This is a genomic window from Allobosea sp. P2_B12, assembly GCF_056404835.1.
In genome coordinates this window covers 1-54,734 of record NZ_JBFUDG010000010.1, presented here as the reverse complement: position 1 = coordinate 54,734, position 54,734 = coordinate 1, and the positions used below count along the sequence as shown (strand labels likewise).

The 54,734-nt window shown below is 66.8% G+C and carries 55 protein-coding genes, 1 tRNA gene and 3 pseudogenes (1 of these 59 running past the window's edge); 28 read left to right on the top strand and 31 right to left on the bottom strand.

From position 1 onward, the window contains the following. Together atpD and AC1DYU_RS20695 are read left to right on the top strand one after the other, a co-directional pair. On the top strand, positions 1–1,102 hold the 3' portion of the coding sequence (gene atpD / locus AC1DYU_RS20700) for a F0F1 ATP synthase subunit beta (RefSeq protein ID WP_476793262.1). It extends 365 nt beyond the left edge of the window; the window shows 1,102 of its 1,467 coding nt (coding positions 366–1,467); the start codon falls outside the window, past its left edge; its stop codon occupies positions 1,100–1,102. Positions 1,103–1,206: 104 nt separating this feature from the next. Then, entirely contained in the window at positions 1,207–1,620 is a 414-nt protein-coding gene (locus AC1DYU_RS20695) for a F0F1 ATP synthase subunit epsilon (RefSeq protein ID WP_476793261.1), read from the top strand. Between the two features lie 46 nt (positions 1,621–1,666). Here AC1DYU_RS20695 and AC1DYU_RS20690 read toward each other — a convergent pair whose 3' ends face one another. The 3 genes from AC1DYU_RS20690 to putA form a co-directional block, all read right to left on the bottom strand. Then, a complete protein-coding gene (locus tag AC1DYU_RS20690) occupies positions 1,667–2,047 on the bottom strand; it encodes a VOC family protein (protein WP_476793260.1) in 381 nt (126 codons plus the stop codon). A 17-nt stretch (positions 2,048–2,064) separates the two neighbouring features. After that, positions 2,065–2,583 carry an RNA pyrophosphohydrolase gene (locus tag AC1DYU_RS20685; RefSeq protein WP_476793259.1) on the bottom strand — a complete coding sequence of 173 codons (519 nt, stop codon included), beginning with the start codon at positions 2,581–2,583 and terminating at the stop codon, positions 2,065–2,067. A gap of 102 nt (positions 2,584–2,685) precedes the next feature. Then, a complete protein-coding gene (gene putA / locus AC1DYU_RS20680) occupies positions 2,686–5,787 on the bottom strand; it encodes a bifunctional proline dehydrogenase/L-glutamate gamma-semialdehyde dehydrogenase PutA (RefSeq protein ID WP_476793258.1) in 3,102 nt (1,033 codons plus the stop codon). Between the two features lie 131 nt (positions 5,788–5,918). On the opposite strand from putA, the gene AC1DYU_RS20675 reads away from it, so the two are divergent. The 4 genes from AC1DYU_RS20675 to AC1DYU_RS20660 all read left to right on the top strand — a co-directional run bounded on the left by AC1DYU_RS20675 (position 5,919) and on the right by AC1DYU_RS20660 (position 9,480). After that, positions 5,919–6,374: an Lrp/AsnC ligand binding domain-containing protein gene (locus tag AC1DYU_RS20675; RefSeq protein WP_158483316.1), complete on the top strand. Its 456-nt coding sequence runs from the start codon at positions 5,919–5,921 to the stop codon at positions 6,372–6,374. 173 nt (positions 6,375–6,547) lie between these two features. Further along, positions 6,548–7,603 (top strand): ABC transporter substrate-binding protein, encoded by a 1,056-nt coding sequence (locus AC1DYU_RS20670; protein ID WP_476793257.1) that lies wholly within the window; start codon positions 6,548–6,550, stop codon positions 7,601–7,603. A gap of 154 nt (positions 7,604–7,757) precedes the next feature. Further along, the gene (locus AC1DYU_RS20665) at positions 7,758–8,546 is read left to right on the top strand and encodes an ABC transporter ATP-binding protein (RefSeq protein WP_476793256.1); all 789 of its coding nucleotides are present in this window, start codon (positions 7,758–7,760) and stop codon (positions 8,544–8,546) included. A gap of 163 nt (positions 8,547–8,709) precedes the next feature. Beyond that, the gene (locus tag AC1DYU_RS20660; protein ID WP_476793255.1) at positions 8,710–9,480 is read left to right on the top strand and encodes an ABC transporter permease; all 771 of its coding nucleotides are present in this window, start codon (positions 8,710–8,712) and stop codon (positions 9,478–9,480) included. Positions 9,481–9,496: 16 nt separating this feature from the next. Here the strand turns inward: AC1DYU_RS20660 and AC1DYU_RS20655 are convergent, their stop codons facing one another. Then, positions 9,497–10,114 carry a DnaJ domain-containing protein gene (locus AC1DYU_RS20655; protein ID WP_158483312.1) on the bottom strand — a complete coding sequence of 206 codons (618 nt, stop codon included), beginning with the start codon at positions 10,112–10,114 and terminating at the stop codon, positions 9,497–9,499. A 130-nt stretch (positions 10,115–10,244) separates the two neighbouring features. On the opposite strand from AC1DYU_RS20655, the gene AC1DYU_RS20650 reads away from it, so the two are divergent. After that, the gene (locus AC1DYU_RS20650; protein ID WP_476793254.1) at positions 10,245–10,517 is read left to right on the top strand and encodes a BolA family protein; all 273 of its coding nucleotides are present in this window, start codon (positions 10,245–10,247) and stop codon (positions 10,515–10,517) included. A 39-nt stretch (positions 10,518–10,556) separates the two neighbouring features. Here AC1DYU_RS20650 and AC1DYU_RS20645 read toward each other — a convergent pair whose 3' ends face one another. The 3 genes from AC1DYU_RS20645 to AC1DYU_RS20635 form a co-directional block, all read right to left on the bottom strand. After that, complete coding sequence (locus tag AC1DYU_RS20645) at positions 10,557–11,753, bottom strand: MFS transporter (RefSeq protein WP_476793253.1); 1,197 nt, start codon at positions 11,751–11,753, stop codon at positions 10,557–10,559. A 31-nt stretch (positions 11,754–11,784) separates the two neighbouring features. After that, entirely contained in the window at positions 11,785–12,954 is a 1,170-nt protein-coding gene (locus AC1DYU_RS20640) for an acetyl-CoA acetyltransferase (protein ID WP_158483309.1), read from the bottom strand. Positions 12,955–13,090: 136 nt separating this feature from the next. Further along, positions 13,091–13,993, bottom strand: a complete 903-nt coding sequence (locus AC1DYU_RS20635) for an EamA family transporter (protein ID WP_476793252.1) — start codon at positions 13,991–13,993, stop codon at positions 13,091–13,093. Between the two features lie 220 nt (positions 13,994–14,213). Between AC1DYU_RS20635 and AC1DYU_RS20630 the strand changes: the two genes are divergently transcribed. The 4 genes from AC1DYU_RS20630 to AC1DYU_RS20615 all read left to right on the top strand — a co-directional run bounded on the left by AC1DYU_RS20630 (position 14,214) and on the right by AC1DYU_RS20615 (position 19,132). After that, positions 14,214–15,794, top strand: coding sequence for a D-alanyl-D-alanine carboxypeptidase family protein (locus tag AC1DYU_RS20630; RefSeq protein WP_476793251.1), 1,581 nt, complete (start codon positions 14,214–14,216; stop codon positions 15,792–15,794). Positions 15,795–15,804: 10 nt separating this feature from the next. Then, positions 15,805–16,707, top strand: coding sequence for a DMT family transporter (locus AC1DYU_RS20625; RefSeq protein WP_476793250.1), 903 nt, complete (start codon positions 15,805–15,807; stop codon positions 16,705–16,707). Between the two features lie 17 nt (positions 16,708–16,724). Further along, entirely contained in the window at positions 16,725–17,858 is a 1,134-nt protein-coding gene (locus AC1DYU_RS20620) for a CobW family GTP-binding protein (RefSeq protein ID WP_476793249.1), read from the top strand. A gap of 122 nt (positions 17,859–17,980) precedes the next feature. Then, positions 17,981–19,132, top strand: coding sequence for a GNAT family N-acetyltransferase (locus AC1DYU_RS20615; RefSeq protein ID WP_476793248.1), 1,152 nt, complete (start codon positions 17,981–17,983; stop codon positions 19,130–19,132). Here the strand turns inward: AC1DYU_RS20615 and AC1DYU_RS20610 are convergent. The 7 genes from AC1DYU_RS20610 to AC1DYU_RS20580 all read right to left on the bottom strand — a co-directional run bounded on the left by AC1DYU_RS20610 (position 19,104) and on the right by AC1DYU_RS20580 (position 26,588). Then, a complete protein-coding gene (locus tag AC1DYU_RS20610) occupies positions 19,104–20,720 on the bottom strand; it encodes an AMP-binding protein (protein ID WP_476793366.1) in 1,617 nt (538 codons plus the stop codon). The genes AC1DYU_RS20615 and AC1DYU_RS20610 overlap by 29 nt on opposite strands. A gap of 95 nt (positions 20,721–20,815) precedes the next feature. Further along, positions 20,816–22,825, bottom strand: coding sequence for a methylmalonyl-CoA mutase family protein (locus tag AC1DYU_RS20605; RefSeq protein ID WP_476793247.1), 2,010 nt, complete (start codon positions 22,823–22,825; stop codon positions 20,816–20,818). 127 nt (positions 22,826–22,952) lie between these two features. Continuing rightward, positions 22,953–23,837 carry an aldose 1-epimerase family protein gene (locus tag AC1DYU_RS20600; RefSeq protein ID WP_476793246.1) on the bottom strand — a complete coding sequence of 295 codons (885 nt, stop codon included), beginning with the start codon at positions 23,835–23,837 and terminating at the stop codon, positions 22,953–22,955. Further along, a complete protein-coding gene (locus AC1DYU_RS20595; protein WP_476793245.1) occupies positions 23,837–24,916 on the bottom strand; it encodes an OmpA family protein in 1,080 nt (359 codons plus the stop codon). The genes AC1DYU_RS20600 and AC1DYU_RS20595 overlap by 1 nt, the downstream gene beginning before the upstream one ends. A 93-nt stretch (positions 24,917–25,009) precedes the next feature. Further along, positions 25,010–25,492, bottom strand: a complete 483-nt coding sequence (locus AC1DYU_RS20590) for a DUF1178 family protein (protein WP_476793244.1) — start codon at positions 25,490–25,492, stop codon at positions 25,010–25,012. 67 nt (positions 25,493–25,559) lie between these two features. Further along, on the bottom strand, positions 25,560–25,817 hold the full coding sequence (gene grxC, locus AC1DYU_RS20585) for a glutaredoxin 3 (RefSeq protein ID WP_476793243.1): 258 nt from the start codon (positions 25,815–25,817) through the stop codon (positions 25,560–25,562). Between the two features lie 54 nt (positions 25,818–25,871). Continuing rightward, on the bottom strand, positions 25,872–26,588 hold the full coding sequence (locus tag AC1DYU_RS20580) for a ComF family protein (protein ID WP_476793365.1): 717 nt from the start codon (positions 26,586–26,588) through the stop codon (positions 25,872–25,874). Positions 26,589–26,875: 287 nt separating this feature from the next. Between AC1DYU_RS20580 and AC1DYU_RS20575 the strand changes: the two genes are divergently transcribed. Both AC1DYU_RS20575 and AC1DYU_RS20570 read left to right on the top strand, forming a co-directional pair. Next, on the top strand, positions 26,876–27,985 hold the full coding sequence (locus AC1DYU_RS20575; RefSeq protein WP_476793242.1) for an alkene reductase: 1,110 nt from the start codon (positions 26,876–26,878) through the stop codon (positions 27,983–27,985). Between the two features lie 175 nt (positions 27,986–28,160). Further along, positions 28,161–28,235, top strand: a tRNA-Glu gene (locus AC1DYU_RS20570). A 161-nt stretch (positions 28,236–28,396) separates the two neighbouring features. On the opposite strand, the pseudogene AC1DYU_RS20565 reads toward AC1DYU_RS20570, so the two are convergent. Further along, positions 28,397–28,621 (bottom strand): annotated as a pseudogene (locus tag AC1DYU_RS20565) (LysR substrate-binding domain-containing protein); the annotation flags it as partial. Between the two features lies 1 nt (position 28,622). Between AC1DYU_RS20565 and AC1DYU_RS20560 the strand changes: the two are divergent. Continuing rightward, positions 28,623–29,123 (top strand): annotated as a pseudogene (locus tag AC1DYU_RS20560) (MBL fold metallo-hydrolase); the annotation flags it as partial. Positions 29,124–29,197: 74 nt separating this feature from the next. Here AC1DYU_RS20560 and AC1DYU_RS20555 read toward each other — a convergent pair. After that, positions 29,198–29,890 carry a class I SAM-dependent methyltransferase gene (locus AC1DYU_RS20555; RefSeq protein WP_476793241.1) on the bottom strand — a complete coding sequence of 231 codons (693 nt, stop codon included), beginning with the start codon at positions 29,888–29,890 and terminating at the stop codon, positions 29,198–29,200. 108 nt (positions 29,891–29,998) lie between these two features. Beyond that, a complete protein-coding gene (locus AC1DYU_RS20550) occupies positions 29,999–31,711 on the bottom strand; it encodes a serine/threonine dehydratase (protein WP_476793240.1) in 1,713 nt (570 codons plus the stop codon). A gap of 120 nt (positions 31,712–31,831) precedes the next feature. Between AC1DYU_RS20550 and AC1DYU_RS20545 the strand changes: the two genes are divergently transcribed. Next, the gene (locus tag AC1DYU_RS20545; RefSeq protein WP_476793239.1) at positions 31,832–32,707 is read left to right on the top strand and encodes an HpcH/HpaI aldolase/citrate lyase family protein; all 876 of its coding nucleotides are present in this window, start codon (positions 31,832–31,834) and stop codon (positions 32,705–32,707) included. Between the two features lie 134 nt (positions 32,708–32,841). On the opposite strand, the gene AC1DYU_RS20540 is transcribed toward AC1DYU_RS20545, so the two are convergent. The 3 genes from AC1DYU_RS20540 to ppa are packed head-to-tail and all read right to left on the bottom strand — an operon-like array spanning position 32,842 to position 34,680. Beyond that, entirely contained in the window at positions 32,842–33,486 is a 645-nt protein-coding gene (locus AC1DYU_RS20540) for a hypothetical protein (RefSeq protein WP_476793238.1), read from the bottom strand. A gap of 11 nt (positions 33,487–33,497) precedes the next feature. Continuing rightward, positions 33,498–34,121, bottom strand: a complete 624-nt coding sequence (locus tag AC1DYU_RS20535; protein WP_476793237.1) for a hypothetical protein — start codon at positions 34,119–34,121, stop codon at positions 33,498–33,500. Positions 34,122–34,143: 22 nt separating this feature from the next. Next, positions 34,144–34,680, bottom strand: coding sequence for an inorganic diphosphatase (gene ppa, locus AC1DYU_RS20530; protein WP_476793236.1), 537 nt, complete (start codon positions 34,678–34,680; stop codon positions 34,144–34,146). Positions 34,681–34,863: 183 nt separating this feature from the next. Here ppa and AC1DYU_RS20525 point away from each other — a divergent pair, with 183 nt between their 5' ends. After that, a complete protein-coding gene (locus AC1DYU_RS20525) occupies positions 34,864–35,586 on the top strand; it encodes a fused DSP-PTPase phosphatase/NAD kinase-like protein (RefSeq protein ID WP_476793235.1) in 723 nt (240 codons plus the stop codon). 14 nt (positions 35,587–35,600) lie between these two features. Here AC1DYU_RS20525 and AC1DYU_RS20520 read toward each other — a convergent pair whose 3' ends face one another. The 3 genes from AC1DYU_RS20520 to hmuQ form a co-directional block, all read right to left on the bottom strand. After that, a complete protein-coding gene (locus tag AC1DYU_RS20520; RefSeq protein ID WP_476793234.1) occupies positions 35,601–37,046 on the bottom strand; it encodes a hypothetical protein in 1,446 nt (481 codons plus the stop codon). Positions 37,047–37,240: 194 nt separating this feature from the next. Then, the gene (gene hutX / locus AC1DYU_RS20515; protein WP_476793233.1) at positions 37,241–37,774 is read right to left on the bottom strand and encodes a heme utilization cystosolic carrier protein HutX; all 534 of its coding nucleotides are present in this window, start codon (positions 37,772–37,774) and stop codon (positions 37,241–37,243) included. Positions 37,775–37,785: 11 nt separating this feature from the next. After that, a complete protein-coding gene (gene hmuQ / locus AC1DYU_RS20510) occupies positions 37,786–38,133 on the bottom strand; it encodes a heme-degrading protein HmuQ (RefSeq protein ID WP_476793232.1) in 348 nt (115 codons plus the stop codon). Positions 38,134–38,383: 250 nt separating this feature from the next. On the opposite strand from hmuQ, the gene AC1DYU_RS20505 reads away from it, so the two are divergent. The 4 genes from AC1DYU_RS20505 to AC1DYU_RS20490 all read left to right on the top strand — a co-directional run bounded on the left by AC1DYU_RS20505 (position 38,384) and on the right by AC1DYU_RS20490 (position 41,936). Continuing rightward, complete coding sequence (locus AC1DYU_RS20505) at positions 38,384–39,340, top strand: heme/hemin ABC transporter substrate-binding protein (RefSeq protein WP_476793231.1); 957 nt, start codon at positions 38,384–38,386, stop codon at positions 39,338–39,340. 41 nt (positions 39,341–39,381) lie between these two features. Then, positions 39,382–40,461: a FecCD family ABC transporter permease gene (locus tag AC1DYU_RS20500; RefSeq protein WP_476793230.1), complete on the top strand. Its 1,080-nt coding sequence runs from the start codon at positions 39,382–39,384 to the stop codon at positions 40,459–40,461. Continuing rightward, positions 40,454–41,284: a heme ABC transporter ATP-binding protein gene (locus tag AC1DYU_RS20495; RefSeq protein WP_476793229.1), complete on the top strand. Its 831-nt coding sequence runs from the start codon at positions 40,454–40,456 to the stop codon at positions 41,282–41,284. Before AC1DYU_RS20500 ends, AC1DYU_RS20495 begins: the two co-directional genes overlap by 8 nt. 121 nt (positions 41,285–41,405) lie before the next feature. Beyond that, positions 41,406–41,936, top strand: coding sequence for a L,D-transpeptidase (locus AC1DYU_RS20490; protein WP_476793228.1), 531 nt, complete (start codon positions 41,406–41,408; stop codon positions 41,934–41,936). Between the two features lie 10 nt (positions 41,937–41,946). On the opposite strand, the gene AC1DYU_RS20485 is transcribed toward AC1DYU_RS20490, so the two are convergent. Next, entirely contained in the window at positions 41,947–42,894 is a 948-nt protein-coding gene (locus tag AC1DYU_RS20485) for a 2-hydroxyacid dehydrogenase (RefSeq protein ID WP_476793227.1), read from the bottom strand. Between AC1DYU_RS20485 and AC1DYU_RS20480 the strand changes: the two genes are divergently transcribed. Further along, a complete protein-coding gene (locus tag AC1DYU_RS20480) occupies positions 42,881–43,450 on the top strand; it encodes a DUF2853 family protein (RefSeq protein ID WP_476793226.1) in 570 nt (189 codons plus the stop codon). The two genes, AC1DYU_RS20485 and AC1DYU_RS20480, sit on opposite strands and share 14 nt — an antisense overlap. A gap of 110 nt (positions 43,451–43,560) precedes the next feature. Here the strand turns inward: AC1DYU_RS20480 and AC1DYU_RS20475 are convergent, their stop codons facing one another. Continuing rightward, positions 43,561–44,862, bottom strand: a complete 1,302-nt coding sequence (locus tag AC1DYU_RS20475) for a class I SAM-dependent methyltransferase (RefSeq protein WP_476793225.1) — start codon at positions 44,860–44,862, stop codon at positions 43,561–43,563. An 80-nt stretch (positions 44,863–44,942) separates the two neighbouring features. On the opposite strand from AC1DYU_RS20475, the pseudogene AC1DYU_RS20470 reads away from it, so the two are divergent. The 6 genes and pseudogenes from AC1DYU_RS20470 to AC1DYU_RS20445 all read left to right on the top strand — a co-directional run. Next, positions 44,943–45,041, top strand: a pseudogene (locus AC1DYU_RS20470) (SDR family oxidoreductase); the annotation flags it as partial. Positions 45,042–45,315: 274 nt separating this feature from the next. After that, positions 45,316–45,630 carry an NIPSNAP family protein gene (locus AC1DYU_RS20465; RefSeq protein WP_158483281.1) on the top strand — a complete coding sequence of 105 codons (315 nt, stop codon included), beginning with the start codon at positions 45,316–45,318 and terminating at the stop codon, positions 45,628–45,630. After that, a complete protein-coding gene (locus AC1DYU_RS20460; protein WP_476793224.1) occupies positions 45,627–46,454 on the top strand; it encodes an alpha/beta fold hydrolase in 828 nt (275 codons plus the stop codon). Before AC1DYU_RS20465 ends, AC1DYU_RS20460 begins: the two co-directional genes overlap by 4 nt. Continuing rightward, a complete protein-coding gene (locus AC1DYU_RS20455; protein WP_476793223.1) occupies positions 46,451–47,257 on the top strand; it encodes an aspartate dehydrogenase in 807 nt (268 codons plus the stop codon). The genes AC1DYU_RS20460 and AC1DYU_RS20455 overlap by 4 nt, the downstream gene beginning before the upstream one ends. A 49-nt stretch (positions 47,258–47,306) precedes the next feature. Next, complete coding sequence (locus tag AC1DYU_RS20450; protein WP_476793222.1) at positions 47,307–48,110, top strand: SDR family oxidoreductase; 804 nt, start codon at positions 47,307–47,309, stop codon at positions 48,108–48,110. A 3-nt stretch (positions 48,111–48,113) separates the two neighbouring features. After that, on the top strand, positions 48,114–48,884 hold the full coding sequence (locus AC1DYU_RS20445; protein ID WP_476793221.1) for an SDR family NAD(P)-dependent oxidoreductase: 771 nt from the start codon (positions 48,114–48,116) through the stop codon (positions 48,882–48,884). A 4-nt stretch (positions 48,885–48,888) separates the two neighbouring features. Here AC1DYU_RS20445 and AC1DYU_RS20440 read toward each other — a convergent pair whose 3' ends face one another. The 6 genes from AC1DYU_RS20440 to AC1DYU_RS20415 form a co-directional block, all read right to left on the bottom strand. After that, positions 48,889–49,620 carry an amino acid ABC transporter ATP-binding protein gene (locus tag AC1DYU_RS20440; protein WP_158483276.1) on the bottom strand — a complete coding sequence of 244 codons (732 nt, stop codon included), beginning with the start codon at positions 49,618–49,620 and terminating at the stop codon, positions 48,889–48,891. Next, complete coding sequence (locus AC1DYU_RS20435) at positions 49,601–50,254, bottom strand: amino acid ABC transporter permease (protein ID WP_476793220.1); 654 nt, start codon at positions 50,252–50,254, stop codon at positions 49,601–49,603. Before AC1DYU_RS20435 ends, AC1DYU_RS20440 begins: the two co-directional genes overlap by 20 nt. Beyond that, positions 50,254–50,913, bottom strand: coding sequence for an amino acid ABC transporter permease (locus AC1DYU_RS20430; RefSeq protein WP_476793219.1), 660 nt, complete (start codon positions 50,911–50,913; stop codon positions 50,254–50,256). The genes AC1DYU_RS20435 and AC1DYU_RS20430 overlap by 1 nt, the downstream gene beginning before the upstream one ends. Before the next feature lie 123 nt (positions 50,914–51,036). Next, the gene (locus AC1DYU_RS20425; protein WP_158483274.1) at positions 51,037–51,840 is read right to left on the bottom strand and encodes a transporter substrate-binding domain-containing protein; all 804 of its coding nucleotides are present in this window, start codon (positions 51,838–51,840) and stop codon (positions 51,037–51,039) included. 73 nt (positions 51,841–51,913) lie between these two features. Beyond that, positions 51,914–52,900: a 2-hydroxyacid dehydrogenase gene (locus tag AC1DYU_RS20420; protein WP_476793218.1), complete on the bottom strand. Its 987-nt coding sequence runs from the start codon at positions 52,898–52,900 to the stop codon at positions 51,914–51,916. 34 nt (positions 52,901–52,934) lie between these two features. Next, entirely contained in the window at positions 52,935–53,693 is a 759-nt protein-coding gene (locus AC1DYU_RS20415; protein ID WP_476793217.1) for a GntR family transcriptional regulator, read from the bottom strand. A gap of 221 nt (positions 53,694–53,914) precedes the next feature. Here AC1DYU_RS20415 and AC1DYU_RS20410 point away from each other — a divergent pair. Further along, on the top strand, positions 53,915–54,734 hold an 820-nt coding region (locus AC1DYU_RS20410; RefSeq protein WP_476793216.1), incomplete at its 3' end, for a mandelate racemase/muconate lactonizing enzyme family protein.

Sequence of the window (54,734 nt, the reverse complement as noted above, 5' to 3'; positions counted from 1 at the left end):
TCGTCGCGGCATCCACCAGCCGGCGCCGTCTTATGCCGATCAGGCCACCGACGCGCAGATCCTGGTCACCGGCATCAAGGTCGTCGACCTGCTGGCGCCTTACGCCAAGGGCGGCAAGATCGGCCTGTTCGGCGGCGCCGGCGTCGGCAAGACCGTGCTGATCATGGAGCTGATCAACAACGTCGCGAAAGCTCACGGTGGTTACTCCGTGTTCGCCGGTGTCGGCGAGCGCACCCGCGAGGGCAACGATCTCTATCACGAGATGATCGAGTCCGGCGTGAACAAGAAGGGCGGCGGCGAGGGTTCCAAGTGCGCCCTGGTCTACGGCCAGATGAACGAGCCCCCGGGTGCCCGCATGCGCGTCGCCCTGTCGGGCCTGACCGTCGCGGAAGACTTCCGCGACAAGGGCCAGGACGTGCTGTTCTTCGTCGACAACATCTTCCGCTTCACGCAGGCAGGCTCCGAAGTGTCGGCGCTGCTCGGCCGCATCCCGTCGGCGGTGGGCTACCAGCCGACGCTGGCGACCGACATGGGCAACCTGCAGGAGCGCATCACCACCACCAACAAGGGCTCGATCACCTCGGTGCAGGCGATCTACGTGCCGGCAGACGACCTGACCGACCCGGCGCCCGCTGCCTCCTTCGCTCACCTTGACGCCACGACCGTGCTGTCGCGCTCGATCGCGGAAAAGGGCATCTATCCGGCGGTCGACCCGCTCGACTCGACCTCGCGCATGCTCTCTGCCGCGATCGTCGGCGAGGAGCATTACAATATCGCCCGCCAGGTCCAGCAGATCCTCCAGCGCTACAAGGCGCTGCAGGACATCATCGCGATCCTGGGCATGGACGAGCTCTCGGAAGAGGACAAGATCTCGGTCGCCCGTGCCCGCAAGATCGAGCGCTTCCTGTCGCAGCCCTTCTTCGTCGCCGAAATCTTCACGGGCTCGCCGGGCAAGCTGGTCGCGCTCGAAGACACGATCAAGGGCTTCAAGGGCCTGGTCGAGGGCAAGTACGACCACCTGCCGGAGGCGGCCTTCTACATGGTCGGCTCGATCGACGAAGCCATCGAGAAGGCCCAGCGCCTGGCGGCCGAAGCGGCCTGAGACGCGTCATTCTCGGGCTTGCCCCGAGAATCCTGACGAGAGCACACTGGTTTTCGAGATGGTCGGGTCAAGCCCGACCATGACGAGCCCGGGAGAGAGTACCGATGGCCACCTTCAAGTTCGAACTCGTCTCGCCCGAGCGCATCCTGTTCTCCGGCGAGGTCGTCAGCGTCATCATCCCCTCGACCGAGGGCGAGATGACCGTGCTGGCGGGGCATGCGCCGCTGGTCGCGACGCTGAAGGCGGGTATCGTCTTCGTCCAGACGACCCAGAGCAACGGCAAGGAATTCTTCGTCAATGGCGGCCTCGTCGAGGTCAACCAGGCTTCGACGACGATCCTGGCCGAGCAGGGCCGTTTCCTCGAGGATGTGAACGGCGCCGTGCTCGATCAGGAAATCCTGACGGCCGAAACCAAGCTGACCGGTTCGCATGACGAGGACGAGAAGAAGCGCCTGCATGACGCGCTGGTTCAGCTGCGCGAGTTCAAGCACGTCTTCGAGCAGCGCAAGGCGGCTTGAGCCGCCACGCTCCTTCCAACTTTAAAGGCCGCGCAAGCGGCCTTTTTCATGCGTAGCTGATGAATTCCAGCAGCGAGCCGTCAGGGTCGCGGAAATAGACGCTTGTTCCCAAGCCGCCACGGCCGAAGCGCGGGACCGGACCAAGTTCGATCGCGACCTTCCGCGCCTCCAGATGTGCGATGGCGCCTGCAATCGGTCCCTCCCAGGTGAAGCAGAGGTCGCTGCCGCCGGGCGGCACGGGCCGGCGCGCGACTGGGACGGGTTTCAGACCCGGCCCATGGCAGTTCAATTGCGCGGAGCCGATGCGATAGACGTATCCTGCACCATTCGGCAGGACCTCGGCGCCGATCACGTCGCGGTAGAAGGCGTTCGAGCGTTCCCAGTCCGAGACGTGAATGACGCAATGATCGAAGCTGACGAGGCTCATGCAGTCTCCAGGGGCGGTCAGGTTGTCGGGATAACGGGCTGAGCGAAGCGTAAGAAGGCCTGTACGACGCGCTCATAGACCGGGCGCTTGAACGGCACGATGCGCAAGGGCATCTCGGCCAGGGGCAGCCAGGCCCATTCGGAGAATTCGGCCGGCGCGTCGCCGTTCGGGCGGGTGATGTCGAATTCGGTTTCGCTGCCGGTGAAGCGGAGGGCGACCCAGCGCTGGCGCTGGCCACGGAAGGCGGTCAGCCTGTGCGGTGGGCCGGCGTAGGCCGGAAAGTCGTAAGCCCACCATTCGTCGGTGGCGGCCAGGAACGTTGCGCTCGTCACGCCGGTTTCCTCGGCGAGCTCGCGATAGGCGGCCGCGACGATATCCTCATGCGCATCGATTCCGCCCTGCGGCATCTGCCAGTCGAATCCGGGCAGGACGATTTCCGGCCCGGCACTGTGCGAGCGGCCGGCGAAGACGCGGCCGTCCCCGTTGAACAGGGCGATGCCGACGTTGGGGCGGTAGGGGAGAGTTGTTTGCGTCATTCACATGGCTCGTCATGGTCGGGCTTGACCCGACCATCTCGGAATCCAGTGTCTTCCCGTTGCGTCATGCTCGGGTCAAGCCCGAGCATGACGCCAAGTCTCTCACTCCCCCATTGCGATCAGGCTGGCATTGCCGCCGGCTGCTGCCGTGTTGATTGTCACCGTCTGCTCCGTGGCGAAGCGCATCAGGTAGTTCGGGCCGCCAGCCTTGGGGCCGGTGCCGGAGAGGCCGTGGCCGCCGAAGGGCTGCACGCCGACGACGGCTCCGATGATGTTGCGGTTGACATAAATATTGCCGGTCGAGAGCCCGCGCGTGACCTGCTCTACCGTCGTTTCGATGCGCGAATGCACGCCCAGCGTCAGGCCGTAGCCGGTTGCCTCGATGTCGTGGATGACCTTGTCCAACTGGCCGGACTTCCAGCGCACGACATGCAGGATCGGGCCGAAATGCTCCTGGGAAAGCTCGGCTACGCTGCCGAGCGAGACCAGATGCGGCGCGACGAAGGTGCCGCCGAGCGCCAGCGTCTCGCCGGCCCAGGCGAGGCGGCCGAGCTTGCGCATCGCCTCGACATGGCCGTCGAGCCGATGCTTGGCGGCAGCGTCGATGACCGGGCCGATATGGGTGTCGATCGCGCGCGGGTCGCCGAGCTTCAGCTCGCGGGCGGCGCCGGTGATCATCTCCAGCATCTTGTCGGCGACATCTTCCTGCACGACGAGCAGGCGCAAGGCCGAGCAGCGCTGCCCGGCCGAGCGGAAGGCCGACATCACGACATCGTCGGCGACCTGCTCAGCGAGCGCGGTCGCATCGACGATCATGGCGTTGAGCCCGCCCGTCTCGGCGATGAGCGGGACGATCGGGCCGTCCTTGGCGGCGAGCGCGCGGTTGATCGCACGCGCCGTCGCGGTCGAGCCAGTGAAGGCGACGCCGGCGACGTCCTTGTGGGCGACCAGCGCCGCGCCGAGCGTGCCGTCGCCGGGGACGAGATGAAGCGCCGAGACGGGCACGCCGGCCTCATGCAGCAGCCGGATCGTCTCGGCCGCGATCAGGGGCGTCTGGGGGGCAGGTTTGGCGACGATGCTGTTGCCGGCGACGAGCGCGGCTGCGATCTGGCCGGCGAAGATCGCGAGCGGGAAGTTCCAGGGCGCGATGCACAGGAACGGCCCGCGCCCGCGCAGGATCAGGCGATTGTCCTCGCCGGTCGGACCGGGCAGGGCGGTCGGCGTCGCGAATTTCGACTCGGCCTCGGCGGCGTAGTAGCGGCAGAAATCGACGGCCTCGCGGACCTCGGAGAGGGCATCGTCGAGCGTCTTGCCGGCCTCGGCCTGGAGCAAGGCGAGCAGCAGGCCGCGCCTCTGTTCCATCAGATCGGCGGCCTTACGCAGCGCGGCTGCGCGGGTGCGGGCGGGCGTCGCGTTCCAGGCGGGAAATCCGGCCTTCGCCGCCTGCATGGCGCGCTCGGCCAGTGTAGCATCGGCCTCGTGGACGCGGCCGATCACCGTGTCGTCGATCGGCGAGCGAACGTCGCGTGCGGTTCCGCCAGTCGCCTTGCCGTCGATGATCGGGCCGGCTTCGGGGAAGGGCTTGTCTGAGGCAGCGGCAATCTCCGCCAGAAGCGCATCGAGGCTCTCCGCATGGCCGAGTTCGACGCCGGCGGAGTTCTTCCGCGTCGGGCCGAAGAGATCGGCTGGGAGCGGAATCCGGCGATGCCGCGCGGCGCCGGCATTGCCGATGAGGTCGGCGGGCGGCACCAGAAGCTGCGCCACGGGCACGTCGGGGTCGCCGGAGACGCTGACGAAGGACGAGTTGGCGCCGTTCTCGAGCAGGCGGCGTACGAGATAGGCGAGCAGATCCTGATGCCCACCAACCGGCGCATAGGTGCGGCAAGCGAAGCCCTCGTTGCTGGCCAGCAGCTTCTCGTAGAGCGCTTCGCCCATGCCGTGGAGGCGCTGGAATTCGAAGCCTTCTGAACTCCCCGCCATCTCCGCCACCGTTGCAACCGTCTGGGCGTTGTGGGTAGCGAACTGGGGAATGATCCGGGGGCGCAAGGCCAGGAGCTGGGCGGCGCAGGCCTCGTAGTTCAGGTCGGTCATCGCCTTGCGGGTGAAGACCGGATAGTCCGCCAGCCCGCGCTCCTGGGCGCGCTTCAGCTCGGTATCCCAATAGGCGCCCTTGACGAGGCGCACCATCATGCGCCGGCCGTGGCTCTCGGCGAGCGCGCCGATATGGGCGATCACGGCCGAAGCGCGCTTCTGATAGGCCTGGATCGCCAGCCCGAAGCCGTCCCAACCGCTGAGCGATTGATCGGCGACGACGGCATCGATGATGTCGAGCGAGAGTTCGAGCCGGTCGGCCTCCTCGGCATCGATGGTGAAGTTGAGGTCATAGCCCTTGGCCTGCTGCGCCAGCTTGATCACCTTCGGCGTCAGTTCGGCCAGAACGCGCTCATGATTGGTCGCGTCATAGCGCGGATGCAGCGCCGAGAGCTTGACCGAGATGCCGGGCCGGTTCGGCAGCGGCTCGTTGCCGGCCGAGCGGCCGATGGCATCGATCGCGGCGGCATAGGAGGCGAAGTAGCGGTCGGCATCGGCTTGCGTGCGGGCGCCTTCGCCGAGCATGTCGAAAGAGTAGCGGTAGAGCTTGCCGCTCTTGGAGCCGGCGCGCTTCAGCGCCTCCTCGATGGTCTGGCCCAGCACGAAATGGTTGCCCATGACGCGCATTGCCTGGCGCGTCGCGGTGCGCACCGTGGGCACGCCGAGCCGCTTGGCCAGCCCGCCGATGATGCTGCTCGGGGTCTCGCCGGGCTGGATGACGCGCGCGGTGATGCCGAGCGCCCAGGCCGAGGCCGAGACCAGGAAGGCATCGGACTTCGATTCATGATGGGCGAAATCGCCCTGGCCGAGCTTGTCCTCGATCAGCCGGTCGGCGGTGGCGGCGTCGGGTACGCGTAGCAGCGCTTCGGCCAGCACCATCAGGGCCAACCCCTCGCGCGTCGAGAGCGAGTATTCCCGCAGCAATTCCTCGATGCCGCCGAACCCGACCTTGCGGGTGCGGATGGCGTCGATCAGTTCGGTCGCGCGCGCATCGATCCGCGCCTTCGCTGCCGGCTCCCGGCGGGCGCCGGCCAGCAGCCGTTCCGCGATCGCGCTGTCATCCTCGGCAAAGGGCGCTCGGAAGGCAGGCAGCGGCGAGGCGGGGGCGGCCATGACAGAGCTCCGAAAGGCGGTCGCGGGATGATCTGAAGCATCGTGCTTTCAATGCCGTGGATCAATTGGTCTATTGCGTGCGATAGCTTTATATCTTGCGGGAAGACGGCATTGTTTTAGCGATTGATCCCGTGCTCGACAGAACCGACCGCCGCATCCTCTCCTTGTTGCAATCCGACGGCCGGATCGCCGGTGTCGAGCTTGCCGACAAGGTCGGGCTGTCGCCGACGGCTGTGAGCGAACGACTCAAGCGCCTGACGCGCGAGGGCTACATCACGGGCTACCGGGCGACGCTCGATCCGCTTAAGCTCGGCCTCAACCTGCTCGTCTTCGTCGAGGTCTATCTCGACAAGACGACGCCCGATGCGTTCGAGCGTTTCGCCGCGGCGGTGAAGCGTGCGCCGGAGGTGCTGGAGTGCCATATGGTGGCCGGCGGCTTCGACTATCTGGTCAAGACCCGCGTCGCCGACATGAACGCCTATCGCCGCTTCCTCGGCGAGGTATTGCTGGCCCTTCCGGCCGTGCGCGAGACGCGGACCTATGCCGTGATGGAGGAGGTCAAGACAGACGGAGCACTGCCGCTGTAGGGCGTTGCTGCCGATCTTTTGTGCGTTCGCCGCTTTCAGGTGCCGCTTTCGACTTGACCTGTCGTGACGTTGCTCCAGTCTTGAAAGATGACGCTGCCCGGCATGGTGCTTGCTGGGGTGCCGTGCGTTTTTCGATATGTCAGTCCCGCCCGCCTGTCCGTCCGGAGCCAATGATGCCCAGCGTGTCCTCCCTCGTCGCGTTCCTGTCCCGGCGCGCTGTCCTGAGTACGGTGGCCGCAACGGCTCTGGCCGCCGGCCTGTGCGGCGCGCAGCCGGCGCAGGCGCAGACACCAGTCCGCTTCACGCTCGATTGGCGCTTCGAGGGGCCGGCCGCGCTGTTCCTGATGGCGTTCGAAAAGGGCTATTTCAAAGCCGAAGGCCTCGACGTCACCATCGACACCGGCAACGGTTCGCGTGAGGCGATCCCGCGCGTCGCCTCGGGCACCTATGATGTCGGCTTCGGCGATGTGAACTCGCTGATCCGCTTCCGCGACGAGAATCCTAGCATCGACCTCAAGGCCGTGATGATGGTCTATGACAGGCCGCCCTTCGCGATCGTCGGGCGCAAGAGCCGTGGCGTGACCGCGGATGTGAAGTCGCTCGAAGGCCGGAAGTTCGGCGCGCCGGCCGCGGATGCCGCCTTCGCGCAATGGCCGATCTTCAAGGCCGTCAACAAGCTCGACGACAGCAAGATCCGGCTGGAGAATGTCGGCTTCCCGGTGCGCGAGCCGATGCTGGCCTCGGGCGAGGTCGATGCGGTGTTCGGCTTCGCGCCGTCGTCCTACATCAACTTGAAATCGCGCGGCGTGCCGGTTGACGACATCGTCCTGATGCTGATGTCGGATTATGGCGTCGAGCTCTACGGCAATGTCGTGATGGTCTCGCCGAAATTCGCCGCCGAGAAGCCGGAGGCCGTGCGCGGCCTGCTGCGCGCCATCACCAAAAGCGTCAAGGATACCGTCGCCAATCCCGACCTCGGCGCCCAGCTCGTGATCAAGCGCAACGACGTCGCCAAGGTCGAGGTCGAGCTGGAGCGGCTCAAGATGACGCTCGAGCAGAACGTCATGACGCCTTGGGTGAAGGCCAACGGCTTCGGTGGCATCGACAAGGCGCGCTGGGACCGCGCGCTGGACCAGATCGGCCTGACCTTCAGCTTCAAGGACAAGGCCAAGGCTGGCGACGCTTTTACGGACGTGTTCCTGCCGGCCTCTGCCGAGCGGGTTTTCTGAGCCATTCAGCTCCGATTGCAGGACGTCATCCTGGACAAGCCGCGTAGCGGCGCAGATCCGGGATCCATCGAAGAGTGCTGCGCTCTACGATGGATCCCGGGACTTCGCTGCGCGAAGCCCGGGATGACGGCGTTTTGTTTGTGGAAAGGTTGCCTTGACCGCCTTCGTCGAACTTCATGATGTCACTCATGTCTATGGCGGCGGCGATGGCCCTCCGGCGGTAGAAGGGCTGTCACTGAAGGTCAAGGACGGTGAGTTCGTCGCGATCGTCGGTCCGTCGGGCTGCGGCAAGTCGACCCTGATGAAGCTCGCGACCGGGCTGCAGCGGGCGAAGTCGGGCACCGTGATCGTCGACGGGCGCGAGGTCGTCGAGCCGATCAAGATCACCGGCATGGCCTTCCAGAACCCGGTGATGCTGCCCTGGCGCACGACGCTGCAGAACCTGCTGCTGCCGCTGGAGATCGTGCAGCCCCATCGCTCGCGGCTGCGCGCCCACAAGGCCGAATATGTCGCGCGGGCCGAGATGCTGCTGGAGACGGTTGGCCTCAAGGGCATGGGCTCGAAATTTCCCTGGCAATTGTCCGGCGGCATGCAGCAGCGCGCCTCGCTGTGCCGCTCGCTGATCCATGAGCCGAAGCTCCTGATGCTGGACGAGCCGTTCGGGGCGCTCGATGCCTTCACGCGCGAGGAACTCTGGTGCGTGATCCGCGACCTGCATGCCCAACGCGGCGTCACGGTGATCCTGGTGACGCACGACCTGCGCGAGGCGGTGTTCCTGGCCGACCGGGTGTTCTGCATGTCGGCTCGGCCCGGCCGGATCATCGCCGAGCGGGAGATCGGCTTTGCCCGCCCGCGCGATCTCGACATCACCTACACGCCGGAATTCGCAGCCATCGTCCACGAATTGCGCGGGCATATCCGCGAGGCGAGGACGGTAGCATGAGGCAGCCCTTCCCCAACCTCGCCGTCATCCCGGACGCAGCGAAGCGGAGATCCGGGATCCATTCCGGAGCATGTGCAGGGGAGATTCCGGAATGGGTCCCGGGTCTCCCGTTGGTCGCCCGGGACGACGGCGCGGGTGTGAGTAAACGCGGAGGGGAGCGCCGATGACCCGCTCGACCTGGCTCCGGCTCGCGCCCTATCTGTTCACGCTCGGCTTCTTCGCGCTCTGGGAGATCGCCTGCCGGGCGCTGTCGATCTCCAGCTTCGTGCTGCCACCGCCTTCGGCGGTCTGGGGGGCGCTGGTGCAGTACCAGAAGCCGCTCTACACAAACGCCTTCCACACGCTCTGGATGACCTCGCTGGGCTTTGCGCTGTCGATCGTGTTCGGTCTGGCGCTGGGGCTTCTCGTCGGTTCGTCGAAGCTGATCTATGCTGGGCTGAACCCGCTGCTCGTCGGTTTCAACTCGATCCCGAAGGTCGCGGTGGTGCCGATTTTGGTCATCTGGTTCGGCGTAGGCTGGCTGCCGCCGGTGCTGACCGCCTTCGTGATCTCGTTCTTCCCGATCGTGGTCAATGTCGCGACGGGGCTGGCGACGATCGAGCCCGAGACCGAGGATGTGCTGAAGGCACTTGGCGCGAGCCGACTCGATATCATGACCAAGGTCGGCATTCCGCGGTCGCTGCCCTATCTGTTCGGCGCGCTGAAGGTCTCGATCACGCTGGCCTATGTCGGCTCGGTGATCGGCGAACAGAACGCCTCCAATCTCGGGCTGGGCAATCTGATCACCCGCGCCTCGGCCGATTTCAACGTGCCGCTGATCTTTGCGGCACTACTCGTGCTGGCGGTGCTCGGGGTGTTTCTGGTGGCGATCGTCGATGTCGTCGAGAGCCGGATGACGGGCTGGGCCAAACGCTCGCAACTCAGCAACGCCTAATCCGGCGATAGCCGGCTCAGACCATGCCGGTGCTCTTGAGCTGCTGATAGGCTTTCAGGATTTCCTGCAGCGTGCCCTCGCGCGAACGGTCGCCGCCATTCGCATCGGGGTGGAAGCGCTTCACCAGTTCCTTGTAGCGGGCCTTGATCGCGACGGGATCGGCATTCTCGTCGAGGCCGAGCGCCTCGAGCGCCTTGCGCGCGACGATGCCGACGCGCGGCTCCGGCTGCGCCGCCTGCTGGGCGCGCCTGCTGCCGAAAATGTTGAAGGCGTCCTGGACGTCGGGCTGTTCGCCGCCGCCCGCCACGCGGCCGCGCTGGGCCATGCGCGCGGCCTTGGAGTTGACGCCGAGCTTCCAGGTCGGCCGGTGGCCGATCGCGGCATCCTTGGCGTATTCGGCCAGCGCCTCGTCGTTCATACCGGCGAAATAATTGTAGGTCGCGTTGTAGGCCTTCACATGCTCCATGCAGAACAGGAAGAATTTGCCCTCGCGGCCCCGTCCCTGAGGCGCGCGGAATTCCCCGGGCCGCTTGCAGCCGGGATGGTCACATGAGGGCGCGCCGGAATCCTTGACCTCTTCTGCTACGGAAGGGCCGATCCTGATGCGGTCGAACAGGCGCGAGTTGAAGTTCATGGTCGAATGGTTATGAGACGCGGGATCGGAACCGGCAAGTGCGATGCAACATGCACGCATCTGCGCGGCGGGCAGGAGGCCGGGCGAAGCACGGCCTGACGAACGGATCATTTAGAACGGTGTCGCGATCATGACCGGAATGGCTGAACGGATCACCAACAAGCTGGAACTGGCACTTTCGCCTGAGCGCCTGAACGTGATCGACGAATCGCACCAGCATCAGGGTCATGGCGGCTGGCGGGAGGGTGGAGAAACCCATTTCAGGGTGGATATCGTGTCGGAGGCCTTCACCGGCAAGAGCAGGCTCGACCGTCACCGCCTCGTCAATGCGGCGCTGGCGGAGGAACTGGCCGACCGGGTTCACGCACTGGCGATCGTCACGCGGGCGCCGGGGGAGAGTTAGCCCCACAGCAGATGGCAAGCTGCCTTGGATGAAACAGCGTCATTCCGCCTTCGGCCGATCCGGCGTGAAGGCATAGACTGCCGCCGAGGCGAGCAGCAGTCCGGCGAAGATCCAATGCAGTTGGGCAAAGGTCGCTGCCGCGTCGAGCCCGGCGACGCGCTGGCCCGCGATGAACCAGCCCGAGCCCGACTGCGCCAGCGCGGCGCCCGCGATGAAGAGGAAGTTCACGGCGGTCATGCCACGCCCAAGCAGGTGCGCAGGGAAGAAGGCTCGCGCATGCGCCATCAGGATGGCGTAGGTGAAGCCGACCGCGCCGATCACGGCAAACAGCAAGATCGGCACGGCAGCGGAGGAAGCCCCGAAGCCGGCGAGCAGGGCGAAGGTCGCGGCAGTGCCGAGCGTGCCCCACAGCACCAGCGGCTTGACCCGTCCGAGCCATTTCTCCAGCCCGCCATAGATGAAGGCGCCTGCCACCATGGTCAGCGCCATGGCGGTCGCGGCATTGCCGGCTGCAACGGCGTCGAAGCCATGCACATCGGCCATGAACGGTGCGACCCAAAGTCCGCGCGCGGTCGCCAGGATGGCGTAGCCGGTGAGCGTGATCGGTGCGAGCAGCCAAAGCGGGCGCAGCTTCAGGATGCTGGCGAGGCCGGCGATCAGCCCCTCGGCCTTGCCCGATGCGCTTTCGGCCCGTGGCGGATCGCGGATCAGCAAACCGGCCAGAACCGTCGCGACGAGAAAACAGCTCGCCATCGCCAGCATCGAGGGGCGCCAGCCATAACGCGCGGCGGCGATGGCGAGCGGCGCGGCCCCGACCAGATTGCCGAGCGAGCCGAGGCCAATGAAGACCGAGGTCAGGAAGGCGAAGCGCGCGGGCGCCGCCGTCCGGGCGAAGAGGAACAGGCTCGCCATGAAGATCGGCGCGCAGCCGATCCCGATCAGCGCCATCGCCAGCGTGCCGGTCAAGGCTCCCGTCGCGTTGGCGAACAGGAAGGCCCCGGCGCTGCCGATCGTCATCGTCGCGGTCACGGTGCGGCGCGGGCCGAGCCGGTCCAGCGCCCAGCCGATCGGGAACTGCGACACGGCGAAGGTCGTGAACCAGGCCGCTCCGAGCAGCCCGAACTCGCGCGGGCCGATCGAAAGATCGCTCATCACCGGGTTGGCGATGACGCTCAGGAACGAACGGTAGAAGATCGAGAGGAAATAGGCGGGCAGCAGCGCAAGGAAAACGGTCAAAGGCAGATCAGTCGATTGGCTGGCGGGCGGATCACTTGATCCGCTCGAGCACCGAGACGTAGTTGGCCACGGCCGAGCCGCCCATGTTGAAGATGCCGCCGAGGCGGGCGTCCTCGAGCTGCATGCCCTCTGGCGCCTCGCCGACGAGCTGCATGGCACTCAGCACATGCATCGAGACGCCCGTGGCGCCGATCGGGTGTCCCTTGGCCTTGAGGCCGCCGGAGACGTTGACCGGAAGCTTGCCGTCCTTCTGGGTCCAGCCTTCCATGATGGCGCGGGCGCCGTCGCCTTCCTTCGTCAGCCCCATCGCCTCGTATTCGAGCAGCTCGGCGATGGTGAAGCAGTCATGCGTCTCGACGAAGGACAGATCCTCCAGCGTGACGCCAGCTTGGGCGAGGGCTTTCTGCCAGGCAAGCGCACCGCCTTCGAACTTCAGAATGTCGCGCTTCGAGACCGGCAGGAAATCCTGGACATGGGCCATGCCGCGGAAGCCCACGGCGCGGCGCATGGTCAGCGCTGTCTCCGCGTCGGCGAGAACGATCGCGGCGGCGCCGTCCGAGACGAGCGAGCAGTCGGTGCGCTTCAGCGGGCCGGCGACATAGGGGTTCTTCTCGCTCTCTTCGCGGCAGAAGGTGTAGCCGAGGTCCTTGCGCATCTGGGCGTAAGGGTTGTCCACGCCGTTCTTGTGGTTCTTGGCCGCGATCATCGCGAGCGCGTCCGACTGGTCGCCATGGCGCTGGAAATAGGCGGCGGCGATCCCGCCGAAAACGCCGGCGAAGCCACCCTGCGTCGCGCCTTCCTCCGGGAGATAGGAGGCCTTGAGCAGGTTCTTGCCGATCTCTGGCCCGGGCGTGGTCGTCATCTGCTCGACGCCGACGACGAGGACGATCTTGGCGGCGCCCGCCTTGATGGCGCGCACGCCCTGATGCACGGCGGCCGAGCCGGTGGCGCAGGCATTCTCGACGCGGGTCGCCGGCTTGAAGCGCAGCGCCGGGTCGGCCTGGAGCACGAGCGAGGCGGTGAAGTCCTGGGCGGAGAAGCCGGCGTTGAAATGGCCGAGCACGATTTCGTCGACCTGGTCGGCGGTGATGCCGGCATCGATCAGAGCGTCGGTCGTCACGCGGACGATGAGGCTCTCGATGGTTTCCGCATCCTGCTTGCCGAACGGCGTATGGGCCCAACCGACGATTGCAGCGCTCATGGCGTTTTCTCCGATGCCGATTTCGAGATTATCCGGCTTTAGCCTCTAATTGCGCTTGCGGGCTCCGCCTCGCAAGCAGGCAGTCATGCATTCCGGTCGTGCATGGAAAGAGGGACCATGATGCGGACCGCGGCGCTCACAGCGCCGTCGTCAGCAACAGCCCCACGCCGCCGACGATCAGCGCCATGCCAGCCATCTCCCGCCGGCTCGTCCCTTCCGCGAAGATGCGGCGCGAGGCGATTTGCGCCAGCGGCACCTCTATCAGCGCCAGAGTGCGGACATTGGCCGCGCTCGTCAGCGAGAAGCCGACGAACCAGCATTGCGACGCGGCGGCCCCAAGAAATCCGGCCGAGAGCGACTTGCGCCAGTTGCGCAGGCTCAAAACCAGCGCCGCCCGGTTGGCGAGGAGCATGTAGAGCGTCAGGACCAGCGTCTGCAGGAACAGGCCCAGCGCCAGGATGGTGGTCGCGCGGAGGAAAAAGCCACCTTCCGGCAAGGCCTGGATTCCGCCGCGATAGCCGATCGCCGAGAACGCGAAGAACGCGCCCGCGCCGACACCAAGCATGGCCGGGCCCAGGCCCGCCCGGCTGAGCTTCTCGCCGGGCTTCCAGGACACCATGACGACGCCGATGGTGGCGAGCACGATCGCTGCGAATTTGGCCAGCGTCAGCGCATCGCCCAGCAGCAGCGCGCCGAAGATCGCGACCTGGACGGGCTCGGTCTTGGTGTAGGCGGTGGCGACGGCGAAGGAACGATCGCGCATCGCCGCCAGCATCAGCGCCGTCGCCGCGATCTGGGTGAGCGCGCCCCAGAGCGTATAGGCGAATGTCCTGGCGTCGATCTCGGGGGGCAGGCGGCCGGCGACGAGGCAGACGATGACGAGAAACAGCAGGGCGAAGGGCAGCCCGAAGAGGAAGCGCACCTGCGTCGCGCCGACGACGCCGATGATCTGGGTTAGCGAGCGCTGGGTCAGGTTGCGCGCCGTCTGAAGCAGCGAGGCGGCGATGGTCGCGGGAATCCAGAGGAGGGCGAGGCTCACGCGGCGGTTCCGGTCGATAAAAGGGCGGTATCGGCTTGTGAACTGGCTTGTGAACCCTTGCCCGCGACTAGGCAAATCGCTCCGCTGAGGGTAGGTATGCGTTCATGGGCGGGCCACGCTTTTCCGGCCGTCTCGAAAATGCCGCACGCGTCGCGTTGAACCCCTGCGCCTTCAACCCTCGTCAAGACAGGTTCAAGACCGCCCGATGCAAGACCGCCAGATGACCGCTTCCCGCCTTACCGCCGCCTTCGTCTTCGGGCTGGCCCTGATCGGCCCGGCCTCCGCCGGCACCAGCCTCGTGATCGACGCCGCCAGCGGCGCCGTGCTCTCCAGCGAGAATGCGAGCCAGCCCTGGCATCCGGCCTCAACGACCAAGATGATGACGGCCTATCTCGCGCTGAAGGCGGTGCGGGAAGGCCGGATCGGTTTGGAGACCGCGATCCCCGCCTCGAAGCGGGCCGCCGCTCAGCCCCGGGTCAAGGTCTATATCAAGGCCGGGCAGGAGATCACGCTCGACAACGCGCTGCGCATCATGATGGTGAAGTCTGCCAACGACATCGCCTATGTCATCGCCGAGGGCGTCGGCGGCAATGTCGAGAGCTTCGTCGGAATGATGAACGCCGAGGCCGCACGGCTCGGCATGCGCGACAGCCATTTCACCAACCCCAATGGCTGGCACGATCCGGAGCAGCAGGTCAGCGCGCGCGACCTCGCCATCCTCGCGATGGCGCTGATGCGGGATTTTCCGGATTATTCGGATTACTGGAACACGGCTGCCGTCCAGCTCGGCAGGCAGGTTCTGAACAACACCAACGGGCTCGTCGGCCGCTATTCCGGCATCGGCGGCATGAAGACCGGCTTCGTCTGCGCCTCCGGCTTCAATGTCGTCGCCACCGCGACGCGCGGTGGGCGCACCCTGATCGCGGTCGTGCTCGGCGCGCTGTCGGGCACGGAGCGCACGATCAAGGCGGCGCAACTGCTTGATGACGGCTTCGGCAAATGGGGCGGTATGGGCTACACGGTTGCGTCACTGCCCTCGCAGGGCGGGCGCGCCTCCAGCATCTGCGGCGATGTCCAGCGCAAGGGCGGCGGCGTGGCTCTCGCCGATGATGCCGACAGCTCGGGCCCGATCGCTGCCCAGGCGCCGAACATCGGCGGCAATGCCGAGGATGGCGGGCGCTTCGCCACCGCGTCCGCTGCGAGCTATTCCGGCACCTCCGTGCTGACACGCTTGCCTTCGGGCCGGGTCTCGCTTGGGCCCCGCGCTGAGACGATGCCGGTTCCGGTCGCCTTCGGTCGCTCGCCGGGCTCTGCGTCGGCGCCGCTGGCGGCCAATGCCGTGGGCGGGACCGACAGCCGCGTCGCACGCGGCACCACGCCCGTCATCGCACCGTCCGCGCCCGTTGCGGCAGGGTTGTTCGGCAGCCAGACCGGCGGGCTCTTCGCCGATCGTGGGCGCACCCTGTCCGGCAATGGCGGTATTCCGGGCTCGACCTCGGCCTTCGCTCCGACCGAACCCGAGACGGCGCAGCCTGCCGGCCAAGGCGGACCCTTGCGTCTCCAGGGTGCGATCCAGCCCGGCGCCGCTACCTCGGCGAGCCTACGCCCCGGCGCGGCCGCGGGCATCAAGCCTGCTGCGCGTCCGCCGGCCAAGCCGCTCCTGGTGAAGCCCTCGCCCAAGGCCGAGGCGGCGACGACCGCGGCCAAGCCGGCTCCGAACAAACCCGCACAGGCGGTGGCCAAGCCATCACCCGCCAAGCCGCAGGTCAAGGCCAAGACCAAGCCCAACGACGACGCCTGAGCGTCGTTCGTTGACCCTCGTTCCCGGCGAGGCCGCCCAGCGGCGGGGCATGCTGCTGGCGCTGGCCGCGGCCGGCGCCTACGGCACCAATATCGTCAGCGCCCAGATCGCCGGCCAGGCTGGGCTCAACGGTCCGCTGCTCGTGTTCTACCGCGTCTTCATCATGCTCGCGCTGGTCGGCGCGGCTGTGGCGATCTGGCGGACATCGCTGGCGGTGCCACGGGCCGAGCGGCGCGCGCTGCTGCTGTTCGGCATCACCAGCGCGCTGGTCGGCTCGGCCTATCTGTCCTCGGTCGCCTTCCTGCCCGTCACGGTCGCGGCCGTGGTGTTCTTCACCTATCCCGTCCTGATCGTCCTGGCCGAGCCCTTGGTCACACGCTCGCGCTTTCGGCCCGAGCGGCTGGCGGCTGCCTGTGTCGCCTTCATCGGTGTCGCGATGGTGGTGGGGCCGGACATGCATGGGCTCGATCCGCGCGGGCTGATGCTGGCCGTCGTCGCCAGCCTTTGCGCCGCGACGCAGTTCTTCGCCGGCGCGGCACTGCCCAGCACGCCGCTGGCCGCACGGCTATTCTGGTCGCATCTGCTGATCCTGCCGGTCACGGCTGCGATCCTCAGCCTGACCGGCGGCTTCCTGCCCCCCGGCGCCTTCGCCCTTGCCCCCGTCGCCGCGGCGGTCACCATCGGCGGCTATCTGCTGGGCTTTCTGCTGCAGGTGATCGCGCTGACCCGGATCTCGCCCGGCGCGGCTGGCCTTGCCTTCTGCGCCGAGCCGGTCTGCGCGGTGCTGATCGCGGCGGTGGTGTTGGGCGAACGGCTCGGGCCGCTGCAATATGCGGGATGCGCCCTTGTCGTCGCGGCGCTGGTGATTAATGTAACACTAGAACATGTGCGGCGCTCCCCGGCGTCGGCTTGACGCAGAGCGTGACGACCATGACCAGCCAGCAGACTCGGCCGGAGCCGCTTCCCCTGACGCTGCTGACGGGCTTCCTCGGCGCCGGCAAGACGACGCTGCTGAACCGGCTGCTGAAGGATCCGGCGCTGGCGCAGACCGTGGTCATCGTCAACGAGTTCGGCGAGGTCGGCCTCGACCATGTCCTGATGCAGGGTCTCGAGGACGGCATGATCCTGCTGGAATCGGGCTGCCTGTGCTGCACGATCCGCGACGATCTCATCGTGACGCTGGAAGATCTGCTGCGGCGGCGCGACAATGGCCGGATCAGCCCGTTCTCCCGCGTCGTGATCGAGACCACCGGCCTCGCCGACCCGGCGCCAATCCTCAACGTGCTGATCAACCACCCCTATCTGGCGATGCGCTTCCGGCTCGACGGCGTGGTGACGCTGGTCGATGCGGTCAACGCCATGGCGACGCTCGACGCGCATGAGGAGGCGCGCAAGCAGGTCGTGGCGGCCGATCGCCTCGTGCTGACCAAGGCCGATCTGGTGTCGAGCTTCGCCGAGATCGCCCCGCTGCGGCAGCGGCTGGCCTGGCTCAATCCGGGCGTTGCCCTGCTGGGTCCCGAAGCGGCGGCGCGCTCGCTGTTTGGCGCCGGGCTCTACGATCTGGCGCAGCGCCCGGCCGAGATCGGGCAATGGCTGGCACGCGAGACCCTGCCGGGCGGTGGTCACGAACATCACGGCCATGATCACCATCATCACGGCCATGATCATGGACATGGTGACCATTATGATCACGGCCACGCCCATCACGATGTGAATCGCCATGATGCCAGCATCCGCGCCTTCGCCCTGACGGCGGATGCGCCGATCCAGCAGGCGACGGTGGACCTATTCTGGACGCTGCTGCGCTCGGTCCATGGGCCCAAGCTGTTGCGCATGAAGGGGCTGGTGCAGGTGGCGGAACATCCCGACCGGCCGCTGCTGCTGCATGCCGTGCAGCAGATCCTGCATCCGCCGGTCATCCTCGACGCCTGGCCCGATGCCGACCGGCGCTCGCGCCTCGTGCTGATCGTCAAGGATATCGACGAGGCCGTCGTGCAGCGGCTCTGGGCGGCTTTCCTGGGGCAGGTCCAGGGTGGCGCGGCCCGGGAGACCGCCACGGCCTGAGACGGCCGCGCTGGCCCCGTTCTTGAAGCCAACCCTGCGACCGATCGAGGTTTGCGTTGTGGCTCGCCAATTTGGCACAGCCTCGCGCCAGATCGGTCCAGCGCAGCGTTGGGCAGGGTCGGATGAACCAGATCATGGCTTTGAAGGGCGCGCCGTCCGGTAGCGCCAGCGGTGCCGGTATCGAGGCAGGCTACGCCCCGGCGCAGCAGCCAGCCGGTGCGATCACGATCGAGATCCGCACGCTCGCCGGCTGCGCCGACATCGTTGATGCCTGGAGCCACCTCGTCGCTCGCGCGCTGGAGCCGAACCCGTTCTTCGAGCCCGGTTTTGCGCTCGCGGCCGCGCAGCACCTCGTCGCCTTCCGTGATGTGGTTGCGATCCTCGCCTGGCAGGGTGGGGCGACGGAGGCAAGACGGCGGCTCGTTGGCCTCATTCCGTGCTTTCCCCGACAGGGTCTGTTCGTGCCCGACGCACTGATCGGCTTCTCGGACCGGCGCATCTTCAATGGCGCGCCGCTGCTCGACCGGCAGCAGGCGCAGGCGGTCATCGCAGCCGTGCTCGATCCCGGCCTCCAGCGGCTGATCGAGGGCCGGGGGCTGGTGCTGCGGCGTGTCGATCTGGCCGGGCCGCTGGTCTCGACCCTGCGCCAGGAGACGCAGCGACAGGGCCTCACAGTGAGCGTGCGCCCTGCGTTGTCGGCGATGGAAGCGATCGCGCCGGCGGACTCCATCGAGGCCGCGCGCGAGGCGCTGGCGCTGAAAGGCGAGCTGACACTGGTCGAGACCCGGACGCAGTCGGGATTGCGCGATGCCGTCGAGATCATCCTGGCGATGGAGGCGTCCGGCCCGCGCGCGCAGGCCGGCGCTGCGACGCTGCAGGACACGCGCGAGGTCGGCTTCCTCCGGGCGATGACGCGTGGCTTGAGCCGGGTGCGACAATGCCGGGTCGCGCTGCTGATGCTCGACGGGCAGCCCATCGCGGGCGCGATCGTGATCGGCCGGGGCGCTCGCGGCTGGCTTTATCTCGGTGCCCAGGAGCAGGCCCATGCGGCGCTTGGGCCGCAACGCGTCCTGCTCGCGATGATGCGGCAGGCGGCGCCGTCGCGGACGATCCTGCAGCCTGGCGGCCTGGCGGCCAGCGGAACGGATGCCGTCTCGCTCGGCGACCTGCACCTGTCGCATGGCCTTGCGCAGAAGCCCCGCGATCTCGCCGGCCGCGCCCGGGCGGCGCTGCGCCGCTCCCTGTTCAGGCTTCCGCGCGCAGGAGCCGCCTGATGATCTTGCCCGTGGTCGTCAGCGGCAGTTCCTCGCGGAAGGCGATCTCACGCGGATATTCATGGGCAGAGAGCCGCCGCCGCACGAAGCCCTGAAGCTCGGCGGCAAGTTCCGGCGTCCCGGCATGACCGGGTTTCAGCACGACGAAGGCCTTGACGATCTCGGTGCGTAAGCCGTCCGGCTTGCCGACCACGGCGGCGAGCGATACGGCCTCGTGCCGCAGCAGGCAATCCTCGATCTCGCCCGGGCCAATGCGATAGCCCGAGGAGGTGATGACGTCGTCGTCGCGGCCGACGAAGCGGACATAGCCGTCCTCGTCCTGCACCGCCTGGTCGCCGGTCTTCATCCAGTCGCCAATGAACTTGTCTTCCGTCGCCTGCGGGTTGTTCCAATATCCGAGGAACATCACCGGGTCGGGCCGGCGCACGGCGATCTCGCCCTCCTCGCCGACATCGCAGACCGTGCCGTCCGGCCTGATGACCGCGACCTCGTGGCCCGGCACCGCCTTGCCGATGAAGCCCGGGCGGCTGATGCCGATCCGCGCGCAGGAGGCGAGCACGAGATTGCACTCGGTCTGGCCATAGGCCTCGTTGATGGTGAGGCCGAGCGCCTCGTGGCCCCAGGCCAGCGTCTCGGCTCCCAGCGCCTCGCCCGCAGCCGCAACCGTGCGCAGATCGAAGGCGAAGCGCTCGCGCGGGCGCTCGACGCTGCGCAGCATCCGCAGCGCGGTCGGCGGCACGAAAGCGTTGCGGATCCCAAGGTCCGCCATCAGGCGGAAGGCCTCCTCCGGCTCGAAACGCGTCACCGGGCGCGCTACCACCGCGACGCCGAAATGCAGGGCCGGCAGCAGCATGTTGAGCAGGCCGCCGGCCCAGGCCCAGTCGGCCGGCGTCCAGGCGAGATCGCCCGGCTGCGGCATGAACTCATGCGGCATCTGCACGCCCGGCAGATGGCCGGGCAGGACGCGGTGGCCATGCAGCGCGCCCTTGGGGTTGCCTGTCGTGCCCGAGGTGTAGATCATCAGCGCCGGGTCGTCGGGGCTGGTGTCGACGGCGGTGAAATCGGGGCTCGCCTCTGCGAGAAGAGCATCCCAGCCCAGCGCGTCGCGATCGGCGCCATCCGTCGCGATCGTCAGGGCGAGATCCGGCAAAGGCTCGGCGATCTGCCGTGTCTTGGCGAGGCCAGCTGCATCCGTCACCAGCACATTGGCGCCTGAATCGTTCAACCGATAGGCCAGCGCATCGACGCCGAACAGTGCCGCCAACGGTACCGCGATGGCGCCGAGCTTGTAGGCGGCGAGATGGGCGGTGAGCACGTGGCGACCCTGCGGGAGCAGGATCGCGATGCGGTCGCCGCGCGCGACGCCCCTCGCCCGCAACGCATTCGCCAGCCGGTTCGAGGCGTCGCGGAGATGGCCGAAGCTGACCGGCGAGACCTGCCAGTCGCTGGAGACCTCGATGATCGCGGTGCGGTCCGGATCGAGCGCAGCCCAGCGGTCGCAGACATCGGTTGCGATGTTGTAGCGCTGCGGAATTTGCCAGCGGAAGCCGGCGCGCAGCGCCTCGTAGTCGCGGAATTCGAGAGGGATCAAGCGGGGTATCCACGAAAGGGAGCGGCAAAATAGGCAGGCGCGGCCGGCCTGTCACCGTGACGCAGGGCAAGCGCGATCACAGCTGGTATCGGCTAGGGACGGCCCTTCGCCGCGAGCCCTGCGACATCGGCGATGATGCCGTCGAGCTCAAAGTTCTTCGGGGTGTAGACGGCCGCCACGCCCATGTTGCGCAGCGCGTTCTCGTCGTCGGGCGGGATGATGCCGCCGACCACGACCGGCACGTCCATCCCTGCAACCCGCAGCCGCGCCGTGACGTCGCGGACCAGCGGCAGATGCGAGCCCGACAGGATCGACAGCCCGATGATGTCGGCTTGCGTCTCCTGCGCCTGCGCCACGATCTCCTCGGGCGTCTGACGGATGCCGCCATAGCTCACCGCCATGCCGGCATCGCGGGCGCGCACCGCGATCTGCTCGGCGCCGTTCGAATGACCGTCGAGGCCGGGCTTGCCGACGAGGAAGCGCGGCACGCGGCCGAGCTTTTCGGTGGCACGGGCGACGGCGGCCTTGACCGTGGCGAGGTCGGAATTGTCGCCGAGCTTGCTGGTGTCGACGCCGGTCGGGGCGCGGTATTCGCCGAAGATTTCGCGGAGCGTCTGCGCCCATTCGCCGGTGGTGACCCCGGCCTTGGCGCAGGCGATCGAGGCCGGCATGACGTTGCGGGCTTCCTTCGCTGCGGAGGCGAGTTCGGCGAGGGCCGCTTCCGACGCCTTGGCGTCGCGGGCCGAGCGCCAGGCCTTGAGCCGGCCGATCGCCTCCAACTCGACGGAATCCGGCACGGTGACGACATTGCCTTCGCCGGCCGAGAGCGGGGAGGGCTCGCTATTGGTGAATTTGTTGACGCCGATGACGATCTGCTCGCCGCGCTCGATCGCCTCGATCCGGCGGGCGCCGTTCTCGACCAGCGCCTGCTTCATATAGCCGGTCTCGATCGCGGCCAGGGCCCCGCCCATGTCGTCGATCCGGGCCAGCTCCTCCAGCGCGGCCGCCTTGAGGTCGGCGACCTTGGCGTCGATCACGGTCGAGCCGTCGAAGATGTCGCCGAATTCGAGCAAATCGGTCTCATAGGCCAGCACCTGCTGCATACGCAGCGACCATTGCTGGTCGAAGGGGCGCGGCAGGCCGAGCGCCTCGTTCCAGGCCGGAAGCTGCACCGCCCGGGCGCGGGCCTTCTTCGAGAGCGTCACCGCCAGCATCTCGATCAGGATGCGGTAGACGTTGTTCTCGGGCTGCGGCTCGGTCAGCCCCAGCGAATTGACCTGCACGCCATAGCGGAAACGCCTCATCGCGTCGTCGGCAACGCCATAGCGGCCAAGCGTGATCTCGTCCCAGAGCTCGACGAAAGCCCGCATCTTGCAGAGCTCGGTGACGAAGCGCATGCCGGCATTGACGAAGAAGGAGATGCGCCCGACGACGTCGGGAAATTCCTCCGCCGAAACCTCCGGCCGCGCCCGGATGGAATCGAGCAGGGCGATGGCGGTCGCCAGCGCGAAGGACAATTCCTGTACCGGCGAGGCTCCCGCCTCCTGCAGATGGTAGGAACAGACATTCGTCGGGTTCCATTTCGGCAGTTCGCGGGCCGTGAACACGACGATATCGGTGGTCAGCGCCATTGAGGGGCGCGGCGGGAAGACATAGGTGCCGCGCGACAGGTATTCCTTGACGAGGTCGTTCTGGGTGGTGCCCTGCAACAGGTGGCGGGGCGCACCCTGCTCGTCTGCGACCGCGATGTAGAGCGAGAGCAGCCAGGCCGCCGTCGCGTTGATCGTCATCGAGGTGTTCATCTGCGACAGCGGAATGTCGGCGAACAGCGCCCGCATGTCGCCGAGATGGCTGACGGGCACGCCGACCTTGCCGACCTCGCCGCGCGCCAGGACATGGTCGGGGTCGTAGCCGGTCTGCGTCGGCAGGTCGAAGGCGACCGAGAGGCCGGTCTGCCCCTTGGCGAGGTTGTTGCGATAGAGCCGGTTAGATTCCGAGGCGTCGGAATGGCCCGCATAGGTGCGGAAGATCCAAGGCTTGTCGCGAGGAATTGGCTTGTCGCGGGGCGCAGATATGCTGCCGGCGGGGTCGATCGCGTTCATGCCGTTCCACCCTCTTTTCAGAGCAATCTCAATGTTGCACTGCGGCGAGAATAACGCCAGAGGGGCGGGCCTGTCGTTTGAGACCTTCGGATGAGCGCAAGGCCTTCCGATAGCGATCGAGCCGGCCTCAGCCGCGCCAGGGCACGCCGAAGGTCAGCGTCATCGGCAGTTCCGTGGTGGCTCCGGGCGGGAGAAGGATCACACCGGCGCGCTTGTCGAGCGGCTCGTCGGGGTCCGGCGGCGAAGGCAGGCCGTGCCAGGGCTCGATGCAGATGTAGGGGCCGTTCGGCTTGGTCCAGACGCCAAGATGGGGCATGTCGGGAAAGTCGACCGCGACGCCGGGCAAGCCATCCGCGCCATACCAGGCGTGGTGGCCGGCACCTTCAGCGATGATCAGCGCATCCTCGACGAAGAGCGCATGGTCGAGCGTCAGAACGCCATCTTCAAAGACGGAAGCGTGGCTTTGCGGCGCGCGCTGGCCATCGGCTCCGAGGCGCAGATGCCGGGGGCTCACGCCATTGCCCAGGCGGATGCGGTGCGGCAGGCCACTGGCGCCCGGCAGCGGCCACAGGAAGGCCGGGTGATAGCCGAAACAGAAGGGCATCTCCGCGTCGCCGGTGTTGGCGATGCGGGCGGTCAGGGTCAGCGCCGACCCAATGAGCCGGTAGGTCATGTCGAGCGCGAAGGCGAAGGGATAGGCCTGCCGGGTCTCGTCATTGTCGCTCAGCCGCAGCGTGCAGGAGGTGTCGTCCTGTGCAATGAGCGTGAACAGGCTGGTCCGGGCGACGCCGTGGCTCTTGATCGGATAGCGCTTGCCTGAGATCAGAACCTTACCGTCCGGATGCTTGCCGATCACGGGAAAGAGCAGCGGCGAGCGCCCGGCCCAGATCGCCGGATCGCCGTTCCAGAGCCAGTCCCGGCCTTTTGAATCGGTGACGGATTGCAGTTCCGCGCCGAGCGTCGCGATCGCGATGTGCAGCGCGTCATTGGCCAGTGTGATCATTGATCCCATCAGTTCAGCTTGACGATTTCGACCCGGCGGTTCCTGGTCCGACCCTCTTCCGCCTCGTTGGGCGCTGCCGGTGCTATCATGCCGGCTCCGGCGGCGCGCAGTCTCCTTGCATCGACCTTGTGGGTCGTCACGAGCGCCTTGACGACCGCATCCGCGCGCTTGCGCGACAGCTCGACATTGTAGTCGAAGCTGCCCTGGTTGTCGGTGTGCCCGACGATCAGCACGGAGAGTTTGGGGTTGGCCTTGAGCAGCGCCGCGATCTCGACAAGCGCCGGATCGGACGCAGGCTTGAGCTCGGCCTTGTCGGTGTCGAAGAGGATGCCGTAAAGCGCGATGCGGCCTGTGGCATTGATGCTGCGGGCCATCTCCTCGGCCTTGACGGTGACCATCTTGCGGTCGCGCGGGCGCGGTTCGACGACATGGACGACGGCAACAGTGCGGTTGTTGAAAGCCTTGCAGTAGAGGTCGTTCTTAACCTGATAGGTCTGGACTGTGACATAGGCCTCGCCATCGGGGTGGGGCATTTTGGCTGCGAAGAAGCGCTGATCGCCAATGGAGGAGGCCAGGGCGCAGGCCCCGTTCGAAAACGCCTCGTCCTTCAGTTCGCTCTCGCGCAGGAAATACATCAGCAGGCTGGAATCGCCGCCGCCTCCGGCCGAGGACCGCTCGGGATCGCCGCCGCAGGCCTCGCCCTTGCAGGCAAACAGCACAACGCCGCCAGCCGCCTCGACCTCGTCCTGGTAGTTGCGCAGCACCTCCAGCGGCGAACGCTCGGCGGGCAGCAGATAGGCCAGACGGCTGCGGGCGCCCTCCAGCTCCTTTTCCTGCTTCGGCAGATGGACGACATTGTTGGAGGCATCGCGGCGCTTGTCGGGATCGACCGGCTCGAGCCGCGACAGCGGTAGCTTGAAGTCGGTGAAGGCGGCGCGGTCATAGCTGACGATGAAAGAGCCGTCATAGCGCTTCAGCAGCGCATTATCCCGGGCCCCGGCGATATCGCGGGTCGGGATCGTGGCGTCGGCCAGCGCGCCGGTCATGGCTGCAAGCGAGAGGAGGCCGGCGACGATCAGGCGATTCATGGCAGGCTTCCGATGACGTTGCGACAGGACACTCCGATGCTTCGGGCGCCAAGGCAAGGTCGTCGTGACCGTGAGTCGGGCGCGACGCCGCGCTCAGTTCCCCGTGCCCGGCAGGCGCGGCAGCGGCAGGAATTCGACGCCTTCCTCATGCAGCATCCGCGCATCATCCAGCGACGCCTCGCCATAGATCGGCCGGCTGTCGCTTTCGCCGTGATGGATCTTCAGCGCCTCGTCAGCGAAGCGCGGGCCGACATGCTCGGCATTGGCCGTGACATGGGCGTGAAGCGCGGTGACCATTTCGCGGAAGGCGATTTCCTTCTCGCCCATCAGGGCGACGGGCGCGGGCGCGGCTGCTGTCGGGGCCGGCTCGGCGGAGACGGCCTGCGCCTCGATCTGTCTGGCGCCGCGATCGGTGCGCGCGACATTGGGCGCCATGATCGCGCGCTCGACCTTGATGCTGTTGCAGGCCGGGCAGGAGACGAAGCCGCGCTTCGCCTGCTCCTCGAAGCTGGCCGATGTCGGGAACCAGCTTTCGAAGCCGTGGCCGTTGTCGCAGATGAGGGCGTAGCGGATCATGTCATGCCAATCGGCGCGGCGCCGTTCCAGAGGGAATGGCTGCCGGTCGCCGAATATGGGAGGGCGTTCAAGCGGCGAGCAGCTTGTCGAGTTCGCCGCGGGCATCGAGCGCGTGGATGTCGTCGGAGCCACCGACATGCTTGTCGCCGATGAAGATCTGCGGCACCGAGGTTCGGCCTCCGGCGCGCGCGGTCATCGCCTGCCGGAGCTCGGGCTTGCCGTCGACGTCGATCTCGTCGAAGGCGACGCCCTTCCTGGTCAGCAGCGACTTAGCCGCCTTGCAGTAGGGGCACCAGGAGGTGGTGTAGATGGTGACGGCGGGCATCGCGGCATCCGGAATGTTGCTGTTCCCGCAATGTAGTGTCTCGTCATGCATTCGTCACGACCCGTCGGTCACGACGCGCGCAAAGGTGAGAATGTCGACCTCGCTGGCGCCGGCTCGCAGCAAGGCACGGGCGGCGGCATTGGCGGTCGAGCCGGTGGTCAGGACATCGTCGACCAGCAGGATGCGACGGCCCTCGACCTGCGATTTCGCGTCGGGATGCACCTTGAAGGCGCCCTGAAGATTATCGGCGCGCTGGGCCCGCGTCAGCCCGACCTGCTGACGCGTGCGCTTGACCCGCGACAGCGCCATCGGCGCCAGCGGGACGCCCGATTGCCGCGCGACGACCTGCGCCAGCGCGGCGGCCTGGTTGAAGCGCCGGCTCCAGAGCCGCGTGCGATGCAACGGCACGGGGACGATCAGGCCGGCGTCGCAGGTGAGGTCCCGCCCTGCCTGAGCCATCATGCGGCCCAGCGTCAAAGCGAGATCGGTGCGGTCGCCATATTTCAGGCGGTGGACCAGTTCCCGCGCCGTGCCGTCGAAGCGGCAGACGGCCCGCGCCCGGGCGAAGACCGGCGGATCGGCGATCGCGGCGGGCGAGACCAGCCCCTCGCCGAGATCCACAGCGAAAGGCGTTCCGAGCCGCTCGCAATAGGGCCGCTCGATGAAGCCGATGCCGCTCCAGCAGGACGGGCAAAGCGCCTGCGCCTCGCCGGTCGCGGCCTGGCAGGCGATGCAGGAGGGCGGGTAGACGATGCCGATGGCGGTTCGCATGGAACGGCGCAGCAGCGCCGCGCCCTGCCGGACGGCTGCGCGGGGCCAGGAGGCGGAGATGGTTTTCTGCGTGCCGGCGCCATCGGAGAGATCGTTTCTCTCCGGATCGCCTGACAGCCAGAGGAGGCCATCCTGTTTTGGCGGGATGGGTTGCGCCACCCTGTCATATCGCACTGCAACACCTATCTGGAAGATGCCGGGCGGCTGCGCTTATGCTGACGCCCGCAGCCGCTTCTCCGCCGCTTCGCCATCACCTGGTCTTGCGGTTCCCCCGAAGGACAATCCCGATGAGTTCATCCTCAGAGTCCGTACCGGCGCTGTTCACGCCGTTCCAGATCGGCGACATCGCCGTCAGCAACCGCGTCGTCATGGCGCCGCTGACGCGCAACCGCGCCACCCATGGCAATGATGCGCCCAACACGCTCAATGTCGAGTATTATCGCCAGCGTGCCGGCGCCGGCCTGATCATCTCCGAGGCCACGCAGATCTCGCAGCAGGGCCAAGGCTATGTCTGGACGCCGGGCATGTACACGGCCGAGCAGGTCAAGGGCTGGAAGGCGGTCACCGACGCTGTGCATCAGGCCGGCGGCAAGATCGTCGCGCAGCTCTGGCATGTCGGCCGCATCAGCCATGTCTCGCTGCAACCAGACGGGCAGGCGCCGGTCGCGCCCTCCGCGATCCCGGCCAAGGGCAAGACCTATATCGAGAGCGGCTTCGCCGAGGTCTCGCCGCCGCGCGCGCTGCGGCTCGAGGAACTGCCCGGCATCGTCGCCGACTATGTCCGCGCGGCCGAGAACGCCAAGGCGGCCGGCTTCGACGGCATCGAGATCCACGGCGCCAATGGCTATCTGCTCGACCAGTTCCTGCGCGACGGCACCAACACGCGCGACGACGCCTATGGCGGCTCGATCGAGAACCGCGTCCGGCTGACGCTGGAGGTGGTAGACGCCGTGACGAAGGTGTTCGGCAAGGGCCGGGTCGGCATCAGGCTTTCCCCGGTGACGCCGGCCAACGACGCCAGCGACAGCGATCCGCAGCCGCTGTTCAACCATCTCGTCGCCAAGCTGGACGAGGCCGGCATCGCCTTCATCCATGTGATCGAAGGCGCGACGGGCGGCAAACGCGACTTCCTGCCCTTCGACTACGACGCCCTGCGCAAGGTCTTTAAGGGCGCCTATATCGCCAATAACGGCTTCGACCGGGCACTGGCGATCGAGGCGGTCGAGAGCGGCCGTGTCGATGCCGTTGCCTTCGGCAAGCTGTTCATCGCCAATCCCGACCTGGTCGAGCGCCTGCGGGTCGATGCGCCACTCAATGCGCCCGAGCCGTCGCTGTTCTATGGCGGCGACGAGAAGGGCTATACCGACTACCCGTTCCTGACCGACAAGGCCGCCTGAGGCTGGCAGCACCGAAAGGGCGCGCCCGGAGCGCGCCCTTTGGAATTTCGCGGGCTCGCTGCAAAAACAGTTGCGGGCCGGCCGAAGCCCGATTAAACAGCAGCCCTCGGCCAGCGCTGTCACGGTGCTGACCGGGTATCCTGCCGTTTGGAGCGCCTGGCGCGAAACGGTCTATGCTCCATTCGTCTATCGGTTAGGACGCTGGCCTCTCACGCCGGAAAGAGCGGTTCGATTCCGCTATGGAGCGCCACGCTTCGCTAAGTGCCGAAGCGGGCTGAATCTTCAGCAACATCAATCTACCTGCTCAGAACATCGCGGCATCAACGCCTCCGGCGGGTCATTCCCAGAGTTCCGTTCTGTTGTCTTGCATCGCCTTCGTTTGAAAATCGCAATGCATTCTCGGGCCGCTGCTCAGGTCGCGTGTGCCCGTTTCCCGATGGCGGACGTCTTGCGCTGCTCAGCGGCGATGAGCATCTCCGCGAAGGCGGTGACCTTCGGTGGCCGGAACCGCGCCGCGGGATAGACGGTGTGAATGCCGCCGGACGGCAGTTGCCATTCTCGAAGGACGTGGACGAGGCGCCCGGATGCCACGTCGTCCGCGACCAGAAAATCCGGCAGGACCGACAGCCCGCCACCGGGGCCTCAGCTCAAGGAAAACGGTCCGCAGGCGCTGACCGACATCGTCATGCCCGAGGCGTTCGACGGCAAGACACTGAGCGTCGATGGCGAGACCGTGGAGATTGTGCCGGCCGAAGGGCTTCCCAACCGGCGCTATCTCTTCGTGCCATCGCTGAACGCGGTGTTCGGCGGGGTGATGATCTTCGCGGGCGTCCATGTCTGGACCGCCGACACGCCGACCAAGGAGCAGCGTACCGCCTGGGTCGCGACGCTCGACGCCATCGCGGCGCGCAAGCCGTCGATTGTCGTGGCCGGCCATATGGCGCCGAACGTCCCGACGGATCTCTCGGGAGTGGCATACACCAAGGCCTATCTCGCGGCCTTCGAGGAAGAGCTGGTCAAGGCCAAGGACTCGGCCGCGCTCAAGGCCGCGCTGCTGGCGCGCTTCCCCAATCTGGGCATGGGCGTCGCGCTCGACATCGGTTCCAAGGTTGCGACCGGCGAGATGAAGTGGGGCTAGCCGCCATGCCCGTAGCCGGATGGCGGCCGACTTGAGCGAAGCTGTGAAAATCGCCCCGGGGTTGTCGCGTCCGGCTATTCCGGCCGCTTGAGATGGTGCAGGCGCAGCGGCTGGCGTAGCAGATAACCGCCCTTCACATATTCGGCGAGGATGTAGAAGCGCTTCATGACCTTCTCGCGCTCTTCCAGCGCCCTGTCCTTGCGCGAGGGATCGACCGCCACGACGCGGTCGATGAAGTCCGACACGGTTGGGAAGGTCTCGACCCGGTCGTATTCGCCGCTGGCGACCAAGAGCAGGGGGCCGTCGCGTAGGGCACCGGCGATCGCCTCCTGCGCCGCCAGGCGGATCTGCGTCTCGTCCTCGATCGGACGCATCGACTCGAAGAAGGTGCCTGTCGGCAGCGGCTCGACGACGATGACGTCGCCGCCCGGTTCGACGACGCGCGCCGCCTCGGCGAGTGCGCCTGCCATGGCGGACGGTGAGACATGGTGCAGGCTGTTGACGAAGATCGCCGCGTGCATGGCCGCATCGACGAAAGGCAGGTTTTCGGCCACGGCCTGGCGCAGGATGGCGGTCGGCGCCGTCTTGCGCGCTTCCATCAGCGCGGCCGGATCCGGGTCGATCCCTGCGACCTTGGCGCCCAGTTCGGCCAAGGCGTTGAGCAGGGCGCCGCGCCCGCAGCCGATCTCAAGAATCCGGCGCTCCTCAAGCGGAGCGAGGATTGTCCTGATGACCCTCAGCGTATCATTGACCGGGCGTGCTGACATGACGGCCCAAGCCTAACGCATGCCCGCCCCGGGGTGGCAAGCCAATGACCGGGGCCGTTCACAACTGCTTTTGCCTGGTCGCTCGCTGCTGTCGGACGGGGCCCTGCCTCAACCCACCAGGGTGGCGAGTTTGGTCAGGTCGATATTCGCACCGCAGACCAGCACACCGAGCCGCTCTCCGGCTGCGGGCTTGTAGGCGCCGCAGAGCAGGGCGCCGAGCGCAGCCGCTCCGCCGGGCTCCACGGCCAGTCTGAAATCGCGCCAGAGCGTGACCTGCGCCTGGGTGATCGCGGTGTCGGGGACGAGCACGACATGGTCGACGGTGTCCTTGCAGACCTCGTAGACGAGCGGGCCAACATTGCGGGCGCCGAGCGAGTCGGCCGCGACGGAGGCGACCTTGACTTCGGTGGGCCCCTTCGCCTCCAGGGCCGCCTGCAAGGCGCGGGAGCCCTCCGGCTCGACGCCGACGACCTTGACCTTGTTGCCGGCGAACCAGGCGGCGATGCCGGAGATCAGTCCGCCGCCGCCGACCGCGACCAGGACGGTGTCGAGATCGGGCTCCTGCGCCTGCCATTCGCGGCCGAGCGTGCCCTGGCCGGCGATGGTTTCCTTCGCCGCGAAGGGGTGGATCTTGAGCGCGCCGGTCTCGCCGACGAAGCGGTCGCAGGCGGCCTGCGCGTCGTCATACTGGGCGCCGCCGATCACGACCTCGGCTCCGAAGCGACGGATCGCCTCGATCTTGGCGGCAGGCGAAATCTCGGGGACGAAGATCGTCGCCTTGACGCCACGCGAGCGCGCGGCGAAGGCGACAGCCGCGCCGTGATTGCCGCCGGATGCCGCTGCGACGCCGGCTTGGGGCACGTCGAGCGAGAGCAGGTTGTTGAAGGCGCCACGCGTCTTGAAGGAGCCGGCATGCTGCAGGCATTCGAGCTTCAGCGAGAGATCGGCATTCGAACCGAAGGCGCCTGTCCCCAGCCGCATGACGGGCGTGATGCGGGCGTGGCCGGCGATGCGCTGAGCCGCGGCCTCGATCATGGCATGGGGGACGGGACGGTCGGTCATGGCGGTGTCCTGTGAAGGCGGGCGGTCGGGCCAATAGGTCCAGATCGCGATGGGAAGCCCGTGGCTATCGCGTCCCGGCGGATCGGGGAAGGGCCTTCCACGCCCGGCGGCGATGTGCCGGGCGACGACGAGGGCGGCCAGTGCATCGAGCACGTCATCGGCAGCCGCGCCTTTCGGTGGACGTTCCCGCATAAGATCCGAAGGGATGCCCTGCGCAAGCAGCAGGGCGTGGCGCTCGGTCATGCCGGCCGGGTTGATCGTGCCCTTGATCTTCTTGGGATGGGTCAGGGGTTCGCCCCGCATGGTGGCGAAAGCGAGTTCCGGGTGGACCTCGACGATCTGTTCGCGCAGGGCGGCGTCCCTCCTGAGCATCAGATCGATCTCGCGAATACGCGGAAACAGATGGAAGCCCTGTTTCGAGACTTTTCGCGGCGGCTGGGAGGTCGCCAGCGCGAGCCGGCAGGCCTCGCGATAGTCGAGCGCCTCGACGGCCGCGCGGGCGGGAATGGAGAAGACCGAGGATTGCCGTTGGCCGAGCAGCGGCCGGACCTGTTGCTCGGGTCCGCGCCCGGAGCCATCGAGGCGATCGGGCAGGCCAATCGGCATATCGACCGCGATCAGGGCCGGCGCCGGCCCATCGGCAAGCAGGTCGGCCAGCCGTGGCACAACCCGCAAGGTCGGCGGGCCGTTCCCGGAGAGGTCGAGGATTGCGGCGATCCAGCCTGCCTTGCAGCCGTCGATTCCCGCAATCCAACTCATCCGCCAGTCCCTCCTTCATTCGCCTTTCGCAGAACTGACGTTGCATGCGCGTTGCGTCTAGTGTGCAGTGCAGCGGAGCCTGGCCACCGTGCGTGACCACTGGCGTCAGGAGAGACCCCCATGCCGACAATCCGACCGCGCCGCAGTGTGCTCTACATGCCGGGCTCGAACGCCCGCGCGCTGGAGAAGGCGCGCGAGATCGCAGCCGATGCGCTGATCCTCGATCTTGAGGACGCAGTCGCGCCCGAGGCGAAGGCCTCGGCACGCGATCAGGTCTGCGCGGCGGTCAAGGCCGGTGGCTATGGCCGGCGCGAAATCGTCATCCGCACCAACGGGGTCGGCACGCCCTGGTTCAAGGACGATCTGGCGGCGGCCGTCGAGGCGAAGCCGGATGCGATCCTGATCCCCAAGGTCTCGGCACCCGAGACGCTGCACCAGATCGGCGCGCAGTTGAACGGGCTCTGGGCCGAGCCGACGCTTCGGGTCTGGGCGATGATCGAGACGCCGCTCGCCATCCTCGACATCGAGAAGATCGCGCGCGCCGCGCAGGACCCCCGGGCGCGGCTGGCCTGCTTCGTGATGGGCACCAACGACCTCGCCAAGGAGACCCGCGCCCGCTTCGTGCCCGGCCGCGCGCCGATGCTGCCCTGGCTGACCAGCGCCATCCTGGCGGCGCGGGCCTATGGCATCGACATCCTCGACGGCGTCTACAACGACCTGAAGGACGAGGGCGGCTTCCGAGCCGAATGCGAGCAGGGCCGCGATCTCGGCTTCGACGGCAAGACGCTGATCCATCCGGGCCAGGTCGCGCTCGCCAATGCGGTGTTCGCGCCCGACGAGGCGGAGCTCGCCCAGGCACGGGCGATCATCGCCGCGTTCGAGGAGCCGCAGAACCAGGGCAAGGGCGCGATCCAGCTCGGCGGGCGCATGGTCGAGCTGATGCATGCGGAGATGGCGAAGCGGGTCGTGGCGCTCAGCGAGGCGATCGGGGGGTAATCACGTCTTGGTCGGGCTTGACCCGACCATCTCGGGCAGATGTGGCTGTGCGCGTCGGCCGAGGGATGAAGTTCGAGCCTGAGCCCTTTGGCATCGCGCTATATGGGCGTCGAGCGGGGAGCCTTTGCGCCGGTCTACGGTATTGGCGCACTGCCCGCCGCTTGCGACGCACGGGCAAGATCGAGATAGTCCCGTCCGCTCAGGATCACCGAGCCCGGCGCGTTCTGGAACTGCTGATACCGATGCGCGAGGTTCTCGTCCTTGGCGTAGGAATAGATTGAATCCAGGCTGGAATGGGCTTCGATGATCGCTATCGCTTCATCGAGAGGCGTAGCTGCCTCGTATATATGGCCGTCGCAATCGAATCCGATCTCGACGTTGTCGATCAAAATGGCAGGGTAGCGAGAGCCCGTTACGTCGAACAGGCTGACTTTGACCCGATCGATATCACCGATCGCCGAAATATAGCGGGAGATCGAAGATTTCCCCGTCAGCCCATCGAGTGCCATGACAAAATCATCGGAGATCAGCACGGAATCCCCTGCGAGGCCGCCGGCGGCTTCAAGCTGGAACCAGCTGCAACGGGGCCGGCCGTCGAAACGGAATGCAATTTCGAGATAGTGCCCGTAACCCCAGTAGTGTGGAGCTGGATATGCATCATCGATGTTCCACCACGAAGGCGGGCCGAGCACCTCCGCCACCTCATCCAGATTCATATCCGGCGCGAGTGGTCCGAGCCTGCCAGTGTTGAGGAAATCGGCGAATGAGAGCGTGATCATACGCGTTCTCGTCAAGCCCGGCACAAGCGCAGATAGTCGCGACCACTCAGTAGCTCCGGCTCATCGTGCTTCGGCTCCCGGGCGAGCCAGTTGAGGCGATGCTGGCTTCGATGGAACGAGTAGATCGAGTCGAGCTCCGACCCGGCTTCCACGAACCCCACCTGCTCGGCTTCCGTCATTTCCCGACGGAACAATTCATCGTCACAATTGAAGATGATCTCGATATCGTCGACGTAAACGCGCGGGCCGGGATATCCAGCCTTGTCGACAAGCCTGACGCGGACATGGTCGATATCGGCGATGGCGGAGATATAGGCCGAGACGGGAGACGTGCCGGTCAAGCCATCCAGGACCATGACCATCTTGTCGCAGACTTGCGCAGCCTGCCCTGCAAGGCTGCGGCCGTATTCGAGCTGAAACCAGTCACAATGGGGCCGTTCCTCGAAATCGAAGGAGACTTCGAGGTGCCGGCGATATCGCCAATAGCCTGGCACCGGTCCGGCCGGGAGCATGCCTCCCTTGAGCCATTGCGCAGGAGGGCCGAATGCAAGCGCCACATCGTTCAACGCCATGCCGGGCACCATCGGCCCGAGCCGGCCCGTGTTCAGGAATTCGGCAAAAGAGGCGATGATCAAGCGTCCGCCCCCCTGCGCGGCCTCAGGCCTTGGCGGCCTTGGCGCGGTCCATCGCCTCGACGATCAGCTGCTTGGCCTTGGTGGCGTCGCCCCAGCCTTTCAGCTTGACCCATTTGCCGGGCTCGAGATCCTTGTAGTGCTCGAAGAAGTGCTGGATCTGGTCGAGGGTGATCTTGGGCAGGTCGGTGTAGTTGTGGACGTTCTCGTAGCGCTTGGTCAGCTTGGGGACGGGCACCGCGATGATCTTCTCGTCGCCGCCGCCCTCGTCCTCCATCAGCATCACGCCGATCGGCCGGACCGCGATGTAGGAGCCCGGAATCAGCGGCCGGGTGTTGGCGACCAGCACGTCGCAAGGGTCGCCGTCCTCGGAGAGCGTGTGCGGAATGAAGCCGTAGTTTCCGGGATAGCGCATCGGCGTATAGAGGAAGCGATCGACGAAGAGCGTGCCGGCCTCCTTGTCCATCTCGTACTTGATCGGCTCGCCGCCAATCGCGACCTCGATCACGACATTGACTTCGTCGGGGGGATTCTTGCCGATGGAGATGGCGTCGAGGCGCATGTCTTGTAAACCTGTCAGGATTGGAAACGGGCGTCTTATGCGGGTTTGCGTGGCAAACTCCAAGCCCGACATTAGCACCAGGGTAAACCCCGCCGATTTGCGCTGGCCCCGCCACGCTGGTATCGGGCGCGGCATGACATCTCATTCGAGCCGCGCCAGCCTTGCGCCGCGCGGGGGCCGCCCGTGCTGAACCGCCTGCGCCCCGACGAGGACCGCTATGCGCGGCGCATGGCCCGCATCGCGCGCTGGGACCGGCCAATCGAAGGCCGGGGCCAGCGTCTGCGCGCTTGGGCGAACATGCTGCTGGTCGACCACGGCATCTTCCGGCTGGCCTATCTCAACGCGCACAGGGTCACGCCGCGGCTGTGGCGGGCGGCGCAGCCGGCGCCGGGGCAGATCGCCTGGTTCGCCAGCCAGGGCGTCAAGACCATCGTCAATCTGCGCGGCGGGCGCGAGCACGGCTCCTGGCCGCTGCAGCGCGAGGCCTGCGAGCGGCACGGCATCGCGCTGGTCGATTTCGTGCTGCGCTCGCGCGGCGCGCCGGAGCGCGAGACCATCCTGGGCGCTGGGGCCTTTTTCGCGACGCTGAAAGAGCCGGCGCTGGTCCACTGCAAGTCGGGGGCTGATCGGGCCGGCTTCTTCTCGGCGCTCTATCTGCTGATCCATGAGGGGCGCCCGCTCGACGAGGCCATGGGGCAATTATCGCTGCGCTATGGCCATTTCCGCTTCGCCAAGACAGGCATCCTCGACGCCTTCTTCGACGCCTATCGCGTCGAGGGCGAGGCCAAGGGCATCGCCTTTCTCGACTGGGCGCGGGACCTCTACGATCCCCAACGGCTCGAAAGCAGCTTCAGGCCGGGGTTCTTCTCGTCGCTGCTGGCCGACCGGCTGATCCGCCGGGAGTAGGCGAGCGTTTCAGCTCAAGCGGAGCGAGCAGGGACTGCGTCAGTGCCCAGCCGCGTCCAGGCGAACTGGATCAGCGCCAGCATACGGGCGAGTGAAACGAGGCCGATGACGCAGAGCAGCGGCAGCGACAGCGTCTCGAACCAAAGCATGGCGAGCACTGCCGCCAGCAGGGCGACCGCATTGGTCGCGACCTGGCGGCGCGGATGGCGCGACAGCGAGGTGATCTCGTGCAGGGGCGTGACCAGCGCGATGCCGCCATAGAACAGCGCCATGATCGCGACGATCTCGCCGATGCCGGCCCATTGCGTGGCGTCGAGCAGCGCATCGGCTGTCATGGCAACAACCGCGATCGCGGCAAACAGCGCGGCGGCTCCTGCCAGGAGCCAGAGCGTGAGGACGCGAACCCAGCCCTGCCGGCCGGCGCCCGATTGCGTGCGCAGGCTGTTCAGCACGAGCGGCACCGAGACCGCGGCGAACATCTGGGTCGGCACCTCGAGCAGGCGCATCGAGAGCGCGACATGGGCGGCCAGCAGCGGATTGCTGCCATAGGGCAGGGCCATCAGCGGGACGACCGTAAAGCCATAGGACAGGAGTGCGGAGGGCAAGAGCAGGCGCGGAGCAGCGCGCCAGCGATGGGTCGAGGTGACCAATTCGTGAAGCGACCACAAGGCCGGCGCCACCAGAGCCGTTAGCGCGGACCGCCGGCGCCAGAGCATGTAGCCGGCGGTCACGGCATGGCCGATCGCGTCGGCTGCGAAAAGCGACAGCGAGGTTGCGCCCAGCGTCCAGATCAACAGCAGCATCATCGCCGGCTGGACCAGCGCCTGCAGCACGTTGCTGTTGCCGATGGCCCGGAAATCGCCCTCTGCCATGGCTTCGGCCGAGACCAGCCGCAGGATCGCGCGGCCGGCGAGCGAGACCAGGAACAGGGCTCCGATAGCCGGCGCAACCTGCCCGGCAGCGACGGCTGCGACGACCCCAAGCGCTGCCAGGCCGAGGAAGCCGGTGCCGGTTGCCAATGCGAGGCGGAAGGCGCGTCCGAGCCGCTCATGGCTGCTGTTCTGGAAGAAGATCGCCTCAAGCCGCAGCAGCGCCGCGATCGAGACGAAGCTGACGAAGGCGGAGAACACCGCGAAATCGGCGAAGGCCTGGGCCGGGCAGAGCGCGGCCGCGACCAGAAGTCCCCAGACCGAGAGGAAGCGCGCCTGGACGAAGCGCAGCGCCAGCAGCAGCCCGGCGGCGAGGCCGACGCGGGCAGCAGGTGCGCTGTCGGCGGTGATAGGCTCCGCCGGCGCGGCCGGTCCGTAGGCGGCTCCGGCCGGGAAGGCGGCCCGTTCCATCATCACATGCGCGGTCATGTCCACGTCCATGGTCTGGATGTCGGACAGATCGTCGGCGCCGAGTTCCCGAAGGTCGCGGCGACGGGATCCTTCCGGTGGCTGATCGGCAGATCCGATCACGTGCAGACGTCTCTACGCGGAGCAGGCTGCTCCTTTATGGTTAATAAATGGTTAGCGCAGGGCATGGCGGGGTTCACTGGGACGCTCTCCGCTGCTCTTCGGCCCAATCCATGGCCCGAAGATGGCGGCGGAGCTTGCCGTCCCATAGCATGTCGCAATAGCGGTGGCTTTGGGCCGCCGCGATGCCGCCGTGCTCAGCCGAAACGCGTCTTCAGCGTCTCGAATTTCTCGAGCTGGTCGGGAAGCAGGGCCCGCTGGGCGTCGCGCCGGACGAAGACCTTGAACATCACTTCGCCGGCCCCGTTGAAGAACTGCACGGAGCAGACCCGCCGGCTGGGAAGCTGGCGATCGACCACATAAATCGCGGCACAGTTCGACGCCCTTATATGCCCGCCGATCGGGCTGTCGCCATGGATGTTGTAATAGCCATGGCCGAAGGAGCCGACCGGAAGCGAGCCCTCGCATTCCAGCACCAGGTCGGGCGTATGGACGAGGAACAGCACGGTTCCCCAGGTCGCGAGCTCCTGCCAGAGCGCCTCGAACCTCTCCGCGGCGATCAGGGTGCGCCCCTCCGCCGGGGTCAATTCGAGAACGGCGCGGGTGGAGACGCCGGCCTCCTTTGCCACCGACTCGACCATGGCTTCGGCCTTCTCGGCCAGCATCTGCCTGGCCTTCTCGATCCCGCCCAGTGCGGCGGGAGCCTTGTCGATCGTCTGCGCATCCGACATCTGAAACGCCCTTATTCGGCTGCCTGGAGGGGGCGCTGCGGGTTCGTCTCGCTCAGCACGGTCTCGAAGCCCTCGAACTCGGGATGGCCGAGAAACAGCGGCTTCTCGCGCTTCTCGCCGGCATTGCGATGCGAATCCCGGAACTGCTCCGACTTCGTCCAGGCGGTGAAGTCGGCCTTGGAGGCCCAGGTGGTGTGGGAGGAATACAGCGTGTGATCCTCCTTTTCCGGGCCCTTGAGCAGGTGGAAGGCGAGGAAGCCCGGCATCTCGTCGAGGCGGGTCTTGCGCGTGGACCAGACGGTCTCGAACGCGGCCTCCTCACCCTTGACGACCTTGAAGCGGTTCATGGCGATGAACATCGGGATCTTCCTGTTCTGGGTTCTGCGGGGTGGTCATGAAGCGGTTCGGCGCCGGACGCCGTCTCGCATCGCCCCTTGCCCTTGACCGCTTCTAGTAAAGCTGAATATCAACGTCAACAACGCTGACGTTATTCTCAGTTTTGAATAATTAAAAACTGAAAACTACTTGGCGAAACGGTAACACCGCAGCTGGCGATGCTGTCTCTCGGCCTTACGGGCGGGCAGCGGCCGGCGTTCAGGAGATCGGCTCATGTTCCGCCGCACAGAGCTTCTGGTAGACCGGCAGCGCCAACCGGACAGGCGCGAAGTCTCGGCCGCGATCGGCCTGACGCTGCTCGCGGCCGTCAGCCTTTTGCTCCCGATGGGGTTCGCCAGTCCCGCGCTCGGCCAGGCGCAGGAGCGCATCGTCGCGGTCGGCGGGGTCATCACCGAGGTCCTCTATGCGCTCGGTCTCCAGGACAGGATCGCCGGCGTCGATTCGACCAGCCAGTTCCCGGCCGATGCCCTGCGCGACAAGGCCAATGTCGGCTATGTCCGGGCGCTCTCGGCCGAGGGCGTGCTGTCGCTGAAGCCCTCGCTGATCCTCGCCATCGAAGGCGCCGGCCCGCCGGACGCGGTCTCGCTGCTGACCGAATCCGGCGTGAAGCTGGTTCGGATCACGGACGGGATGTCGGCCGAGGGCGTCGCCAGCAAGATCGAGGCGATCGGCTCCGCCGTGGGCGCGGCCGAGCCGGCGCGCCGGCTGGCGGCCCAGACCACGGAGCGCTTCGACGAACTCGCCACGCTGCGCGGCCGGATTCCGGCCAAGCGCCGGGTGCTCTTCGTGCTGTCGCTGCAGAACGGCCGCGTCATGGTCGGCGGGCGCAACAGCTCAGCCGACGCGATCATCGGCCATGCCGGCGGCGTCAACGTCGCCAGCGAGATCGAAGGCTACAAGCCGATGACGGACGAGGCGATCCTGGCGGCCGCGCCCGAAATCATTCTGATGATGCGCAACAGCGGCACCCGCAATGTCACGCCCGACGAACTCTTCGCGATGCCGTCCTTCTCGCAAACGCCCGCCGCGGACGGCAAGCGCCTGATCCAGATGGACGGGCTTTACCTGCTCGGTTTCGGACCGCGCACGCCGCTGGCGGCGCGCGACCTGATGGCCGCGATCTATCCTGAATCCGCGATCCCGACATTGAAGACCGCGACCGCGCCGTGACGCTGGCCTCGTCTCCGCCTCGTGCCATTTCTGGCAGCGTCATGGCAGCGCCCTCGCTTGCCGCCTTTGTCGATGGGCGGCGGCGCACCGCGCTCGTCACCGTCGTCGGGCTGACGCTCGCCTGCCTGGCGCTGACGATCGTGGCGATCGGCCAGGGTGCGATCGCGATTCCGCCGGGCCGCGTCGCCGAGATCCTGATGGCGCGGCTCGCGGGCGATGACGCGCTGCTGCAGGGCCGGGACGTCCTCGTCGTGCTCAACATCCGCTTGCCGCGCGTGCTGATCGGCCTGTTGATCGGCGCGGCGCTGGCTGTGTCGGGTGCGCTGATGCAGGGTCTGTTCCGCAATCCGCTCGCCGATCCGGGCCTTGTCGGCGTCTCGGCCGGGGCCGGGCTTGCCGCTGCCGCCACGATCGTGCTCGGCGATCGCTTTCTGACCGGCATGGCGATGAAATTGCCTTTCGCGGTTTTGCCTTTTGGGGCCTTCTGCGGCGGGCTGCTCTCGACCCTGGCGCTTTATCTCATCGCGACGCGAGATGGGCGGACATCGGTCGCGACTATGCTGCTCGCCGGGGTGGCGCTCGGCGCCCTGGCAGGCGCCCTGACCGGCCTGCTGGCTTATCTGTCGGATGACCGCCAATTGCGTGATCTGACCTTCTGGTCGCTCGGCAGCCTCGGCGGCGCAAGCTGGACCAAGCTCTCGGCCGTCGCGCCGATCGTGCTGCCGCTGCTGCTGGCGATGCCGCTACTGGCGCGCGGGCTCAACGGGCTGATGCTGGGGGAGGCGGAGGCCTATCATCTCGGCATCCCCGTGCAGCGCGTGAAGGCGATGGCGATCATCCTGGTCGCGCTGGCGGTCGGCGCCAGCGTCGCCACGGCCGGCATGATCGGCTTCGTCGGCATCGTGGTGCCTCATCTCGTCCGGCTCGCCACCGGGCCCGACCATCGCCTGCTGCTGCCGCTGTCGGCGCTGGGCGGCGCGATGCTGCTGGTCGGCGCCGATATCGCCGCCCGGCTGATCGTGGCCCCCGCCGAGCTGCCGATAGGGATCGTCACCGCCGCGATCGGCGCGCCGTTCTTCCTGTGGCTGCTGCTGCGCCGCTCGGGGCCGCTCGATGTCTGAGACCGTCGCTTCCCAAGCCATCGTCTCTGGGCAGGGCGTCAGTTTCACGGCCGGCGGCCGGCAACTGGTCAGCGAGGCGTCGCTCGCGCTGGCGCCGGGGACGACCACGATCCTGATCGGTCCCAACGGCGCGGGAAAATCGACCCTGCTCAAGCTTCTCACCGGGGAACTCAAGCCGTCTGCCGGCTCGGTCCTCGTCGATGGCGAGGCTCTGTCGTCGATTCCGGGCTGGCGGCTGGCCTGCCAGCGGGTGGTGATGGCGCAGCATGCGCGGCTGGTCTTCCCGTTCAGTGTTTATGAGGTGGCGCGGCTCGGCGCCGACGGTGTCGGGCGGGCGTTGCCACGCCAGCGCCGCGAGGCCCTGATCGGCGAGTGCCTGGCGGCCGCCGGCGTGCTTGAACTCGCCAGCCGGCGCTACCAGACCCTGTCTGGTGGCGAGCAGCAGCGTGTCCAGTTTGCCCGCGCTCTGTGCCAGATGGAGGCCGGCCGCAGCGTCTGCGAGCGGCAGGTGCTGTTCCTCGACGAGCCGATCGCCAGCCTCGACCTTTGCCACCAGCTCGCATTGCTCGACATGGCGCGGACTATCGCGGCGCGCGGCGTCGCGGTGCTGGTCGTGCTGCATGACCTCAACCTCGCCGTGACCTATGCCGATCATCTCGTGGTGATGGACCAGGGCCGCATCATCGCCCAGGGCGCCCCGGCAAAGACGCTGGACGACGCGCTGCTGCGGCAGGTCTTCAAGGTCGACCTTTCGCTCAGCCGGGCGCCGGCGCCGGGCTTGCCATTCCTGCTGCCGCAGCAGCACCGCCTGAGCCCCGCCTGAGCTGAATTGGCCGGTTCACGGCGGATTCATCGTGAATCACGGCTTCACCATGTCGCTCAACCCCCGATTCAGGGGATGCGCGTCACATCTCCCGCCTGTTGTCCGCGCGGGAGATGTGGCCATGACCAAACAGCGAGCTTCGATCGATATTCTGCTGGCGGCGGCGATTGCGCTGCTGCCGTTGCTTCTGGCCGGGCAGGCGGCGATGGCGCGCGAGGTCGTCCTGGTGCCCGATGCGCGCTTCCAGCCCGGCACGATCGTGATCCGCACCGGCGAGCGCCGGCTTTATCTCGTCACCGCTGGCGGCGAGGCGATCCGCTATACGATCGCCGTCGGCAAGGCCGGCAAGCAGTGGCGCGGCGTCAAATATGTCGAGGAAATGCAGGTCGACCCGGCCTGGAGCCCACCGGCCTCGGTGAAGCGCGACAATCCGCGCCTGCCCGACGTCATTCCCGGCGGCTCGCCGCGCAACCCGATGGGTGCGCGCGTGATCGGGCTCGGACCCGGCGGCGAATACGCCATCCACGGCACCAACATGCCCGGCACGATCGGCACGGCGGCGTCCTATGGCTGCTTCCGCATGCACAATCAGGACGTCGCCGATCTCTACGCCCGCGTCCGGATGGGCACGCCGGTGGTGGTCCTGCCCTGATGCGGCGCGCCTAAAGCGGCACGCCCGAGGGCAGAGGCTGTCCGGCGAAGAAGGCGTCGAGGTTGCGTAGCAGGAGTTCCTGCTGTGCGAACTGGGCGCTGTCGGCCATGGCGGCGATGTGAGGTGTCAGCACCACGTTGTCGATCGCCTTGAGGCGGTCGGGCACATTCGGCTCGTTCTCGAAGACGTCGAGGCCTGCGCCGGCGATCGTGCCGGCCTCCAGCGCCTCGCATAGCGCCTCCTCGTCGACGGCGATTCCACGGGATATGTTGACGAGATGGCCTTTCGGGCCGAGCGCCTGGAGCACCGGCGCGTTCACGGCGTGGCGGGTTTCCGCGCTCGCCCTGACGGCGACCATCAGCACATCTGACCATTCGGAGAGGCCGAGCAGGCTGTCCTCATAGTGATAGGGCAGGTCCAGGCGCTGCGAGCGGTTGTGATAGCCGATCTCCATGCCGAAGACCTTGGCCATCGTCGCGATCCGGGCACCGATGGAGCCCAGCCCATAGATGCCGAGCCTGCGGCCGGCGAGGCCCGGCACGATCGGCATGCGCTCGATCGCGGTGCCGGTCCAGCGGCCGGAGCGGATGAAACGGTCGCCCTTGCCGATCTGGCGGATGCTGGCGAGCATCAGGCCGATGGCGAATTCGGCGACGGCGTCCGCATTGGCATCGCCGCCATTGCTGAGCAGGATGCCGTGCGCCTTGGCATGGGCCTGGTCGACACCCTCGATGCCGGTGCCGTAGCAGGCGACGAGGCCGAGCTTCGGCAGGGCCTCCATCAGGGCTGCATCCGTGCGCCAGCCGCCGACCGTCAGCAGCACGCGCGCCTCCGCCGCCCCCGGAGGCAAGGCATCGGGTGTCGGGCGTTCCATGGAGCCCAGCAGTTCGTAGCTCTGGTGCAGCCGGGCGACGAGCGCCGCGGGCATCTTGGGCGCCATCAGAATGGTCGGCTTCATCGGTAGGCTCGCTTTCGTCTTGGATGCTGCATCGCAGCATCTCGCGGCAGCGGGCTCAACCCGCGCGCCTGCAGGGGCGGCATCCTCCCGGTGCATCGCGAAGGCCTTCTGGCACCTCTTGGAAAAAGTGGGCCGGGCGCCGCTGGCCCCTCGCCTGCGGCAAAAAAGCGCGTTAACGTTTGCCGCGCGACAACTGGCACGCCGGAGGCGCCGCCGTCCGGCCGAAGAGGGGCTACCGATGGATCATCTCGCCGACGTCAAGAAATTCGCCAAGAAGCCGCTCAATGAAGCGGCCTTTGCGGGCATGTCGAAATCCTATGCGCTCGTGATGGGCAAGCCGGACACCCGCTATGTCGCCTGCTCGGATGCGGCCGAACTGGAGCGGGTGCGCGAGAATTTCCTGAAGAAGAAACTTGGCCTGAAGACCGCCGATCTCGACGCCACGGTGAAGGCGATCTGCGAGCATATGAAGGCGGACAAGACCAAGTCGCGCCTGACCTTCTACTACCTGCTCGCCGAGCATTACGGAAAGCTCGACCTCTTCGTGAAGAAGTGACGTTGCCGTCGCGGCGTCATCCTCGGGCTTGACCTGAGGATCACTTTGACGGGAGCGTTCTCCTCCCGAGATGCTCGGGTCAAGCCCGAGCATGACGCCAGCGGCGCCGATCAGCGATACAGATCTTCCCGCGTCAGCGGCAGGCCCGAGGCGCCCTTGCGGCGCTTCGAGACCAGCGTCTGGTTGACCAGCGCGCCGCCGCGCTCGAAGGCGAGCGAACAGCCGGCGAGATACAGCAGCCACATCCGCGTGCGCTCGGGGCCGATCTCGGCTTCGGCCTCGGTTTTGCGCGCGTTAAGCCGCTCCCACCACAGTCTCGTCGTGCGTTGGTAGTGCTCGCGCCAGCCCTCGACGTCGTGGATTTCGAAGCCGTTTCGCTCGAGATTGGCGATCGACATGCCCAAATGGTCGAGCTCGCCGCCCGGGAAGATATAGCGCACCAGCGCGCGATATTCGGGCGGCATCTTGTTGAAGGCCTTGTCGGTCTTCTTGGCTCGGCGCGAGATGGTGTGGTGCAGATACAGGCCACGCGGCCGCAGCAGTCGGTTCACCGCCTGGAAATAGGCGGGGTGGTTGGCGATGCCGACATGCTCGAACATGCCGATCGACGAGATCTTGTCGAACTCGCCCTCCATCTGGGTGAAGTCCTTGAGGTGGAGCGTCACCTTGTCCTGCAGCCCAAGCCGCTCGACCTTCTCGCGGGCGAGCGCCAGTTGCTCCTCGGCGAGCGTCACGCCATGGGCCTCGACGCCGTAATGCTGGGCGGCATGGCAGATCAGCGCGCCCCAGCCACAGCCGATGTCGAGCAGGCGGTCGCCCGGTTTCAGCCGAAGCTTGCGGCAGATCATGTCGAGCTTGTCGCGCTGGGCGCGGTCGAGATCGCCATGGTCCTGCGTGAAATAAGCGCAGGTGTAGACCATCTCCTCGTCGAGGAAGAGCCGATAGAAGGCGTTCGAGACGTCGTAGTGATAGGCGATATTGGCCTTGTTGGTCGTGGGCGCGCCGTCGCGGGCGATCTCGTCGCCTTTGAGGTGCTCGACCGCGCTTGGGGCCGCGCCGGGCGCGAAGATGAAGCGGCGCAGCACGTCGAAGACGGCGCGCTTGGAGATGGTACGCGCCAGGCGTCCGATCTTGCCCTCGGGGCGGGCGGCAGCGAGATCGAAGATCGAGCCGTTCAGCAGGGCGATGCGGTCGCTCACATGCAGATTGAGCAAGGTGTCGAGCCTGGGCTTGCGGACCAGAGCCGCGACCGCGCCTGGATCGCGGATCGCGATGGCGAGCCCATCGGCCGGCCAGCTGGCGGGCACCGAGCTGCCATCCCACAGCCGGAAGCCGAGCTTGAGCCCGAGCTTCTCATGCGCCTGCGTCAGGAGGTGCCGCAGCGCGGCGAGGCGTTTCTGGTCGCTGTCCATGGTCCGGCCGTTGGCTGCCTGTCGCACCGTCTTTGGCGGTGCGCGGTGCGATTGGCAACTGCCGGGGATCGAAGGGCGGCCGGCGCGGCAGGCCTGACGAGGTTGCAGCCGTACTCGCCTCGCCGGCCGCATCCTATGTCACCGGCCAGATCTGGCATGTCGATGGCGGGCTGACCTGATCGCGCCGACGCAATTGACAGGCCCGGAGCGAACCGTCCTACTGCCGGCTTCACGGCAAAGCTCGGCATCGGACCCACGATCCAGATGCGATGGCCTGATATATGTATCCCTGCCCGCTGGAAGCGTAGACAGGCGACATGCTGGAGGGCCGGCACCGGTTTCTCTTGCAGGACGATAGCCGGGCATCCGATGAGATTGTTCGGGGTGGCGGTGTCGCGAACAGAGATATATGAGAGCTCATCCCTCGAAACGACGATCGAAGGCAGGCGAACGATGATCTATGAAGAGCGCGACTACCGCATCAAGGCCGGCAAACTCGGCGAATTCGTCAAGGTCTATGGCGAGTATGGCCTGCCCCTCCAGAAGGAGCATCTGGGCACCTTCATCGCCTATTTCACCACCGAGATCGGCGAGCTGAACCATGTCGTCGCGCTGTGGAGCTACAACAGCCTCGACGAGCGCGCCGCCAAGCGCAAGACGATGCTCGCCGACCCGCGCTGGCAGGACTACCTCAAGCGTGTCGATGGGCTGATCGACATCCAGGATACGCGCATCCTGACCCCCGTTTCCTATTCGCCGCTGCAATGAGCGCCGCGCCAGTTTCGGCGCCATCTGGCGCCTTCACTGTCGAGACGCCGGATGGCGCCGTGCTCCAGGCCTTTTCCGAAGGGCAGGGGCCGGCGCTGCTGCTCGTCAGCGGGCTCGGCGGCACCGCCGGCTTCTGGAAGAGCAATGCGGCGACGCTGGCACGCTCCTGCCGCGTCATCCGCTTCGATCAGCGCGGCATCGGCGCCAGCACGCGCGGCATCGCGCCCTGCACCATCGACCAACTCGCGCAGGACTGCCTGAGCGTGCTCGATGCGGCCGGCGTCGAGCGCGCGGTGCTGCTGGGCCATTCGACCGGTGGCTGCATCGGCCAGGCGCTGGGCGCCTTCGCGCCGGAGCGGCTCGACGGGCTGATCCTGAGCGCGAGCTGGCTCAAGCCGAGCCGCTATATGACGGGGCTGTTCGGAGCGCGCCGCTCAATCCTCGACGAGAACCCCCAAGCCTATGCCGCGACCGCCGTGCTGATCTCCTATCCGCCGGTCTGGTTGGAGGCGAACTGGGGGGTCTACGAGGCGGCGCTGGCTGCCGCACCGGCCTCCGTCGCGGCACGGCAGGTGGTCCGCGAGCGCATCGACGCGCTGCTCGCCTTCGACGGATCGGCAAACATCGCTTCGCTTGCGAAGCCGACGCTGGTGCTGGGCGCCCGCGACGACATGATCGTGCCGTCCTTTCTCCAGGAGGATCTGGCCGCGGCGCTGCCCGGCTGCCGCAAGATTCTGCTCGACAATGGCGGGCATTTCTTCCCGGTCTCGCGGCCCGACGCCTTCTCGGCCAAGGTCGCCGAATGGATCGGAGAGCTGGCGTGAAGACCCGCCGCGTCGTCCTGATCGGCTTCGGCGCGATCGCGACCGACATCGCCGCCGCGCTGCTGGCGGCGCGGGAGCCGGGTTATGCTCTGGGCGTGCTACTGCGGCCGGGCTCGCCGTCGCGGGTGCGTGTGCCGGAAAGCTGTGCGGTGCTCGCCAGCCTCGATGAGGTCGCTGCCTTCGCGCCCGATCTCGTGATCGAGGCGGCCGGTCATGCGGCGGTGCGCGACAGCGTGCCGGGCTGCCTTGCGCTGGGTCTGCCGGTGCTGATTTCGTCGATCGGTGCGCTGCATGACGAGGCCTTCCTCGCCGATCTCGTCGCGACCGCGCGCAAGGGCGGCGGGCGACTGCTGCTGGCCTCGGGTGCGCTTGGCGGGCTCGACTATGTCCGCGCGGTCCGCCACGCGACGCAACTCGAGCTGCGCTATGAATCGCGCAAGCCACCCGCCGCCTGGAGCGCGGAGTTGCAGCGGCTGGGCCATGATCCGGCGACGCTGTCGCACCCTGTAACGCTGTTCTCGGGCACGGCGCGCGAGGCGGCGGCGCTCTATCCGCAGAACCTCAACGTCGCAGCAGCGCTGGCGCTGGCGGGGCCGGGCTTCGAGGCAACCGGCGTCGATGTCGTCTGCGATCCTGCCGCGACCGGCAACATGCATGTCGTCACGGCGGAGAGCGAGTTCGGCACGATGGCGCTGACCATCGCTAACCGGCCCTCGCCGGCCAATCCGAAATCTTCCTGGATCGTCGGGCAGGCGCTGCTGGCGGCCGTCGAGCAGCATTTCTCTCCCGTGGTGATGCTGTGAGCGAGCATCGCTCGCCATGTCGCGGGACCATCGGATGGAGGGCAAGACCATGAGGCTCGAAGGTAAGATCGCGATCATCACCGGGGGCGGCTCGGGCATCGGCCATGAAGCCTGCAAGCTGTTCGCCCGTGAAGGCGCGACCGTCATCGTCGCCGATCGCGACCTCGCGGCGGCTGAACGCGTTGTCGCCGAGATCACGGGGCAGGGCGGCAAGGCCGTCGCGCATCAGGTCGATGTCAGCAAGGATGCGGAGGTCGCGGCGATGATCGCCAAGACGGTCGCCGATCACGGCCGGCTCGACATCCTGGTCAACAATGCCGGCTACGGCATCGCCGGCACCGTCGTCTCGACCTCGGAAGCCGACTGGAACGCGCTGATGGCGGTCAACGTCAACGGCGTCTTCCTCGGCTGCAAGCACGCCATCCCGGTGATGGAGAAGCAGGGCGGCGGCGCCATCGTCAACACCGCCTCGGCGGTCGCGAATGTCGGCATCTTTGACCGAGCGGCCTATGTCGCCTCGAAGGGGGCGGTGGCGGCATTGACGCGCGCCATGGCCGTCGACCATGTCGGCGCTGGCATCAGGATCAACGCGGTCGCGCCCGGCACGATCGCGACGCCCTATTTCAAGAAGATCCTCAGTGGGCCGGACGCCGCCGACCTGCGCAGCGGTCTCGAGGGGCGCCAGGCGATGGAGCGCCTCGGCCAGCCCATCGAGATCGCGCAGGCGATGCTCTGGCTCGCCAGCGACGATGCCTCCTTCTGCACCGGCTCCGTCATGGTCGTCGATGGCGGCTGGACGGCGCGTGGAGACCGCAAACCGATGAACCCCCGCGCATCAGAGAACAAGGCCTGACACATGTATGGACTGCAAGGACGCAAGGCGATCGTCACCGGCGCGGCGCACGGCATCGGCAGGTCGATCGCGGCCAGGCTTCTGGCAGAAGGCTGCGATGTCGGCATCTTCGACCTCGACCTTGCGGCCGCAAAGGCGACGGCGCGGGCGTTGGGCAAGGATGGCGGCAAGATCGTGGTCGCGTCCGGCGACGTCTCGTCCAGCGCCGATGTGGCGGCCGGCATCGGGGCGCTGACGGAGGCGCTGGGTCCGATCGACATCCTCGTCAACAATGCCGGCATCTGCAAGGTTGGCAAGCTGCTCGAGACGACCGAGGCCGAGTGGAAGGCGACCTTCGGCATCAATGTCGACGGCATGTTCCACGTCACGCGCCAGGTCGCGCCGAGCATGGTCGAGCGCCGCAGCGGCACGATCGTCAACATCGCGTCCTGGATGGGCAAGTCGGGCGTCGCGGCCTATGGCGCTTATTGCGCCTCGAAATTCGCGGTGGTCTCGCTGACGCAGTCGCTGGCGCTGGAGATCGGCGAGTACGGCATCCGCGTCAACGCGGTCGCGCCTGGCCTGATCGTCGACACCAAGATGCGCGACGAATCCGAGGTCCAGCGCGCCGCCGAGGGCCTGCCGACCGCGCAGGATCGCGCCAAGGCCATTCCGCTGCGTCGCGCCGGCCTGCCATCCGACATCGCCAAGGCGGTCGCCTTCCTGGCATCGGACCAGGCTGACTACATCACCGGCGAGACGCTTAGCGTCACCGGCGGCATCTGGAACGACTGAAGTCCTATTTGGCGCCGGCGCTGACGAAGTTGCGCAGCTCCGGCGTCTGCGGGTTGGCGAAGACCTCCTTGGAGGCGCCGCTCTCCCAGATCTTGCCCTGATGCATGAAGATGGTCGTGCTCGCGACATTGCGGGCGAAGGCCATCTCATGGGTCACCAGCAGCATGGTCATGCCGGCCTGGGCAAGCTTTTCCATCACCAGCAGAACCTCGCCGGTCAGCTCGGGATCGAGCGCCGAGGTGACCTCGTCGAACAGCATCACCTTGGGCCGCATCGCAAGCGAGCGGGCGATCGCGACGCGCTGCTGCTGGCCGCCCGAGAGATTGTCGGGGTAGCTGTCGAACTTCTCCGACAGGCCGACCTGTGCCAGCACCTCGCGGGCGAGGCTTTCGGCCTGGGCGGTCGGCACGTTCTGCGTGATGCGCGGCGAGAGCATGATGTTCTGGCCGACCGTCAGATGCGGGAACAGGTTGTAGCTCTGGAAGACGATGCCGACATCCTTGCGGAGTTCGCGCAGCTTCTTGGGATCCTGGTCGACGACATGGCCGGCGACCTCGATGCGGCCGGCATTGATCGCCTCGAGGCCGTTGATGCAGCGCAGCAGCGTGCTCTTGCCGGAGCCGGAGCGGCCGATCAGCGCGACGACCTGCCCGGGCTCGACGCTGAGGGAGACGCCCTTCAGGACTTCCAAATCGCCGAAGCGCTTGTAGACGTCGTCAATGAGAACGGCTGGCATTCATCACCTTTTCAAGATGGCGGCTGAGCCGGGACAGCGGGAAACAGATCGCGAAATAGATCGCGGCCACCAGCGTGAAGATCTGGAAGGCCTGATAGGTCGCGTTGTTGACCAGCATGCCGGCGCGCATCAGGTCGACGAAGCCGACGACCTGGACGATGGAGGTGTTCTTCACGAGCTGCACGAGGAAGCCGACGGTCGGCGGCAGCGAGATCCGGAGGGCCTGCGGCAGAATGACGTAGCGGTACTGCTGGGGCGTGGTCAGCGCCAGCGAGGCCGAGGCTTCCCATTGCTGGCGCGGCACGGATTCGATCGAGCCTCGCCAGATCTCGGCCAGATAGGCGGAGGCGTAGATCGCGAGCGAGGCCGAGGCCGCGAAGAAAGGCGGCAGCTCGATGCCGGCGGCAGAAAGCCCATAGTAGCTCATGAACAACACCATGAGCACGGGAATCGACTGAACGACGAGGATGTAGCCGGCAGCGATCTGGCGCAGCAGCTTGACGCGCGACAGACGCATGATCGCGAAGACGCCGCCGATGATGCTGCCGATGACGAAGGCGATCGCCGTGAGCGCCAGCGTCCAGCTCGCGGCACGCAGAATGAAATAGGCCTCGGGCCAACCGAAGGTCTGCATCAGGCCGCTTCCCCATGTGCTTCGGTGACGCGGGCGAGGCCGGAGACCTGCGGGAAGATACGGCGGCCGAGCCAGTTCAGCGCGAGCTTCACCGACAGTGCCAGCACGAGGTAGATCACGGTGACGACGATATAGGTCTCGAAGCTGCGGAACGTGTCGGCCTCGATGATCGCGGCCGTGCCCGAGAGTTCCTGCACCGAGACGAAGGAGCAAATGCTCGAGGCGAGCATCATCAGGACGAACTGGCTCGACAGCGCCGGCCAGACGCGGGCAAAGGCGGGCTGCAGGATGACGTATTGGAAGACCTGCCGCCGGCTCAGCGCCAGCGCCAGGCCGGCCTCGACCTGTGATTTATGGATCGAATCGACGCCGGCGCGGATGATCTCGGTGGCATAGGCGGCGAGGTTGAGTGTCATCGCCAGCAGCGAAGCTTCGATGCCGTTCATGCGGATGCCGAGCTGAGGCAGGCCAAAGAAGATCATGAAGAGCTGGACCAGGAAGGGCGTGTTGCGCATCAGCTCGACATAGGCGTCGACGACGTAGCCGGCCCAACTGCCGGCAAGGCTGCGCAGAGCGCTCATCAGCGTCGCCAGGACAAGGCCGAGGCCGATCGCGACGAAGGACAGGACGATCGTGAGTCCCACCCCGTTGAGGATCATCGGCCATCTGGAAATGACGTCTTGGAAGAGCAACGGCTCGCTCCTTGGGCCTTCGAGATCGAGGATCGCCGGCGCGCTGAAGCACGCGCCGGCTCGTCTTTTGTCCGCTGGCCGGAGCCGGAATCAGAAGGTCGGGAGCGGAGGCAGCGGGCTGCCGACCCACTTCTGCGAGATCGCGTCGAGCTCGCCGTTCTGCTTGATGTAGTAGATGAAGTTGTTGAGCCACTGGCGAAGCTCATACGCGTCCTTGCGCATGGTCATCGAGTTCGGCTGGACACCGAAGACGAATTTCAGCTCGGTCTCGGTTTCGCCGCGCGCCTTCATGGCCGCGTTGGCCTGGGCATCGGGCCCGGCGATGGCTTCGACCTGTCCTGAGAACAGCGCCTGCATCACGGTGGCGTCGTCCTCGAAGCGCAGGATGGTGAGGTTGAGTTCCTTCTCGCGGCTGGTGAACTCGCGCTCGACGCTGGAGCCGCGGTTAACGCCGACCTTCTTGCCCTTGAGATCGGCCCAGGTTTTGATCGCGACGTTCTTCTTGGCGTAGATGCCGGTCTGGAAGGCGCTGTAGGGGATCGAGAACATCACCGCCTTGGCGCGCTCGGGCGTCGGGGCCAGCGTGGCGACGAGGAAGTCGACCTTGTTGGCTTCGAGCGCCGGGATGCGGGCCGGCGGGGTGAGCTGCACCATCTCGACCTTGACGCCGAGATATTTGCCGACCAGCGCGATGACGTCGGCATCGTAGCCGATCGCATTTCCCTGGGAATCGACGGAGCCGTAGGGCGGGGCGCCGATCAGCACGCCGATCTTGACCGAGCCGCGCTTGATGATGTCGGTGACGGACTGGGCGGAGGCCTGGCCGGCGGCGAGCATGCCGGCACTGAGCGCCAGCAGAGTGCCGGCGATCTTGAGATGTTTCATCAGGTTCATGGTGCCGTTTCCTCGGTTTGACAGCTGGACATATGGTGTTGTTCCGGCTTCGTCTGGCCGGTTTTGCTGGCGATCAGGTGCCGGAACGGCCCTCTCGCACGACATTGGTGAGAGCGGCGCCGGAGAAGCACCGCTTGATGTTGTCCGCCATGGTCTGCTGCCGGCGCCGAATGGTGCCGCTGGTCCAGCCCGACATGTGCGGTGTCATTAAAACGTTTGAAAGCTCATGGAAAGCCAGTTTGGACGGTAAAATATTGGGCTCAGCTGCGCTTGGATACCGATACCATGTGTCAATGACCGCTCCGCCGATCCGGCCGGCCCGGAGCGCCTCGAACAGGGCGGTTTCGTCGATGGTGGGGCCGCGACCGACATTGACGATGACGGCATCGGGCTTCATCGCGGCGAGCGCCTCAGTGCCGATGATGCCGGTGGTGTCCGATGTCAGCGGCACGGAGACGATCACGGCATCGACCGAGCCGCAGAATTCGGTGAGCTGGTCAAGCGTGAAGGCGCGATCGACCAGATTCGAGGTCGCGACCGGGCTGCGATTGGCGACATGGACCTGCATCTCGAAGGCCTTGGCGCGGCGCGCGATCGCCTTGCCGATATGGCCGAAGCCGAGCAGGCCGATGGTCTGGCCGGCGATCTCGCCATGGACGCGGTCGGGCGAGCCGGCCCAATAGGCCCAGTCGCCGCGGCGCAGCTTCTGGTCGGCGTCGCTCAGCGGGATGGCGCGGGCAAGCAGCGCGCTCATCACATATTCGGCGATCGCCTGTTCGTGGCCGAAGCAGTTGCAGACGTTCGTCTGCGCTGGAAGCGCGGCGAGATCGACCGCGTCGTAGCCGGCGCCGGGCACATGGAAGAGCTTGAGGCCGGCTGGCCGGGGCAGGCCGGCATCGAACTTCACGCCGATGATCGCATCGGCCTGGGCATAGGCCTGCTGGTCCGCGGGCGTGGCGAGCACATCGGGCAGGATCTGCACCTGCGACTCGCTGCCGACGAGCTCGGCGAAGCCCTTGCTGAAGGAGGCGGCGTTATCGCCGTGAAAGATGATGCGCATGGCGGGCGGTTTCTCGTGTCTCGGGACGGGGCGGTCAGGTGTTGAGCAGGGGGTCGACGCTGCAGTCGAGCAGGGACGGGTCGATGCGGGTCTCCATTTCGTCGAACATGCCGTCGACGAAAGTGATCAGCGCGTCCGAGGCCGATACGGCGCGTTCGGCATTGCGCGTCGCAATCGCGTTCAGCACGGCGATATGGTGGTCGATCGTGCCTTCAAGGCTGGGCTTGTCCGCCACATGGGCATGATAGATGAAGCCGATGCGCCGGAAGATCGTGTGCAGCGGCCGCAGCGTGTGTTCGAGGAAGGGTTCGCCGGCGGCGGCCAGCACCATCTGGTCGATGCGGCGGTCGAGCCCGTTGAATTCCGCCAGCGTCAGCCCGTCGCGCTTCTCGCGCAGCAGGCGTTCCATGTGCAGCATCTGGTTGCGGTGCGAGGGACCGGCGCGCTCGGCTGCGAGCCTGATAACGAAGCGCTCGATGTCGCGGCGCAGATGCAGGAGCACGCGCTCGCGGGCGAGGTCGATCGGCGCGATCTGCAGGCCGTGGCGCGGGCGGATGACGATCAGCGTATCGGCGGCGAGGCGGTTGACGGCGTGATGAACCGGCGTGCGGCCAAAGCCGGTAATGTCCTGGAGATCCTGCATGGCGAGGAAGCGGCCGGGTGCGAGTTCGCAGCGGACCAGCAATTCCTCGATGCGCTGATAGGCCAGTTCGAACAGGTTGACGCGGTTGCGGCGCTGCGGAGCGCCTTGATCCGCTTCGACCAGTTTCGGCCGGCTCACGCGTCTGGCCATGTGGTTTGCAGCCCTGCCATGTCGTTTTCTCCGTGGTGGAACTCGTTGAGCGGCTCCATCCGGGGCTGAGCCTAAACATATTGTGATATTTTACAAGCGCCGTTATGGTCGGCCCTGTTCGGTCGGGCGGCGCCGGAAAGGCCCGCCATGATCGGTCGTCAACCACAGCGTTCCATGGCCGGCAGGCTGTTGAAGAACGCGTGCCGCCAGGGAGGCAGGCCATGAAGATCACCGCGATCGAGACGTTGCGGACGGAGGAGTTCGCCAATGTGCTGTGGGTGCGCGTGCACACCGATGCCGGGATCATCGGGCTGGGCGAGACCTTCTATGGGGCCGGCGCGGTCGAGGCGCATCTGCACGACACGCTGGCGATGCGGCTGCTCGGCAAGAACCCGCTGCATATCGAGGCGCTCCACAAGGAGATGACCAATCTGCCGATGGCGCAGGCCTCGACCGGCGTGGAATCCCGCGCGACCTCGGCGGTCGACATCGCGCTGTGGGACGTCTTCGGCAAGGTCTGCGGCCAGCCGGTCCACCAGATGCTCGGCGGCCTGTGCCGCGACAAGCAGCGCATCTACAACACCTGCGCCGGCTACAATTATGTCCGCTCGCACAACATCAAGCCGGTCTCGACCTGGAATCTCGGCGAGACCGAAGGTCCCTATGAGGATCTCGACGGCTTCATGAACCGGGCCGATGCGGTGGCCGAGAGCCTGCTGGAAAGCGGCATCACGGCGATGAAGATCTGGCCGTTCGATCCCGCTGCGATCGAGAACCAGGGCCTGTTCATCACGCCCGAGCAGATGCGCAAGGCCTGCGAGCCCTTCGAGAAGATCCGCAAGGCCGTCGGCGACAAGATCGAGATCATGGTCGAGCTGCATTCGCTCTGGAACCTGCCGACCGCGATCAAGATCGCCCGCGTGCTCGAGCAGTACGAGCCGAGCTGGTACGAGGATCCGATCCGGATGAACTCGCCGCAGGCGCTGGCCGAGTTCGCGCGCTCGACCACGGTGTCGGTCTGCGCCAGCGAGACGCTGGGCT

Coding starts and splice junctions, on each gene's coding strand:
- AC1DYU_RS20650 (WP_476793254.1), top strand. CDS start 10,245: ATGACCGGAATGGCTGAACGGATCACCAACAAGCTGGAACTGGCACTT.
- AC1DYU_RS20590 (WP_476793244.1), bottom strand. CDS start 25,492: ATGATCCGCTACGCCCTCATCTGCGACAACGGCCACGGCTTCGAAAGC.
- AC1DYU_RS20540 (WP_476793238.1), bottom strand. CDS start 33,486: ATGATCACGCTCTCATTCGCCGATTTCCTCAACACTGGCAGGCTCGGA.
- AC1DYU_RS20485 (WP_476793227.1), bottom strand. CDS start 42,894: ATGAAGCCGACCATTCTGATGGCGCCCAAGATGCCCGCGGCGCTCGTC.
- AC1DYU_RS20660 (WP_476793255.1), top strand. CDS start 8,710: ATGACCCGCTCGACCTGGCTCCGGCTCGCGCCCTATCTGTTCACGCTC.
- AC1DYU_RS20655 (WP_158483312.1), bottom strand. CDS start 10,114: ATGAACTTCAACTCGCGCCTGTTCGACCGCATCAGGATCGGCCCTTCC.
- AC1DYU_RS20495 (WP_476793229.1), top strand. CDS start 40,454: ATGTCTGAGACCGTCGCTTCCCAAGCCATCGTCTCTGGGCAGGGCGTC.
- AC1DYU_RS20490 (WP_476793228.1), top strand. CDS start 41,406: ATGACCAAACAGCGAGCTTCGATCGATATTCTGCTGGCGGCGGCGATT.
- AC1DYU_RS20500 (WP_476793230.1), top strand. CDS start 39,382: ATGGCAGCGCCCTCGCTTGCCGCCTTTGTCGATGGGCGGCGGCGCACC.
- AC1DYU_RS20690 (WP_476793260.1), bottom strand. CDS start 2,047: ATGAGCCTCGTCAGCTTCGATCATTGCGTCATTCACGTCTCGGACTGG.
- AC1DYU_RS20415 (WP_476793217.1), bottom strand. CDS start 53,693: ATGGCCAGACGCGTGAGCCGGCCGAAACTGGTCGAAGCGGATCAAGGC.
- AC1DYU_RS20440 (WP_158483276.1), bottom strand. CDS start 49,620: ATGCCAGCCGTTCTCATTGACGACGTCTACAAGCGCTTCGGCGATTTG.
- AC1DYU_RS20505 (WP_476793231.1), top strand. CDS start 38,384: ATGTTCCGCCGCACAGAGCTTCTGGTAGACCGGCAGCGCCAACCGGAC.
- AC1DYU_RS20475 (WP_476793225.1), bottom strand. CDS start 44,862: ATGGACAGCGACCAGAAACGCCTCGCCGCGCTGCGGCACCTCCTGACG.
- AC1DYU_RS20460 (WP_476793224.1), top strand. CDS start 45,627: ATGAGCGCCGCGCCAGTTTCGGCGCCATCTGGCGCCTTCACTGTCGAG.
- AC1DYU_RS20425 (WP_158483274.1), bottom strand. CDS start 51,840: ATGAACCTGATGAAACATCTCAAGATCGCCGGCACTCTGCTGGCGCTC.
- AC1DYU_RS20420 (WP_476793218.1), bottom strand. CDS start 52,900: ATGCGCATCATCTTTCACGGCGATAACGCCGCCTCCTTCAGCAAGGGC.
- AC1DYU_RS20450 (WP_476793222.1), top strand. CDS start 47,307: ATGAGGCTCGAAGGTAAGATCGCGATCATCACCGGGGGCGGCTCGGGC.
- AC1DYU_RS20555 (WP_476793241.1), bottom strand. CDS start 29,890: ATGTCAGCACGCCCGGTCAATGATACGCTGAGGGTCATCAGGACAATC.
- AC1DYU_RS20615 (WP_476793248.1), top strand. CDS start 17,981: ATGAACCAGATCATGGCTTTGAAGGGCGCGCCGTCCGGTAGCGCCAGC.
- AC1DYU_RS20545 (WP_476793239.1), top strand. CDS start 31,832: ATGCCGACAATCCGACCGCGCCGCAGTGTGCTCTACATGCCGGGCTCG.
- AC1DYU_RS20575 (WP_476793242.1), top strand. CDS start 26,876: ATGAGTTCATCCTCAGAGTCCGTACCGGCGCTGTTCACGCCGTTCCAG.
- AC1DYU_RS20550 (WP_476793240.1), bottom strand. CDS start 31,711: ATGAGTTGGATTGCGGGAATCGACGGCTGCAAGGCAGGCTGGATCGCC.
- AC1DYU_RS20595 (WP_476793245.1), bottom strand. CDS start 24,916: ATGAATCGCCTGATCGTCGCCGGCCTCCTCTCGCTTGCAGCCATGACC.
- AC1DYU_RS20430 (WP_476793219.1), bottom strand. CDS start 50,913: ATGATCCTCAACGGGGTGGGACTCACGATCGTCCTGTCCTTCGTCGCG.
- ppa (WP_476793236.1), bottom strand. CDS start 34,680: ATGCGCCTCGACGCCATCTCCATCGGCAAGAATCCCCCCGACGAAGTC.
- AC1DYU_RS20640 (WP_158483309.1), bottom strand. CDS start 12,954: ATGAGCGCTGCAATCGTCGGTTGGGCCCATACGCCGTTCGGCAAGCAG.
- AC1DYU_RS20630 (WP_476793251.1), top strand. CDS start 14,214: ATGACCGCTTCCCGCCTTACCGCCGCCTTCGTCTTCGGGCTGGCCCTG.
- AC1DYU_RS20605 (WP_476793247.1), bottom strand. CDS start 22,825: ATGAACGCGATCGACCCCGCCGGCAGCATATCTGCGCCCCGCGACAAG.
- grxC (WP_476793243.1), bottom strand. CDS start 25,817: ATGCCCGCCGTCACCATCTACACCACCTCCTGGTGCCCCTACTGCAAG.
- AC1DYU_RS20445 (WP_476793221.1), top strand. CDS start 48,114: ATGTATGGACTGCAAGGACGCAAGGCGATCGTCACCGGCGCGGCGCAC.
- AC1DYU_RS20580 (WP_476793365.1), bottom strand. CDS start 26,588: ATGCGAACCGCCATCGGCATCGTCTACCCGCCCTCCTGCATCGCCTGC.
- AC1DYU_RS20435 (WP_476793220.1), bottom strand. CDS start 50,254: ATGCAGACCTTCGGTTGGCCCGAGGCCTATTTCATTCTGCGTGCCGCG.
- AC1DYU_RS20465 (WP_158483281.1), top strand. CDS start 45,316: ATGATCTATGAAGAGCGCGACTACCGCATCAAGGCCGGCAAACTCGGC.
- hmuQ (WP_476793232.1), bottom strand. CDS start 38,133: ATGTTCATCGCCATGAACCGCTTCAAGGTCGTCAAGGGTGAGGAGGCC.
- AC1DYU_RS20620 (WP_476793249.1), top strand. CDS start 16,725: ATGACCAGCCAGCAGACTCGGCCGGAGCCGCTTCCCCTGACGCTGCTG.
- AC1DYU_RS20600 (WP_476793246.1), bottom strand. CDS start 23,837: ATGGGATCAATGATCACACTGGCCAATGACGCGCTGCACATCGCGATC.
- AC1DYU_RS20480 (WP_476793226.1), top strand. CDS start 42,881: ATGGTCGGCTTCATCGGTAGGCTCGCTTTCGTCTTGGATGCTGCATCG.
- hutX (WP_476793233.1), bottom strand. CDS start 37,774: ATGTCGGATGCGCAGACGATCGACAAGGCTCCCGCCGCACTGGGCGGG.
- AC1DYU_RS20670 (WP_476793257.1), top strand. CDS start 6,548: ATGCCCAGCGTGTCCTCCCTCGTCGCGTTCCTGTCCCGGCGCGCTGTC.
- AC1DYU_RS20685 (WP_476793259.1), bottom strand. CDS start 2,583: ATGACGCAAACAACTCTCCCCTACCGCCCCAACGTCGGCATCGCCCTG.
- putA (WP_476793258.1), bottom strand. CDS start 5,787: ATGGCCGCCCCCGCCTCGCCGCTGCCTGCCTTCCGAGCGCCCTTTGCC.
- AC1DYU_RS20695 (WP_476793261.1), top strand. CDS start 1,207: ATGGCCACCTTCAAGTTCGAACTCGTCTCGCCCGAGCGCATCCTGTTC.